This is a genomic window from Rhodonellum sp., from assembly GCF_030656585.1.
Lineage (GTDB): Bacteria > Bacteroidota > Bacteroidia > Cytophagales > Cyclobacteriaceae > Rhodonellum > Rhodonellum psychrophilum.
In genome coordinates this window covers 57,672-115,342 of sequence record NZ_JAUSPP010000067.1, presented here as the reverse complement: position 1 = coordinate 115,342, position 57,671 = coordinate 57,672, and the positions used below count along the sequence as shown (strand labels likewise).

39 protein-coding genes, 1 tRNA gene and 1 pseudogene (2 of these 41 cut by a window edge) are annotated in these 57,671 nt (G+C 42.8%); 19 read left to right on the top strand and 22 right to left on the bottom strand.

From position 1 onward, the window contains the following. Together Q7J63_RS17545 and purL are read right to left on the bottom strand one after the other, a co-directional pair. Positions 1 to 206, bottom strand: partial view of a GSCFA domain-containing protein gene (locus Q7J63_RS17545; RefSeq protein WP_304888013.1) — the beginning only. It extends 781 nt beyond the left edge of the window; the window shows 206 of its 987 coding nt (coding positions 1–206); it begins with the start codon at positions 204 to 206; its stop codon lies beyond the left edge, outside the window. 247 nt (positions 207 to 453) lie between these two features. After that, a complete protein-coding gene (purL, locus tag Q7J63_RS17540; RefSeq protein ID WP_304888011.1) occupies positions 454 to 4,134 on the bottom strand; it encodes a phosphoribosylformylglycinamidine synthase in 3,681 nt (1,226 codons plus the stop codon). Positions 4,135 to 4,752: 618 nt separating this feature from the next. Between purL and Q7J63_RS17535 the strand changes: the two are divergent. Beyond that, a pseudogene (locus Q7J63_RS17535) lies at positions 4,753 to 6,363 on the top strand (adenylate/guanylate cyclase domain-containing protein); the annotation flags it as partial. 575 nt (positions 6,364 to 6,938) lie between these two features. Here Q7J63_RS17535 and Q7J63_RS17530 read toward each other — a convergent pair. The 3 genes from Q7J63_RS17530 to Q7J63_RS17520 all read right to left on the bottom strand — a co-directional run bounded on the left by Q7J63_RS17530 (position 6,939) and on the right by Q7J63_RS17520 (position 10,923). Further along, the gene (locus Q7J63_RS17530; RefSeq protein WP_304888009.1) at positions 6,939 to 8,132 is read right to left on the bottom strand and encodes a S8 family serine peptidase; all 1,194 of its coding nucleotides are present in this window, start codon (positions 8,130 to 8,132) and stop codon (positions 6,939 to 6,941) included. Positions 8,133 to 8,189: 57 nt separating this feature from the next. Then, entirely contained in the window at positions 8,190 to 9,743 is a 1,554-nt protein-coding gene (locus Q7J63_RS17525) for an IS5 family transposase (protein ID WP_304888007.1), read from the bottom strand. Positions 9,744 to 10,113: 370 nt separating this feature from the next. After that, complete coding sequence (locus Q7J63_RS17520; protein ID WP_304888005.1) at positions 10,114 to 10,923, bottom strand: alpha/beta fold hydrolase; 810 nt, start codon at positions 10,921 to 10,923, stop codon at positions 10,114 to 10,116. Positions 10,924 to 11,373: 450 nt separating this feature from the next. On the opposite strand from Q7J63_RS17520, the gene Q7J63_RS17515 reads away from it, so the two are divergent. The 5 genes from Q7J63_RS17515 to Q7J63_RS17495 all read left to right on the top strand — a co-directional run bounded on the left by Q7J63_RS17515 (position 11,374) and on the right by Q7J63_RS17495 (position 18,711). Then, the gene (locus Q7J63_RS17515) at positions 11,374 to 11,982 is read left to right on the top strand and encodes a TetR/AcrR family transcriptional regulator (RefSeq protein WP_304888041.1); all 609 of its coding nucleotides are present in this window, start codon (positions 11,374 to 11,376) and stop codon (positions 11,980 to 11,982) included. Next, positions 11,979 to 13,334, top strand: a complete 1,356-nt coding sequence (locus Q7J63_RS17510) for a TolC family protein (protein ID WP_370691927.1) — start codon at positions 11,979 to 11,981, stop codon at positions 13,332 to 13,334. Before Q7J63_RS17515 ends, Q7J63_RS17510 begins: the two co-directional genes overlap by 4 nt. 33 nt (positions 13,335 to 13,367) lie before the next feature. Then, positions 13,368 to 14,495 carry an efflux RND transporter periplasmic adaptor subunit gene (locus Q7J63_RS17505; RefSeq protein ID WP_304888003.1) on the top strand — a complete coding sequence of 376 codons (1,128 nt, stop codon included), beginning with the start codon at positions 13,368 to 13,370 and terminating at the stop codon, positions 14,493 to 14,495. Positions 14,496 to 14,503: 8 nt separating this feature from the next. Further along, entirely contained in the window at positions 14,504 to 17,911 is a 3,408-nt protein-coding gene (locus Q7J63_RS17500; protein ID WP_304888001.1) for an efflux RND transporter permease subunit, read from the top strand. Positions 17,912 to 18,210: 299 nt separating this feature from the next. Further along, on the top strand, positions 18,211 to 18,711 hold the full coding sequence (locus Q7J63_RS17495; RefSeq protein WP_019599597.1) for a UpxY family transcription antiterminator: 501 nt from the start codon (positions 18,211 to 18,213) through the stop codon (positions 18,709 to 18,711). Between the two features lie 85 nt (positions 18,712 to 18,796). Here the strand turns inward: Q7J63_RS17495 and Q7J63_RS17490 are convergent, their stop codons facing one another. The 6 genes from Q7J63_RS17490 to ligA form a co-directional block, all read right to left on the bottom strand. Next, positions 18,797 to 19,510 (bottom strand): hypothetical protein, encoded by a 714-nt coding sequence (locus tag Q7J63_RS17490; protein ID WP_304887998.1) that lies wholly within the window; start codon positions 19,508 to 19,510, stop codon positions 18,797 to 18,799. A gap of 369 nt (positions 19,511 to 19,879) precedes the next feature. Then, positions 19,880 to 20,083 (bottom strand): exodeoxyribonuclease VII small subunit, encoded by a 204-nt coding sequence (gene xseB / locus Q7J63_RS17485; protein ID WP_304887996.1) that lies wholly within the window; start codon positions 20,081 to 20,083, stop codon positions 19,880 to 19,882. Beyond that, positions 20,064 to 21,389: an exodeoxyribonuclease VII large subunit gene (gene xseA / locus Q7J63_RS17480; protein ID WP_304887994.1), complete on the bottom strand. Its 1,326-nt coding sequence runs from the start codon at positions 21,387 to 21,389 to the stop codon at positions 20,064 to 20,066. The genes xseB and xseA overlap by 20 nt, the downstream gene beginning before the upstream one ends. A 229-nt stretch (positions 21,390 to 21,618) precedes the next feature. Then, positions 21,619 to 22,473 (bottom strand): 4-hydroxy-tetrahydrodipicolinate synthase, encoded by an 855-nt coding sequence (dapA, locus tag Q7J63_RS17475; protein WP_019599603.1) that lies wholly within the window; start codon positions 22,471 to 22,473, stop codon positions 21,619 to 21,621. Then, positions 22,467 to 22,970, bottom strand: coding sequence for a hypothetical protein (locus tag Q7J63_RS17470; RefSeq protein WP_304887991.1), 504 nt, complete (start codon positions 22,968 to 22,970; stop codon positions 22,467 to 22,469). Before Q7J63_RS17470 ends, dapA begins: the two co-directional genes overlap by 7 nt. 2 nt (positions 22,971 to 22,972) lie before the next feature. After that, on the bottom strand, positions 22,973 to 25,438 hold the full coding sequence (ligA, locus tag Q7J63_RS17465) for an NAD-dependent DNA ligase LigA (protein ID WP_304887989.1): 2,466 nt from the start codon (positions 25,436 to 25,438) through the stop codon (positions 22,973 to 22,975). Between the two features lie 151 nt (positions 25,439 to 25,589). On the opposite strand from ligA, the gene Q7J63_RS17460 reads away from it, so the two are divergent. From Q7J63_RS17460 to Q7J63_RS17425, 8 genes are all read left to right on the top strand, one after another. Continuing rightward, complete coding sequence (locus Q7J63_RS17460; RefSeq protein WP_019599606.1) at positions 25,590 to 26,222, top strand: TetR/AcrR family transcriptional regulator; 633 nt, start codon at positions 25,590 to 25,592, stop codon at positions 26,220 to 26,222. A 271-nt stretch (positions 26,223 to 26,493) separates the two neighbouring features. Further along, a complete protein-coding gene (metG, locus tag Q7J63_RS17455) occupies positions 26,494 to 28,554 on the top strand; it encodes a methionine--tRNA ligase (RefSeq protein WP_304888037.1) in 2,061 nt (686 codons plus the stop codon). 409 nt (positions 28,555 to 28,963) lie between these two features. Beyond that, positions 28,964 to 30,391 (top strand): circularly permuted type 2 ATP-grasp protein, encoded by a 1,428-nt coding sequence (locus tag Q7J63_RS17450; protein ID WP_304887987.1) that lies wholly within the window; start codon positions 28,964 to 28,966, stop codon positions 30,389 to 30,391. 5 nt (positions 30,392 to 30,396) lie between these two features. After that, positions 30,397 to 31,377, top strand: coding sequence for an alpha-E domain-containing protein (locus tag Q7J63_RS17445; RefSeq protein WP_019599610.1), 981 nt, complete (start codon positions 30,397 to 30,399; stop codon positions 31,375 to 31,377). Beyond that, positions 31,374 to 32,126, top strand: coding sequence for a peptidase (locus Q7J63_RS17440; protein WP_019599611.1), 753 nt, complete (start codon positions 31,374 to 31,376; stop codon positions 32,124 to 32,126). Before Q7J63_RS17445 ends, Q7J63_RS17440 begins: the two co-directional genes overlap by 4 nt. Then, positions 32,123 to 32,965 (top strand): transglutaminase family protein, encoded by an 843-nt coding sequence (locus Q7J63_RS17435; protein ID WP_304887984.1) that lies wholly within the window; start codon positions 32,123 to 32,125, stop codon positions 32,963 to 32,965. The genes Q7J63_RS17440 and Q7J63_RS17435 overlap by 4 nt, the downstream gene beginning before the upstream one ends. A 352-nt stretch (positions 32,966 to 33,317) precedes the next feature. Beyond that, the gene (locus Q7J63_RS17430) at positions 33,318 to 34,583 is read left to right on the top strand and encodes a metallophosphoesterase (protein WP_019599614.1); all 1,266 of its coding nucleotides are present in this window, start codon (positions 33,318 to 33,320) and stop codon (positions 34,581 to 34,583) included. Between the two features lie 91 nt (positions 34,584 to 34,674). Then, positions 34,675 to 35,082, top strand: coding sequence for a DUF4174 domain-containing protein (locus Q7J63_RS17425; protein ID WP_304887981.1), 408 nt, complete (start codon positions 34,675 to 34,677; stop codon positions 35,080 to 35,082). 399 nt (positions 35,083 to 35,481) lie between these two features. Here the strand turns inward: Q7J63_RS17425 and Q7J63_RS17420 are convergent, their stop codons facing one another. Further along, entirely contained in the window at positions 35,482 to 35,898 is a 417-nt protein-coding gene (locus Q7J63_RS17420; RefSeq protein WP_304887979.1) for a CBS domain-containing protein, read from the bottom strand. A gap of 293 nt (positions 35,899 to 36,191) precedes the next feature. On the opposite strand from Q7J63_RS17420, the gene Q7J63_RS17415 reads away from it, so the two are divergent. Further along, positions 36,192 to 36,265: transfer RNA gene (locus Q7J63_RS17415), tRNA-Pro, on the top strand. A 160-nt stretch (positions 36,266 to 36,425) separates the two neighbouring features. Here the strand turns inward: Q7J63_RS17415 and Q7J63_RS17410 are convergent. The 3 genes from Q7J63_RS17410 to Q7J63_RS17400 are packed head-to-tail and all read right to left on the bottom strand — an operon-like array spanning position 36,426 to position 40,182. Beyond that, positions 36,426 to 39,080 (bottom strand): Plug domain-containing protein, encoded by a 2,655-nt coding sequence (locus Q7J63_RS17410; RefSeq protein WP_304887977.1) that lies wholly within the window; start codon positions 39,078 to 39,080, stop codon positions 36,426 to 36,428. Next, positions 39,080 to 39,910: a GLPGLI family protein gene (locus tag Q7J63_RS17405; protein WP_304887975.1), complete on the bottom strand. Its 831-nt coding sequence runs from the start codon at positions 39,908 to 39,910 to the stop codon at positions 39,080 to 39,082. Before Q7J63_RS17405 ends, Q7J63_RS17410 begins: the two co-directional genes overlap by 1 nt. A gap of 59 nt (positions 39,911 to 39,969) precedes the next feature. After that, positions 39,970 to 40,182: a hypothetical protein gene (locus Q7J63_RS17400; protein WP_304887973.1), complete on the bottom strand. Its 213-nt coding sequence runs from the start codon at positions 40,180 to 40,182 to the stop codon at positions 39,970 to 39,972. A gap of 582 nt (positions 40,183 to 40,764) precedes the next feature. On the opposite strand from Q7J63_RS17400, the gene Q7J63_RS17395 reads away from it, so the two are divergent. The 3 genes from Q7J63_RS17395 to Q7J63_RS17385 all read left to right on the top strand — a co-directional run bounded on the left by Q7J63_RS17395 (position 40,765) and on the right by Q7J63_RS17385 (position 44,773). Continuing rightward, a complete protein-coding gene (locus Q7J63_RS17395) occupies positions 40,765 to 41,304 on the top strand; it encodes a gluconate 2-dehydrogenase subunit 3 family protein (RefSeq protein WP_304887971.1) in 540 nt (179 codons plus the stop codon). A gap of 3 nt (positions 41,305 to 41,307) precedes the next feature. Continuing rightward, positions 41,308 to 43,020, top strand: a complete 1,713-nt coding sequence (locus Q7J63_RS17390) for a GMC oxidoreductase (protein ID WP_304887969.1) — start codon at positions 41,308 to 41,310, stop codon at positions 43,018 to 43,020. 220 nt (positions 43,021 to 43,240) lie between these two features. Next, complete coding sequence (locus tag Q7J63_RS17385; RefSeq protein WP_304887967.1) at positions 43,241 to 44,773, top strand: Ppx/GppA phosphatase family protein; 1,533 nt, start codon at positions 43,241 to 43,243, stop codon at positions 44,771 to 44,773. A gap of 245 nt (positions 44,774 to 45,018) precedes the next feature. On the opposite strand, the gene Q7J63_RS17380 is transcribed toward Q7J63_RS17385, so the two are convergent. The 3 genes from Q7J63_RS17380 to Q7J63_RS17370 all read right to left on the bottom strand — a co-directional run bounded on the left by Q7J63_RS17380 (position 45,019) and on the right by Q7J63_RS17370 (position 48,030). Beyond that, positions 45,019 to 46,026, bottom strand: coding sequence for a DUF5777 family beta-barrel protein (locus tag Q7J63_RS17380; RefSeq protein WP_304887965.1), 1,008 nt, complete (start codon positions 46,024 to 46,026; stop codon positions 45,019 to 45,021). Between the two features lie 12 nt (positions 46,027 to 46,038). Beyond that, positions 46,039 to 46,422, bottom strand: coding sequence for a c-type cytochrome domain-containing protein (locus Q7J63_RS17375; protein ID WP_019599625.1), 384 nt, complete (start codon positions 46,420 to 46,422; stop codon positions 46,039 to 46,041). 93 nt (positions 46,423 to 46,515) lie between these two features. Then, a complete protein-coding gene (locus Q7J63_RS17370; RefSeq protein WP_019599626.1) occupies positions 46,516 to 48,030 on the bottom strand; it encodes an ethylbenzene dehydrogenase-related protein in 1,515 nt (504 codons plus the stop codon). A gap of 165 nt (positions 48,031 to 48,195) precedes the next feature. Between Q7J63_RS17370 and hemG the strand changes: the two genes are divergently transcribed. After that, on the top strand, positions 48,196 to 48,726 hold the full coding sequence (hemG, locus tag Q7J63_RS17365; RefSeq protein WP_304887962.1) for a menaquinone-dependent protoporphyrinogen IX dehydrogenase: 531 nt from the start codon (positions 48,196 to 48,198) through the stop codon (positions 48,724 to 48,726). A gap of 852 nt (positions 48,727 to 49,578) precedes the next feature. Here the strand turns inward: hemG and Q7J63_RS17360 are convergent. From Q7J63_RS17360 to Q7J63_RS17345, 4 genes are all read right to left on the bottom strand, one after another. Next, complete coding sequence (locus tag Q7J63_RS17360; protein WP_304887961.1) at positions 49,579 to 50,340, bottom strand: 2-oxo acid dehydrogenase subunit E2; 762 nt, start codon at positions 50,338 to 50,340, stop codon at positions 49,579 to 49,581. 331 nt (positions 50,341 to 50,671) lie between these two features. Next, complete coding sequence (locus Q7J63_RS17355; protein ID WP_304887959.1) at positions 50,672 to 51,283, bottom strand: outer membrane beta-barrel protein; 612 nt, start codon at positions 51,281 to 51,283, stop codon at positions 50,672 to 50,674. Positions 51,284 to 51,353: 70 nt separating this feature from the next. Further along, on the bottom strand, positions 51,354 to 56,345 hold the full coding sequence (locus Q7J63_RS17350; protein WP_304887957.1) for a PAS domain S-box protein: 4,992 nt from the start codon (positions 56,343 to 56,345) through the stop codon (positions 51,354 to 51,356). A 676-nt stretch (positions 56,346 to 57,021) separates the two neighbouring features. After that, positions 57,022 to 57,671: the final stretch of an HAD-IC family P-type ATPase gene (locus Q7J63_RS17345; protein WP_304887956.1), read on the bottom strand. Its footprint extends 2,047 nt past the window's final position; only the last 650 of its 2,697 coding nucleotides appear in the window; its start codon lies off the right edge, out of view; its stop codon occupies positions 57,022 to 57,024.

Here is a 57,671-nt window from a genome sequence, read left to right as displayed (position 1 = left end):
ATCTCCAAAATGGAATCTTCCATGGCTTGGCAGATGGACACTGGATTGAACAAGGTTCCAAAAGGATTGTTGACCATGTTGAATTTCCTGTCCTGGAGTTTCTCGCCTATCGTACTGGAAAAACAGGACCCAATCGAATACAGGACCGCATCGTGGTTGATTTTTGGTTCAAAGGATGGAATTTCAAAAGCTGTGGTCCATTGCATGTCCTAAAATTATAAAGAATGAAGGCAAAGTCATGAGTTTGCGATACTAATTTTTTGAATTTGCCAAGTGGATGGCAAGGAAACAAAAATGAGACCGATCATTTCCATCGGTCTCATCTCTCTGTTTTTTATATCTCTTTTCATAATATCCAGCATTCGCTGAAAATCCCCAAACCGGATTTCTCTATCCAAAAATCAAAGAATGATTCTGGTTTTTATTTCCGGTTGGTTTGAAAAGCAATGGCCATCAATGGCTTTCCACCCATTTGTACGCATTCACGAAGGCTTCCACCCAAGGGCTTACTTCTTCGTTGAGATTTTCCGATGGATAGTAGGGCCAGTTCCAAGGTTTCAGGGATCTTTCGATATGGGGCATGATGGCCAGGTGTCGTCCATCTTCCGATACGATTCCCGCTACCGCATGGTCGGAACCATTCGGGTTTCCAGGATAGGCTTCATAGCTGTACACCATCCCGATATTGTAGGAATCTTTGGGTTTTGGAAGTTGGAATTTTCCTTCTCCATGTGCTACCCAGACACCCAGTCTTTGACCGGCAAGGCTGCGGAACATCACCGAATTGTTTTCGGGGATATTGACATTGACAAATGCCGATTCGAATTTATGGCTGGCATTGTGGAGCATTTTGGGTTTCACGTCGTGGTCAGGGGTGACCAAACCGAGTTCAACCATCAACTGGCAGCCGTTACAAACCCCGAGGCTGAGGGTGTCTTTTCTTGCGTAGAAATTGTCCAAAGCCAATTTTGCCTTTTCGTTGTAAAGGAAAGCGCCTGCCCAGCCTTTGGCCGAACCCAACACATCGGAGTTGGAGAAACCTCCCACAAATACGATCATCTGCACATCTTCCAGATTCTCACGGCCGGCAATCAAGTCCGTCATGTGCACGTCTTTCACGTCAAAACCCGCCAACCAAAGCCCGTAGGCCATTTCACGGTCTCCGTTGACTCCTTTTTCACGGATGATGGCGGCACGTTTTCCACTGCTTGTTTTCCTATAAGGATTCAAGCCAAAAGCGTCATACGTTCCTTCCCAGTTTTGACCAAATCGATAGGATAATCCTTGGGATTTGTAATTGTTGAACCTGTCCAAAGCCAGCTGATCGCCGCTCTGTTTTTTGTCCAAGAGATAGGAAGATTTGAACCAAACGTCGCGCATTTCAGCAACAGACAGGCTCAAGTCAGTACCAATTAGTTCTACCTTGCTATCAAGGGTTACTTCCCCGATTGAAATGTACGCAATGCCGTGGTTTTCCAAAACGGACCTGGTTCTTTCTGGATTGGCTACCTGGATCAAGACTCCTGGGTTTTCGGCAAAAAGTGCCTTGGTCAAATCTTTTTCGGGAAGCCTGTCGGTCTTTACCTTCAATCCGATTTGGTTGGAAGGGAAAGTCATTTCCAACAAGGCGGTAATCAATCCGCCGGAAGATATGTCATGGCCTGCCAAAATCTCTCCTTTTGAGATCAAGTTCTGAACAGTCATGAATGCTTTCGCAAAATATTGGCTGTCCAATACATCAGGGGTTTCGGTACCCACTTTGTTCAAGACCTGCGAGAAGCTGGATCCGCCTAGTTTGGCGCTGTCTTTGGAGAAATCTATGTGGAAAACCTTGCTCCCGACGATCGGTTTCAGGTCGGGGGAAACGATTTTTTTGATGTCTGCACATGTTCCTATTGTCGAAATGATGACAGTACCTGGGGAAAAGACGACTTTTCCATCGGGATACTTTTGGGTCATGGAGAGTGAATCCTTTCCCGTGGGAATATTGACGCCCAGATCGATGGCAAATTCACTGACTGCCTGCACTGCCCTGTAAAGCCGGTCATTTTCTCCCGGATTTTTGGAAGGCCACATCCAGTTGGCACTCAGGGAAATTCCCTGCAAGCCTTCCTCGATCGGCGCCCACACCAGGTTGGTCATCGCTTCCGCAATCGCAAGTCTGGATCCAGCCTCTGGATTGGCCAATGCCGCTACCGGCGCATGCCCTATCGAGGTGGCGATTCCTTTGACTCCTGTATAATCCATGGCCATGACGGCCACGTTGTTCAATGGCAATTGGATTTCTCCCGTGGTTTGTTGCTTGGCAACCCGGCCCGTTACAGATCGGTCCACTTTGTTGGTCAGCCAGTCCTTGCAGGCCACGGCTTCCAATTGCAACACTTCGGTGATGTGTTTTTTGAGGTCTTGGAGCTTGTATTCAGGCTCTGAAAAATTGACTGCCAAGGTGCTGTCTTCCAGGATTGTCTTTGGAGAGCTGCCAAACATGTAGGAAAGGTTCCAGTCCACAGGTTTTTCGCCCGTCGCCTGGTTTTCGAACTTGAAGTGCATGTCTCCGGTGGTTTCTCCCACGACATAGAAAGGAGCTCTTTCCCTTTCGGAAATTCTCTTGAGCAAGGCGACGTCTTTTTCGCCAACGACCAATCCCATTCTTTCTTGGGATTCATTGCCGATGATTTCCTTGGCCGAAAGGGTTGGGTCTCCGACAGGCAGTTGATCCAGATAAATGGTTCCCCCTGTGGTTTCCACCAATTCCGAAAGACAGTTCAGGTGTCCACCTGCGCCGTGGTCATGGATGGAAATGATGGGGTTGTCATCGCTTTCTGCCATGGCACGGATGACGTTGGCCACCCTTTTTTGCATTTCCGGGTTGGATCTTTGGATCGCATTCAATTCGATGGCATTGCTGAATTCTCCCGTATTGACGGAGGAAACCGCGCTTCCACCCATTCCGATCCTGTAATTGTCTCCGCCCATGATGATGATTTTGTCACCTTTTCCGGGTTCGTTTTTCTTGCTGTATGGGGCTCTGGTAAAACCCACGCCTCCTGCCATCATGATCACTTTGTCAAATCCATGATGTTTTTGTCCTTCTTCGTGTTCGAAAGTCAAAACTGAACCTGAGATCATGGGCTGACCGAATTTGTTTCCGAAATCACTTGCGCCATTGGAAGCCTTGATCAGGATGTCCATGGGGCTTTGGTAAAGCCAGTCTCTTTCCGGAAGATTTTTTTCCCATGACCTGCCTTTTTCCGATCGGGTGTAAGAGGTCATGTAAACCGCCGTTCCTGCCAGTGGAATGGAGGCAGTACCGCCAGCCATTCTGTCCCGGATTTCGCCGCCCGCTCCCGTGGCGGCTCCATTGAAGGGCTCCACAGTGGTAGGGAAATTATGGGTTTCCGCTTTCAGGGAAATGACGGTGTCGATGGTCTCTGGCTCAAAAAAATCCGCTTTGTCCTGTGTTTTAGGGGCAAATTGCTGGGCTTTTGGGCCTTGGACGAAGGCCACATTGTCTTTGTAAGCTGAGACGATTTTATTGGGATGTCTCTTGGAGGTTTCCTTGATGAGTTGAAAAAGGGTGTGTTCCTTTGTTTCTCCATCGATGATAAAAGTGCCATTGAAGATTTTGTGCCTGCAATGTTCCGAATTGACCTGGCTGAAGCCGAAAACCTCGGAATCTGTGAGGGGTCTTTCCAGTTGACGGCTGACATCCTCCAGGTAATCGACCTCTTCTTCACTTAGGGCAAGGCCTTCTTTTTTGCTGTATTCGCCGATATTGGATACCGGGATGATTTTTTCGGGTTCCAGATGGATGTCAAAAACATCCTGGTCCAATCCGATATACACTTTCTGCAACATCGGATCGATGGAATCCCCTACGAGGATTGGGAAGTATTCTTCCATCCGAAGGATACCGCTGATACCCATGTTGCCGGAGATTTCGACGGCATTGGTGGACCATGGGGTGATCATTTCTTTTCTTGGTCCCACAAACCTGCCTTCAACCTTTCCGGTTTTTAAGGCCTTTGCTTCGCCAAAAAGCCAGATGAGTTTGTCGGTGTCAGTGGCATTGAGGGGGTGATGGGATTGTACGGCATATATTTTTGCCTCAAGGGATTGGAAAAAGAGAATCATGTCCGGGGTTTTGGATGGCTTTTCAAGAAGTACAAAGGTAAACAATTGGGGCAAAAGAATAAAGATTTATCAACAGTCAGGCTCGAATAATGAAAGGGGATTGTTTTTTCGCCCATTCGAGCCGTCAGAATAGAGGTTCAATACCAATTTATAAATCGGCGATTGGAGTCGTTTCCCTTCAATCCTTTCAATTTTCTGATCAAAATCCATCATGGAAGTTTTGAAAAGAAGGGAATGCCCAAACCAAAAAAAAATAAAAAAATCCGATTTGATTTCTTCTTTGATAATGATTTATCGTTTAAATAATTGTGTAAGGAAACACAGTTAAAATTGATTAATTTTATACGTGTAAGTAAATACAGTGGGTATCCTTATCAATTCAAAAAAAACTGAAACACCGAACTTAGCCGGCCTCAAAATTCCCCAATTGAAAAAATAGTTTCTTCACAAATATGGGGCAACAGGGGCCGGAGTTGTTGGATCTTGTTGGAGGTGCAATGGGGACAAAAACAGCTATGGCTTTTCCGGGATTCTTAATGGAAGAAGTGCCAGCATACGCCTGTTTGCCAGTTTGATATTTCAAATTTCAGCTTCTTGAACAATTTTTTTTAGCCACAAATGAAAAAGGAATTGACAAGAACTTCAGCCGCGATCATGTTTTCGGACATCGTCGGATATACCGCCTTAATGGGGGAAAATGAAGAGCATGCGTTCAAGTTGCTGAAAAAAAACACAAAGAATCACCACGATATCCTCAAATCCCATCACGGAAAGATGGTCAAAGAACTTGGCGATGGAGTTTTGTGTGTGTTCGAAAATGTGACCGAGGCCGTACAGTCCGCCTTGGATATCCAGCGGCTTTACAAAGATTCAGATGAAATCAGTCTTCGGATAGGCATTCATTTTGGTGAGGTAATATGTGACAAATCAGATATCTATGGAGATGCCGTCAATCTGGCCTCCAGAATCCAAATGATCGGAATTCCCGGATCAATATTGTTGTCGGAAAGGGTCCATCAGGAAATTTCCCATGTGTCGGTTTTCAAATGTGTTTCCTTAGGAAATTTTGATTTAAAAAATGTCAACCATACCACCGAAATTTTCGCCCTAGCCAATCCAGGCCTAAAAGTGCCCAAACGCGGAGATTTGGAAAAAATCCTTAGGAAGCAGGAGAAAAAACTCATGTTGGCGGGCTTGGTCTTCCTGTCCCTTATGGTGATGGCGCTTTGGATGTATTACAGTTCTTATATCAGGGCACTCACAAACGAACCTGAAAAGTCCATTGCCGTCTTGCCATTCCAAAATATCGACAACAATCCCGAAAATGACTTTTTTAGTAAAGGCTTGACAGAAGACATCATTTCACACCTTTCCAAAATATCGAGTTTGAAAGTGATCTCAAATGCAAGCGTAGAGGCCTATGACTACCAAAATGAATCCCTCAAGGACATCGCAGCCAGTTTGGGGGTAAATGTAATTCTCGTGGGAAGTGTGCAGCGCTCGGGGAATACCGTCAGAATCCGGGTGCAATTGGTCGACGCAGTCAATGAGGTGAATTTATGGGCCGAAACATTCGACAGGGAGTTGGTGCGGCTTTTTGATGTACAAAGTGAAATTGCCTTCAACATCGCGCAGTCGATGAGTGCCCGGCTGACCAAGGAAGAAATTTTGCTCTTGGACAAAAAACCCACGGCAAACATCAGCGCTTACGAAATTTACCTGAGAGGAAGGGACTATTATTATCAATATGAGGCCGGTACCAATAAATTGGCAATCGATGAATTCAAAAAAGCGATTCAAATGGATTCCAGTTTTGCCTTGGCTTGGGCAGGTTTGGGTGATGCGTACGGTCAATTGTATGGGAGGTTCAATGGGGAGAAATTCTGGATTGATTCCAGCCTGGTGGCAAGTCAAAAAGCCCTCAGCTTGGATTCCAATCTTTCGGAGGCGTACAATTCAATGGCAATTGCCCATAATTACAGAAGTGAATATGACAAAGGGTTTGAGCTCTTGCAGAAAGCGGTTTCGCTCAACCCAAACAATGCACAGGCGGTTGGGAATCTGGGGACCGGGTATTTTTTCAAAGGAAACCTAGAGGAAGCCCTCAAGTGGGAAAAGAAGGCAGCGGGGCTCAATCCAAAACATTATGTCCCTTACCAAATCGTGGGATGGACCTACAGACTTTTGGGAGATTATGAAAATGCGGAATTGTGGTTGAATAAATCACTTGAATTAAAACCATTTAGGGATACCTACGAACAACTTGCCCTTCTTTACATAGGCCAAGGTAAAAAAAGCGAAGCCAAAAAGCTGATCCCTGAACTTTTCAAACTCGGACCAACAGAAAAAGTGTATGAAACCGCTGGCCTGATTGCCTTTATGTGTGGAGATCCTAAAATGGCTAAAACCTTTTTTGAAAAATCCCTGGATCTAAATCCCTTGTTTGGAAGAGATCCGATGGCCATCAGTGCAATCTATTTGGGACATATTCTGCTTGCCGAAAAAGAATATTTGGAAGCCAATTTGTATCTGGACAATGCGTTTGAATTGAACCTTCAGGAAATAAGGAAAGGTGCCCAATATGAGGAGCATGCCTTCTACTTGGCCGGAATCTATGCCACCAGAGGCAAAACAGAGGAAGCAATCCAGTATCTGAAAATCGCAAGGGGCCAGAATTGGAAGGATCATGTTTTGGCTTTTTACAATCCACTTTTCAAAAGCATTCATGACCATCCGGAGTTTGTCAATATCTGTAAGGAATTGGAAACCGAAATGAAAACCCAATTGGAGAGGGCCCAAAAAAATCAGACCCTCGGGATATTGTATGAATTTCCCTGGAAGGTGATTGAGCCGTCGATTGCGGGTGGAGCTGCCTTTGCGTGGATAATTCCTGCCACCAGTGCACAAGCCATGGAAGTTCCGGACATCACTTCATATGTCGCATCTGGAAAAGTAGAAAACACAGCAGTCCCCGGTGCTACCCAATCCACTGGAGGTATTCCTGAATTGGAGTACGAGGCAAAGTTGCCATAGCCGTTTTTACAATCAAAATCCAGGGCTGCCACTGTAAAAACCCTGGGATTGGAACTATGGAAACAACCGGGCAAATTCCGATTGGCATCCCCAAAATCATTGCCAGCTGACATCACTATATATAAACCCCTACGTGCCAACCTTCGGATTGCCGGGATCACATTGCGATTGGAAGCGCAATTGTCCACGTCATATTCTCCCAAGCTAATCATGACGACATCTCCTTTTATTGCATTTTGAGCAAGATAATCAAAGGCCAAAAGCAAATCAGACCAATATCCTTCTCCGCAGCGATCGAGCACTTTCAAGGGAACCACTTTTGCAAATTTTGAAACCCCATTCATCCCATATCCATCAGGGCTTTGGTTTGCTGCTTTGCCGGCAGCTATTCCGGCACAATGGGTTCCATGTCCGGTGCCATCAACGGTAGCATCAGGTTCTCCATCGACGAATGATTTTGCAAATCGGGTTTCTACGTTCAGGTCGGGATGGTTTTTGTCCACCCCTGAGTCCAATATCCAGATCCATTTCATGGGATTTGCGCTTTCCACGGAACCACCCACCAAATTCACCGCGCAACTCGTCTTTTTTGTGGGATCATAATTCCAAGATTGCTGGATAGGCCTGCCTTGTTGGATGGGTCTTCCTTGCTGTATGGGTCTTCCCTGCATTTGGAAATCCGGCTCTACATTTTCTACAAAGGAGTCCTTTTCAAGCGTCCTTATTTCCTCATTGGTCAAGTAAGCAGTGAAACCAATATTGCTGAAGATAAATTTATTTTCGACCTCAATCCCATAACCCTTGGCAAATTCATCGATCTGGCCAAGTAGTAGAAGCATTTTATCATCAAACTCCTGTGTGGGTTTTTCCGGACGCTCCTCTTTCAAATCTTCTTGGATGAGCGGAGAAGCAAATGAATCGTTCAGAATGATAATAAAACGTTTTTTTTTCGACTCTTGGACCAAAATCATTGAGACAAGAGCGGGTAAAAATGACAAAATAAGTAGGGCCTGCTGAAAAACTCAGACGCTACAGTTTTTTAAAACCAGTCCAGATGGCCATCTGGACTGGTTTTTTAATTCTAGACTTGCAAGAATTCGGTTTATGGTGTTCCTGAATATGATTTCCAGTTCCTCCCATGCTGAAAAACTCAGGCATAAGAGTGCTTGCCCGGCCAATTTGACCAGGTTGAGCACTAGGATGATGGAGGCGATCCACGATTGACTTGTGTTTTTGAGTCTTGCCCTGATCCGGCTCATGCCGTATCCGTTTTTTGCCTGCCCAAACTTTCCTTCTATGGGATTCCTCTCTCCCGGACTTACGTGGTTTTCCACTGCCTTCGCCGATGGCCTGCCTAATGGTTGGGCCGCCAGTTTTATGCTCCTCTCCTGCAGCCATTTCCTGTTTTCTCTTGTGCAGTAGATCTTGTCTGCCAGAACTTTTGCGGGATAAAAACCAAACCTTGCCCGGTATTTTTCCACGTATTCGGTCATATGACGTCCCTCATTGAACGCATCCCAGGACAAGGTATCCAAAAATGAAAAGCCGTCAACCAGGCTCAGGTGGATCTTGGTCCCAAATTCCGTCTTTGCCCTTGACTTTCCCCTCACTATTGGGCGTACATGGGGTTCGTGGATGCTTACGATTCGGTCCTGCATCTGGTGGCTTCTGTCCTCAAACATCTTCAGCTGTTGCTCTTTAAGGGTTTGGATGATCCAGTAGGTTCGCTGCATCCGGTAGCTCAGCGGAAAGTCCCCGAAGCCATCCAACTGTTTTTCAATTGTTGTGATGTTTCTATTTAGATATTGAAGCTGGGATCTGATCCCTTTTCGGATCACCCTTTTTGATGGATTTTTGTTCTGTGCCACCTTCAGATAGGCTTTTCTGGCTATTTTTCGATAGGTCCGGGGTTTCTTACCCTGATTGTTTTTCAGGTGGAGCTCATCGATGATGTCTTCCGTGATTTCCCGGGCTTTGTTGAGCAGCCCATGATCTGTCGGATAGGCGATATCCTGCGGACAGGCCGTCGCATCATAGATCACTTCCCCTTTGTTTTTGCCTTTCTCTTCGTTTTGGTCCTCCTCTTTGAGGGGTTCATCTCTGTTTTTTTTGGTTTTTTTCTTTTTCTCAACGCTTCTTTCCATGGAAAACTCAAGGATTCTTTGGTTCATTTCCCCGATCAGTTCCTGTCCCAGCCGCTTTCTGATATTAACGAAAAGAGACGCATCGAAGGGAGCTTCCTTTATATATGAGCTGTATCCGAGAAAGTATTGAAGATAAATGTTTTCTGTAATCTGGGCTACGGTTTCCCGGTCATCCAGATTCAATATATGCTTGATAACCACAGCACCGATCAGGACTCTGGGGTTCAGTCCGGGTCTTCCGGTCTGTTTGGGCGGGTTGCGTTTGTTGAAGATATTGACCAGGTCATCCCAAGGAATCTGGGCGCTGAGCGCAACCCACCGGTTGGTGGGATCCAGCTGGTTGTAAAAAGGAGTCTCAAATCCGGAGAAAGCCAGTTGGCTTGGGCTGGTATATTGGCTGCGCGGTGCACGCCTTTTGGAGGTCTTTTGCATAGTTCCTTGCACTTGTCCTCACTTAAATTGCAGAAAAACCCGCTTAAAACCAATAGAAGCTCATAAATTTACTTTATCAGCAGACCCTAAGTAGGCTTGCGATTTCCATGGTCATAAAAGTTTAACCCATGGGATGCATTCACATTTCTTCTCGAGCTTGAAAGTGATTGATAATCAGTCAATGGTTCGCTTTTTTTTGTCTTCTCCAGTTCAGTTAGACGCCACATTCTCCCAATAGTCTGATTTTCTAGCATTTTCAACCCCTTGGATAAGCCAATGCATATTTCGGGTTGGATAAAATTAAAAGTCTAATGACAAGGAAGTTAGCTAATTTTCCCCAAAATTCAAATGCCAACATTCGAAGAAATGCTTAAGCAATTCCTGAATTCTCCTTCAGTAGGTAATCTACCGTTTCCTCGATAAGGGTATTGTGCCCACAGGGCAATTCGAGGATTTGGATTTGTGGGATTTTGGAGCTGAAAGGGTGGAGATTTTCGGAAGTAACCATTTTATCAAATTTTCCAGAAACCAAAGTAATCGGTGTTTGCGATTCCCGAAAAGCAGCGATAATCTTTTCTAAGTCAGGCTGAAGGGGTTTGAAGACATTCCAGGTGAAATAGACCTGAGCCCGCTTGGTTCGGGTGCGCATCTGAGATTTCACGAATTTGATAAAGCTGCTTTCCAATAGTCCCAGGCGGTGAAAACGGTCCATCCATTTGAAAAATTGCCTGGGATGAAAAACTACGTACTTGAACAAGCGGTTGAAGGCACCTGGAAATGTCGCCATGTTGTACCAAAACCCGGTTTTGATACCGTCTGGAGCCATCAATAGGAGAGAAATCACCCTTTCGGGAAACAATTCGAAAGTGACCAAGGAAAATTTCCCACCCATGCTGTAGCCCACCAAATTGAATCGTTCGAAATCCTCCTTTTCCATCAGATTCAAAAGGATTTCTTTCCAAACCTGTTTTGTTAGTTTTTGACGGGTGCTGATCCAACTGCTGTGTCCATGATAGAAAACATCAAATACCAGAAAGCAGTCATTATTGGTTTTCAACCTTAGAAAGGGATCAAAAGCTTTCATCGTCTGGCCAAAGCCATGGAAAAGCAAGTGGGTATTTTTGCCGTTGCCGTGTTTTTTGTAGGCCAATTCCCCAAATGGAGTCTGTAAAAATTGCATGTCCAATATTAAATAAAATTGCAGACAAAAAGGTGGTTTGGGTAAGGAACACATTTTTCAATGGAATTAAACCCGTTTTATCCAGTTCGAAGTCAATTCAATATGGTACTTAATGGATGTTCAATCAGTTGTGAATTTTTTTCTAAATTCACCCTAGTGGTATCAGGAATTAGTCTCCCTATAGTCTGATTTTCTTGCAGTTTCGATCTCATTTGGAAACCTGCTGCATATTTCCATCTAACTTAATCAAGTTAGATGCTTTACGTTACTTTTCCAATGTCTTAGAATTCGGGTTAGAAGAATAATAGTTGGTTATGGAAATTGAATTGAGTTTTTAAATCGGTAAAAATTGGGTTGTTGGAATGAAATGAAATTTTCTTCTTAAAAAAACCACGGAAACTTTGAACATTCGAATAGTTTCTCCAGTTTTGCATCTTAATTGAAAAAATGTTGGATACAAAACACAAAATAATCGAAACCGCAACGGATCAATTTATGCGTTTTGGCGTGAGGTCAGTGACCATGGATGATATTGCCAGGCAAACAGGAGTTTCCAAAAAAACGATTTATCAGGAATTCGCAGATAAAAATCAATTGGTTTACGAGACCTTTCAAGCTGCTTTGCTGCAAGATACCCAGATGGTCGACGACCTTCCCAGAGTGAAGGACGGCGTAATCGAGCACCTGATTGGGCTCTTCAACTATATGAAAAGCCGGTTTGGAGAGGTCAATCCTTTTGTTTTGAACGAAATAGAAAGGTATTATCCACAATGCTGGCAGTTGTTCGAGGATTTTAAGCAGGAGCATATTCTTGAGAAAATCATCGAAGTCATGGAAACAGGAAAGGAAGAAGGATATTTCCGATCGGAGATCAATACCCAGATCACGGCAAAACTTCGGGTGGAGCAAATGATGATCAGTTTTGACCCCATCAAATTCCCCCCCTCCAAATACAATATGGTGGATTTGCAATTGGAAATATTTGAACAGTTCCTTTATGGGATTTTTACAGAAAAAGGGAGAGCAGCGTATCTAAAACAAAAACTAAGTCAGGCATGAAAACTTTTATGAATCTTAAGGCGGCGATGTCAATCCTCTTGGGCTTGATTTTCATTTCCCCCAGCTATGGGCAAGAGGTATTGGTACTTACCCTTGAGGAAAGTGTCAAATATGCCATCGAAAACAATGTGGACGCAAAAAATGCGCAATTGGAGGTGATGGCCTCCAAAGGGATTATTGGGGAAAATCTGGCAAAAGGGCTTCCCCAGATTACGGGAAACTTTGATTTCACCCACAACATGCTTATTCCTGTGGTGTTCTTGCCCAATGCAGGACCATTTGCGGACCCGAACATAGACTCAGATGTCGTCCCTGCCAGGTTTGGGGTAGATTTCCAATCGGCTCTGGGGGTGAGATTGGAGCAAATGATCTTTGACGGGTCTTATTTCGTCGGTCTAAAGGCAGCCAAAACCTTGAAAATGCTGACGGAGTTCGATAAGGAAAAAACCGAAAATGACATCATAGAAGGCGTGAAGAAAGCCTATTATTCTGTCTTGGTCAACGACGAAAGAAGGAAATTGGTGGAAGCCAACCTTGGGAGACTCGAAACCTTGTTGCACGATACTGAGGCCCTTTTTGAGGCGGGGTTTGTGGAGAAGATCGATGTGTCCAGGATCAAAGTCCAGCGCAACAACCTCAATACCGAGCTTGACAAGGTGGTGACCGGAACGGCGATCAGCGTGGAAATGCTAAAATTGCAGATGGGACTTCCCATGAACTCAACTATCGAAATCAGTGAAAAACTCAGCGACCTCAATGAAAAAGCAGAAATCGCATCACTTTTGGAAAATGATGGCTATAGGAGGGTTGAAATCGACCAGTTGAACACGAACCTTGTGCTGGCCAATTTGGACTTGAAAAACAACCAAGTTCAATACATGCCAAAAATCAACGGCTTTTTGACTTACCAGAGATCAGGTGCTTCCTTGGATTTCAATTCCCTATGGCAAAGCAACAATTGGTTTTCCGTCTCTACGGTTGGGGTCAACATGAGTATCCCGATCTTCGATGGCTTCTCGAAAAGCAACAAGATCAAACAAAACAGGGTGCAGATCCAACAACTTGAAAACCAGAAGGAATTTGTTGAAAGCAATATCGATATCGAGCGTTTCCAGGCCAAGGCCAACCTCAATAACAGTCTGAAAGCCTTGTCTGTCCAGGATGAAAACAGGCAATTGGCCTTAGAAGTATTTCAAATGGCCAAAATCAAGTATGAGGAGGGAGTAGGCTCCAACCTGGAAGTGGTGGAAGCGGATTCCGCATTGAAAGAAGCCGAATCAAATTATTTTTCAGCACTGTTTGACGCGCTGATTTCAAGAGTGGATTTAGAAAAAGCCTTAGGCATATTGTAAGAAATAACAACAAGACAAGCACATAACAATCATATGAAAATTTACTCCAAATTTTTGATCCTTCCCATACTCGCCCTGGTGTTTTCCTGCGCAGAAAAGGATGAATTGACAGAAAAAAAGGCAGCGCTTGAAACGCTCAAAAAGGAATCATTGGCCATGAGGACCTCCATTGAGGAGTTGGAAAGAGAGATTTCAAAACTTGATCCTGAATTCGGTGTTTCCAACCGCAAATCGGTTTTGATCACCACCATTCAGCCTGAGAAAAACAATTTTGCACATTACGTGGAAGTGACTGGCTCTGTGCTTTCAAAAAAGAATGTCAGTATCAGCGGAGAGACTTCTGGTAGAATACAGGAAGTCGCAGCAGTGGAAGGCATGCGTGTCGGCAAAGGCCAAGTTTTGGCACGGATTGATGCCGAATCCATCCAGCGGAACATGGAGGAAGTGGAAAAGCAAATGGAATTGGCAGTCATCATTTTCGAGAAACAAGAAAGACTCTGGAAACAGCAGATCGGCACAGAAATCCAATATCTCGAGGCGAAAAACCGAAAGGAAATATTGGAAAAAAACATGGCAAGCCTGAGAACCCAAGCGGACCGAAGTACGGTGAGAGCACCTTTTTCAGGAACGGTGGAATCCGTAATGGTGAGGTTGGGTGAGTTGGTCCAGCCAGGTACACCCATGTTTCAATTTGTGGGGGAAAGCGATCTGTTTATTGAGGCAGATGTGTCCGAACGCTTTATCGGTGTGATCAACAAGGGAGATTCAGTGATGATCAACTTTCCTTCCACAGGCCAAAACTTAAAAACGAAGGTTACGGCAGTGGGCGCCATTGTCAATGCCGATAACAGGACATTTAAAGTGGAGGTTTTTGTTCCAAAAATGGACAAGTTGAAACCCAATATGATTTCGGTATTGAAAATCAAGGATTATGAAAATCCTGCAGCGATCGCGATCCCCAATTACCTGATCATGCAGGACAATTCAGGGGATTATGTCTATGTAGTGGAAAACAACTTGAGTAAGAAGCGCATTGTGAAGCGGGGAGTGACCTATCAGGAAGTAACGGAGATTTTGGAGGGATTGACTGGGGATGAGCTTTTGGTGGACAAAGGGTTCAGGGAAGTAGGGGATAATTTCAGTGTAAACATCGCGCAATAGTTCTACTTATGTCAAATCAAGAAGAAAAGAAAAAAGGGGTCATCCGGAATTTTGGTCTGAGCAGTTTGTCTGTTGACAATCAGACCTCTGTCGCAATTTTGGTATTGATCATTTCGGTATTGGGCATCATGGCCTACAATACCATGCCCAAGGAGAGTTTCCCGGAAATCGTGATTCCCACGGTTTATGTGGGAACCGCTTATCCTGGCAACTCACCCGTGGATATGGAAAACCTGATTACCAGGCCCATTGAAAAAGAATTGAAATCCATCAACAATGTAAAGGACGTGAAGTCCACCTCTGTTCAGGATTTTTCTTCCATTGTGGTTGAATTTACTCCCGGTGTGGAAATTTCCAAAGCCATCCAGGACGTCAAGGATGCTGTCGACAAATCCAAAAGCGAATTGCCATCTGACTTGGACAGCGATCCAGATGTCATTGAGGTAAACACCTCGGATTTCCCGATCATGAATGTCAATATTTCCGGAAACTATTCGGAAGAGGAATTGAAGAAATTCGGGGAATATCTGGAAGACGAGATCGAGAAATTACCCGAGATCTCCAAAGCAGAATTGAGGGGAACGATCGAAAGAGAGATTCGGATCAATGCCGATTTATATAAAATGGAGGCGCTTGGTGTTTCATTCAGCGATATTTCAGAGGCAGTGGGCCAAGAGAATGTCACGGTGTCTGGCGGTAATCTATTGGCAGGCGATTTCAGGAGATCGCTGAGGATCACTGGCGAATTCAAAAAAGCCGATGAGTTGCTGGATGTCATTGTCAAAACCGAAAACAACAAGATCGTTTATCTCGGGGATGTGGCAGATGTGGAGGATACTTTCAAGGAAAGGGAAAGTTACGCACGGAGCAACAAGCTCCCGGTTGTCACAGTAAACGTAATCAAAAGAAGTGGTGAAAACCTTTTGGATGCATCAGACAAGATCAAAATTCTGATTGATGATGCCAAAAACAACAGGTTTCCAAAGGATTTGGAAATCACCATCACCAATGACCAATCCAAAGCGACACGTTCGCAAGTTAAGGATTTGGAGAACAGCATTATTTTTGGGGTTATTCTCGTGGTATTGGTCTTGATGTTTTTCTTGGGATTCAGGAATGCCCTTTTTGTGGGTATTGCCATTCCCTTGTCCATGTTTATCTCTTTCTTGATCCTCAACGCTTTTGGGGTGACCTTGAATTTGATGGTGTTGTTCTCATTGATCCTCGCCTTGGGGATGTTGGTGGACAACGGGATCGTGGTGGTGGAAAATATTTACCGCTTGATGCAGGAAGGGAAAACTCCCGTTCAAGCAGCGAAGCAAGGTGTTGGTGAAGTTGCCTGGCCGATCATCACGTCGACAGCGACGACTTTGGCCGCATTCTTTCCCTTGATTTTTTGGGACGATATCATCGGAGAATTCATGAAATACTTGCCGATCACCTTGATCGTGGTGTTGTCTTCTTCCCTTTTCGTGGCATTGGTGGTGAATCCGGTTTTGACTTCACTTTACATGAAGGTTCAGGATGTGGACATGATCAAACCGAAGAAAAAACCATTGGTATTTGCCTTGGTCACTTCCACGCTTGGTATCGTTTCCTACATACTGGGCTGGATGGTCATGGGGAATTTATTGATGCTGATCGCCATCTTCACCGTATTCAATGTACTGGTACTCAGAAAAGCCATTCGCTGGTTCCAAAATGTCTTTTTGGTCAATCTGGAGAATGTTTATGAAAAAACATTGAATTTTGCGCTTCAGGGAATAAAGCCTTACTTCTTTCTGGGAGGTACATTTCTCCTGCTTTTCCTCTCCCTTGTTTTGCTGGGCATAAGAGCTCCCAAAATCCTGTTTTTCCCAGACAATCAACCCGCTTTGATCAATGTTTTCATCGAAAATCCTATCGGTACGGATACAGAGGCGACAAATACCTTTGTGGCCTCCATGGAAGATGAATTGATTGAGGTATTGAAGCCCTACAATGATGTCATTGAGTCTGTCATTACGCAAGTAGGACAGGGGACAGGTGATCAGTCGGAAGGCCCTGCCATCGCAAATACCCCACACAAGGCGAAAATAACAATCAGTTTTGTGGAATATCAATTTAGACAGGGAGTCAATACCAATGCTGTAATGGAAGATATCCGTGACTTAGTCGAAAAATATCCAGGAGTGTTGATTACCGTGGACAAGCAGAGAAATGGTCCGCCAGTGGGTAAAGCGATCAACATCGAGGTGGCGGGCGAAGATTTTCAGAAACTGATTGCCTTTGAGAGTCAATTCAGGGAATATCTTTCGAGTGCCAATATTCAGGGAATCGAGGAACTCAAATCCGATTTGGAACTGGGCAGTCCTGAAGTGATCCTGAATATCGATCGGGAAAAAGCCAGGAGATTTGGACTTTCCACCTCCTCCATCGCCAATGAATTGCGGACGGCTCTTTTTGGTTTGGAAGTATCCAAATTCAAGGATGGTGAGGATGATTATCCCATACAACTTCGCCTGAAGGATGATTACAGGTATAATCTGTCTTCCTTAATCAACAAAAAAATAAATTTCAGGGATAAATTCGGCAACCAAAAAGAGGTGCCCATCTCCGCAGTTGCAGAACTGGAGTATGGTTCCACCTACGGGTCGGTCAAGCGGAAAGACCTCAATAAAGTTATCTCCATATTTTCCAACGTGACCGACGGCTACAATGCCACCGAGATCAATGATCAATTGAAAGGAATGGTGGCTTCATACGATATTCCGGAGGGGATTACGGTTAAGTTTTCAGGTGAGCAGGAAGAACAGGCAAAATCCACTGCCTTTCTCTCCAAGGCTTTGTTGATCGCCGTATCCTTGATTTTCCTGATCATCGTGGCGCAATTCAACTCCGTGACCACACCTTTCATCATCATGGCAACGGTGATCTTGAGTACCATTGGCGTATTCTTGGGCTTGGTAATTTTCAACATGGATTTTGTGGTGATCATGACCGGGATTGGAATCATCTCACTCGCGGGTGTGGTGGTGAACAATGCCATCGTTTTGATTGATTATACCGATTTGGTAAGATCAAGAAGGAGAGAGGAATTGAATACTCCGGATGAGGAATTTCTTCCTGAAGAGGAATTATTGGGCAGTATTGTCCAAGGAGGAAAAACGAGACTGCGGCCAGTCTTGCTGACGGCTATCACCACGGTGCTGGGTTTGATCCCTTTGGCCATCGGGATGAACATAAATTTCGGAACGCTTTTGTCTGAATTTGACCCTCAATTCTTTGTGGGAGGGGACAATGCAGATTTCTGGGGCCCAATGGCTTGGACAGTGATATTTGGTCTAACCTTTGCCACCTTCTTGACGTTAGTAATCGTACCTGTCATGTATTTATTGGCAGATAAATTGAACATGTTGATTCGCAGAATCAAATAGCATGATTAATTAAAGGTTGGTGGTTTTTAAATGTTGAAACCCTTGGGATATTATCCCAAGGGTTTTTATTTTTACAAATCGATTTTTGCGATTTAACCCGGAATATGCATTTGGTTTCGCAGTAGGGGTTAAAGCGGAAAGAAAATCAGACTATTGTATATAAGACTAATTTCTGGCACCTATAGTGTGAAGTCAAAAATAATCAACCTCTAATTGATTATTAGGCAATTTCAGGCTGAAATGGAATTGGTAATGCATAAAACGGGTTTAATTTTTGGTTTTTAATTCAAAAGAAAAATATGGGCGACCAACAATGGTTCGTGATGTACACAACATCCAGAACAGAAAAAAAGGTGGAGCAGCGGTTGAGGGAAAAAGGAATTGAGGTTTTTTTGCCGATTGTGGAAGAACTTCGACAATGGAGTGACCGGAAGAAAAAAGTACAAAAGGCCTTGTTCAGTGGATATATTTTTGTGAAAACGACCAAGGCCAATTTATGGGAATCACTTCAGGTACCAGGGGCAGTCAAATTTGTCAATTTCTCAGGTGATCACGCCACGGTAAGAGACAGGGAAATCGAGGCGATCAGAAGGATTGTGGAAACCGGTGTGGCTGTAGAAACGGACAATGATGAGATACAAAAAGGCGAGCAAGTCAAAATCCTTGGTGGACCCTTGCAAGGTATGGAAGGTGAATGTGTGAACAAAGGAAACAAGGACTACTTTGTCATCCGGGTGCCGGGTATCAACCAGGTCCTGATGGTCAATGTCCCCCGGAAATTCCTTGAGGTGACTTCTTGAGGCCATTCAGATGGATATAAAAACAAAAACCCGTTCAACCTATGGGATTGAACGGGTTTTTTTAGGACGATAAAAAAAACAGATTTTATTTTTTTGATCTTGGTTTCAGGAATTTTTTGTAGACAAGTTGAGCCTGTCCCATATGGTCTCCGAAGCTGTTGAAATTCGCATTGCCATCAAGATTGTCAGAGAAGGAGAACAACATGGTTCCCTCGAGGGCCAAATCGGAAAGTGCTCCCAATCTAAAACTGATGCCCGCTCTAAAAGGGACATAACCCGTCGTCGTTTTTGCTCGGGTTTCCAAAGCATCATCACTCATGGAAAATGCCTGAACCCGATTGACATGCAGCAAGCCAATCCCAAGACCTCCGTAAAGATTGACGAATCGCCTATTCATGTGGCTGTGAAAAGGGAACAAATACATGATGGGCATTACATCGGCATAAAATGCATGCCCTTTGAACCTGAACGCCCCATTATTGGCTATCCAACGCTCCTGTACTTGTATGCTTGGGCTTACACTGCTTTGGATCCACTGTATACCAGTGGTGGTTTTGAAGGCAAAGCGATTGCTGAATTTTTTTGTGTAGGAAAGGGAAAAGGCAGGGTCCCATTCAAATTTCAATTTGCGATAGGGTCCACCATTGTCTGCATAGATGAAAGAAGGACCAATTCCAATAGAAAATATGTCCGTTTTGGGAATGCGCTCTTTATAAAAATTTTGGCCATGACCTAAGGTTGAGAATCCCAAAATCAGGAATCCAACGGCTAAAAATCTACTTATTTTTTTTATTTTCATGAATTTGGATTGCTAAATCAGAAGCCAATCAAACAAGCCTTTTTTAAGGCAAGATATTAAATGACAAAAAACGCATTTTGAATGCATTATTTAATTTTTACACTGTCACAACAAATATGCCAAGGCGTCAAGATTGGGCTGTTTTTTGACTATAAAAGTGATTTAAAACCAATAAAAGGTATTTAATTTTCTTGATAATGGTGGAGGGCCAAGAAACATCCCGATTGAGTTTTTTTTTTATGTAAATGGATATTCCCCAACCCCAACTTTCCCCAATTTGGGAATGGGGTCTTTGGCTTTCATTATTCCATCCTCTTTGTCAAAAATGGGGTAACGATTTGAGGGATTTCAGCATCAAAAAAATCCCTTTTAGCCTTCTTTTCCTTCGTCAAAAGCCTTGGCGATTTCTTCCTCGGTCATCCTCAGTTTGGATTTGCATTTTTTCACCAGACCAGAAGCTTCCTTTACCAGTTCAGACAACTCATCCATTCCCTTGTCTCCTACTTCCAAAATACCAAGAATTTCTTCGATTCTCTCCAACGCTTTACTGTAACTATAATTTGGTGTTTCCATTTGTCTCGATGTTTTGAATGATGCTTTTAAGGCTTATGTTTTTTGCGAAAGTGACCAAGGTGTCACCTATTTGAACTTCCGTTTTATTGATGGGGATTCCATTGACTTCGGACCGGGTATATCCTTTGGCCAAGAATGTATTGGGATCCAATTTCTGGAGATCCCTTTCAAGATTTTCCAGTTTTCTGTCTTCGGAATCCACTCTGCTTTTCCAAGATCTTCTGATTCCCATTTCGAGGTTGTTGATTTTCACCAAATCCATTTTCAAGAGATTGGAGGAAAGGGATTTCAGCTGATTGGTTTTGTAGTTCAGGTTTTCTTTCTGTCGTTGAATGCTGAAATCAGCCAAGGTTTTGATGCTGGTCAGCATATCCCTGAGTCTTCGGTCTTCCATCAGGAGTTTTTGCGAAGTGGCTCTCTCCAGGGTTTTCAAGGCAGTGTTCAATTGCTCTTCAAAATCCCTGAATCCTGAAAGAATAAATTCCGCAGTCGCCGTAGGCGTTTTTAGCCGGGTGTGGGCCACCAAGTCCACGATTGTTTCATCGCGTTCATGTCCTATTCCCGTGATCACGGGAAGTGGGTATTTTGCGATGGTGGCTGCCAATCCATAATCGTCAAAACAGTCCAAGTCCAATTGGGATCCACCGCCACGGATCAAAACGACAGCATCAAAGGATTCCTTTCCGGACAAAAGGTCGATTTGGTCCAAAGCCCTGATAATTGTCGCTGCGGCATCGGCACCTTGTAGAGTGGCTTGAAATAGCTGCGCATGGATTTGGTAACCTTGTCTGTTTTTTAGGAGTTGGTCCATAAAATCCCCATATCCCGCGGCCGAGGCACTGCTGATGATGGCGATTTTTTGAGGAACCAATGGCAAAGGGAACCGCTTGTTCAAGTCCATCAAGCCTTCCCGCGTTAATCTTTCGATGACCTCTTGCCGGATTCTTGCCCTTTCTCCCAATGTGTAATTCGGGTCAATATCTTTGATATTCAGGCTTATACCATACACTTCGTGAAAAGTGACGTTTACCTGCGCAAGGATTTTCATCCCTGCTTTGAGGTTTTGACCGGTGACGGCGCTGAACCTTCCCGCGATGACCCGGTAGGTGTACTGCCAGATGTTTGCACGGATTTTGGCGGCAATTTGGCTTCCCTTCTTTTCCACCAAATCAAGGTAAGCATGCCCTTGTGCGACTTGCTTGAATTCCCCAATTTCTGCGACTACCCAATAACTCGGATGAAGATGCTCATCCAGCGTAGAGCGGATAAGTTGATTGAGATCTAAAAGTGATAGCGCCTGCTGCATGGCCAAAATTAAACAAATTAAGAAGGGTGACCAAATGTATGCTTGTTTCCGAAGGCCGATCGATGACTTAAGGGGCACGGAAATGTTATTCAAAGACGGAACCAATGGAGAGATTTACTTTCAATTGGTTCCGTCATTAAGATTGAAGGAGGAAAATCAACGATTATGGGATCGCAAATTGGAAAATGGAAGGGTTTAGTTCTCTATTTTCGGGATAAAGAAAATAGTGCTAAATTAAATTTGCCGCAATTTTTTCTCTGAGGGATTCAGTCGCTTTCACCAAAGGCAAACGGACTGCGTCCCAGCATATGCCCAATTCCTGCATCAGACATTTCAGACCCACAGGATTGCTTTCTTCATACATCAGTGGATTCAGGTTGAGGAGACTGAAAGTCGCTTTCCGAGAGAGTTCGAGTTCTCCATGGCTGATGTTTTTGAAGGTTTCCGGATAGGCGTTTGCCAAAACGGAGATGACACCGATGGCACCAATGGACCGCATGGCGGTGGTGAGCATGTCGTCCCCAGAGATCAAAGAAAAATCTTGGGGTTTTCCGGCAGCGATGGCCATACACTGTTCCATATTTCCACTGGCTTCCTTCATGCCGATGATATTCGGATGCTGGGCCAGAGCAAGCGTGGTCGAGGCGGTCATGTTTGACATCGTACGTCCGGGTACATTGTATAGAATGACGGGAACCGGACATGCATCCGCAATCGCTGTATAATGGGCGATAATTCCAGCTTGTGGTGGCTTGTTGTAGTATGGGCTTACGGAAAGAATTGCAGAAATCCCTGAAAAGTCAGTGGCTTTGATTTCATCCAATACGGCTTGGGTATTGTTCCCTCCAATTCCATAAACGATCGGGAGGCGGTTGGCATTGAACTCCAAGGAGGATTTCAAAACCTGTTCTTTTTCCTGCTTAGACAAGGTGGCGGACTCTCCGGTAGTACCCATGACCACCAAATAATCTACCTCTCCACGAATGACATGATTGATGACATTTTTCAATCCGTCAAAATCGATGCTCAGGTCTGCGTGAAATGGGGTAATAAGTGCAACTCCCGTACCATTTAAATTTAACATGCTTCTTTGATTTTCTTTAGATAATCTAATAAATGGTGGACATTGGAGCCTAGATCTTCTTCATCCTGGCCAAGCATAAAATCCAAGTAGGGTTCGTTTTCCTTTGAATAGAACCCGATTTTGAACCCACTTTGATTTTCGAGGAGCAAATAACGCAAATATGGATTAAGGTGTAAAGAAGGAACCAAAATAAAATCCATGTTTTCCAATTTAAATTCATTGAAGTAGTCAGAGGGATGACCCCAAAACGTGAAATGCTGGCTAGAAAATGCTTCGATAAGTCTGCTGGGTTCCTCAGAGTAAAAAAGACCGATGATCCTCACCTTATAACTCCACAATTCACGGACAACCTCCTTGGTTTCCAAAAACTCGGATTCCGAATTGGCCAAAATGCCGATACACCTAAATTGCTCCGGGATTTTTATCTCCTTGGCCTCTTTTAGTTGCAGTTTACGCTTCAATTGCCATTCGATCATGCGGTCTTTGATCCACTTCATGTTTACCGATTTTGGGCATTCCCATTGACCAATTCCAAAAATTCAGCTTCAGAAATCATTTTGAGTCCAAGTTTTTTTGCTTTTTCTTTTTTGCTCGGTCCCATATCCTCTCCTTCTATGATGAAGTCTAGGTTTTTGGAAACCGCTTTTACATACTGACCCCCGTTGGCTTCGATAAAATCAACGATCTCATCTCTTTTGAAATGGTTGAGTTTCCCGGAAGCAAGGATTTTCATGCCCTCCAGTTGATGACCCAAAACGGTTTTTACAGCTTCGACAATTTCAAATTTGATCCCTTTTTCCCGTAATCTTGCAATGATTTGGTTGTTTTCTTCTTGGGAAAAGAAATCTTGTATGCTTTGGGCCACGATTTCCCCGATTCCGTTGATTTCCAAAAGGTCCTGCATGCTTGCCGATTTCAAAGCATCGATGTTTTTGAAGTGTCGGGCGAGGATTTGAGCGGTGTTTTCACCGATATTCCGGATGCCGAGCCCAAAAAGAACTTTTTCGAATGGCTGATTTTTGGAAGTGTTGATCCCTTCGATCATGTTCGAAATGACGCCCGCTTGGAAGGTGTTGGATTTCAGTTTTTTGATGCGTGCATTTTGTTCGTCGTTAAGTTCCAGATTGAGCTTTAGCAAAATGCTGTGGACCGTACTTTCTTGCTTGCATTGTTGAACCAATTCGGGCAGGTCAATTTGTTTTCCAGTCAACAGAATCAAAACGAGTGGAACGGGAACAAAATCTTCCATCGCAGGGAGTTTTGCTTCGGTCAATAATTCTTCAAGTCTTTGGATGGTGCCGACATTTTGAGCAACTTTTTTGTTGCTCTCCCGAATGTAGGTTTGAAAGGATTTCAAGGTTTCGAAAAGGGAAGAATCCTTCTTTTTTTCCAAGAAATCTTTGATCTCTGTCAAAGAGATCCCTTCCGTAAGCCCAAAAAGCGCCTTGTGCAAGGCAATATAAAGGAGTCCTTCCTCGGTTTTTTGGTACTGGTCCTGATTCATTTCCAAGCCTAATAATTGGTCTTTTTTGGCTTCCAAATCATAGATGTCGGCGGGATTGGAAATGTAATCCTGATCGATCAATGCCCTGATCCTTTCGGTTCCCATCGAATCGATATCCATTGCCCTTTTGTGGACAAAATGCTCGATTCTACCCAGAATCTGAGGCGGACAGTTTTGGGCATTGGGACAGGAATGTTTGGCCTCGGTTTCTTTTCGTTCCAAAAGCGTTCCACATTCCGGACAATGTTCAATGTATTGAATGGGTTTTGCGTCCGGTTTTCTTTTTTCCAAAACCACAGCGGTGATTTTTGGGATGATTTCCCCACCTTTTTCGACAAGGACGGTATCTCTCTCATAGAGTCCGAGGCGTTCGATTTCATTGGCATTGTGGAGGGAAGCGCGTTTTACAGTGGTGCCGGCAAGTTTTACAGGGGCAAGATTGGCCACCGGGGTGATGGCGCCTGTTCTTCCCACTTGATAGGTGATCGAAAGCAACTCACTTTCTGCACTCTCGGCCTGGTATTTATAGGCAATCGCCCAGCGGGGAGTTTTGGCTGTAAATCCCAATTCTTCCCTTTGGTCGAAATCGTTGATTTTCAAAACTACACCATCGATGTCGAGTGGGAGCGTATGTCTTTTGTCTCTCCAGCTTTCGATGTATTGGAGGACCTCCTGGACGTTCTCACATTTTTTGTAGGTAGGGGAAACGTTGAATCCCCATTTTTCCATCAAATGGATGGCTTCGTCGTGGAAATTGACGCCGATATCATCCCCCAGCATCTGATAGAAATAACAATTGAGTTTCCTTTTGGCCACCAAGCCGCTGTCCTGCATCTTGACCGTTCCGGAGGCTGCATTCCTTGGATTGGCCAGCAATGGATCTCCATTGGCTTCCCGCTCCGCATTGATTTTGTCAAATTCCCTTCGTGGCAGGAATATCTCTCCCCGCACCTCCAGTTTTTCCGGAATGTTTTCACCTTTGATATGAAGAGGGATATTTTTGATGGTCTTGATGTTTTCGGTGATCACATCCCCGCGTGTACCGTCGCCCCGCGTTACGGCTCGGATCAGTTTGCCTTTTTCGTAGACCAAGCTGATCGCTACCCCATCAAATTTCAACTCACAGAAATAGCTGTATCGCCTGCTGTCGAGTCCCTTTGCCACACGCTCATCAAAAGCCAAAAGCTCTTCCTCCGAATAGGTATTGCCGAGTGAGAGCATTTTGAATTCATGCTCCGCCGTCTCAAAGTCCTTGGTGATGGCTCCACCCACGCGTTGACTGGGGCTGTCCGGGGAGAGAAATTCAGGAAATTCCAGTTCCAGTCGGATCAATTCCTCCAGCAATTGATCGAATTCCAAATCCGTGATCTCGGTTTTGTCCTCCTGGTAGTAGAGAAAATTGTGGTAGTTGATCTGTTCTGTAAGCTGGGCAATCCTAGCTTTGGCTTGGTCTGGCGTCATAAAATGCTTTGAATTCTTGATTAGGCAAAGACAATAACCAAAATTAAGACTTGGGAAAGGAATCACCAAGTATTAAGGTGTGCGGGAGCTTAATTTATTTGAATGGGGGAAATAAAATGGTTTTTCTATATTTGCCCACTATTCGAAACCAATGCGTAAAAAGATAGACATCGAGTCCAAAATATTGGATATATCCTACAAGTTATTTTTAAAACAAGGATATAAAAATACCACCATGGATGACATTGCCCAAGAATTGGCGATGAGCAAAAAGACCCTTTACAAACACTTTGAAGGGAAAATGGAGCTTTTGGCTGCGGCATTTGAGCAATTGAAAACACGGCTGACACTTAAAGTGGAAACCCTGGTGGAAAACAGGCACATTCCTTTCACTGTGAAATTAAAATCCATGTTGACCGTGATTGCCAACGACCTGGCGCCAATCAACCATGTGCTGTTGCAGGATTTGAGAGAGCATGCGCCCGAAATCTGGAAGGAACTACAGGATTATATCAGGGAATCCGCATTTCTTCGTTTCCAAAAGCTGATTCAAGAAGGCATCGAAAAGGGTTTTGTCTCGGCAAATGTCAACAAAAGCTTGATTGTATTGGTCTATGCCTCTGCGATTCAGAATCTAATTGATCCCACATTCTTGGCCCAATTTCCCAAGGAAATCAAGGAAAATCTGAATTTGAACACTGCCGATATTTTTGATCAAGTGATCAATATGATCTATCAGGGGATTTTAACTGAAGATGCCCGAAAAGAACTCCAAGGGGCCTAATTCCCGATTCTTTAACCCGAATTCCAAGACTTGGAAAAAGTAACGTAAAGCAGCCAACTTGACGCAAGTTAGATGCAATCGATTTCCAAATGGGATTGAAAGGGAAAGAAAATTTGACTGTTGGAGAATAATTGATGATATCAAAAGGGTGTGGAGTTGTAATTAGTCAAGCCTGATTGATGAGCTGTCAATGACAATATAGAATTGAGTTCGTATTGCATAAAACGGGTTTAACCACCCAATTCCTTCAATTTACCTATCTTTGCAAATGATGAAAAATAAAGAATTCAAAAGATATACGGTTACTTCTGCTTTGCCTTATGCCAATGGGCCCTTGCATATCGGGCATCTTGCCGGATGTTATATTCCCTCAGATATTTATGTCAGGTATCTCAGGTCATTGGGCAAAGATGTCGTGTATGTAAGCGGTTCGGACGAACACGGAGTCGCCATCACGATCAAAGCACGGAAAGAGGGGGTCACACCACAGGAAGTGGTAGACCGCTACCATACGATGATGAAGGAAAGTTTCCAGGAGTTTGGGATCAGTTTTGACCATTATTCGAGAACCTCAGCACCGATCCACCACGAAACTGCTTCTGGATTTTTCAAGGATCTCTATGGCAAAGGTGAGTTTTTGGAACAAACCACGGAACAATATTTTGACGAAGAAGCCGGTCAGTTTTTAGCCGATCGATACATAGAAGGGACTTGTCCCAAATGTGGCTATGAAAGTGCCTATGGGGACCAATGCGAGAAATGTGGGAGTTCCCTCAGCCCCACCGAGCTGATCAATCCCAAGTCAAAATTGAGCGGCAGCGTGCCCATTCTCAAAGAAACTAAACATTGGTTCTTGGATTTGGCCCGCTACACGGATTTTTTGAAACAATGGATCTTGGAAGAGCATCAGCACGATTGGAAAAACAATGTGTTGGGACAATGTCGGTCATGGTTGGAAGCCGGCGATGGGCTTCAGGCCAGGTCGATGACCCGGGACATGGATTGGGGAATACCCGTTCCGGTGGAAGGCGCAGAAGGCAAAGTGCTCTATGTATGGTTTGATGCACCCATCGGCTACATTTCCTCTACCAAAGAATGGGCAGCAGAAAAAGGCATCGATTGGGAGCCTTACTGGAAAGATGAGGATACCAAATTGGTCCACTTCATCGGCAAAGACAATATCGTTTTTCATTGCATCGTTTTCCCTGCGATTCTAAAAACCCACGGCGGGTATATCCTCCCGGACAATGTCCCTGCCAATGAATTCCTGAACCTGGAAGGGGACAAGATCTCCACTTCCAGAAATTGGGCGGTTTGGTTGCATGAGTATCTGGCCGAATTCCCGGGAAAACAAGATGTGTTGCGGTACGTATTGACCGCCAATGCGCCGGAAACCAAGGACAATGATTTTACCTGGAAGGATTTTCAGTCCAGAAACAATTCAGAATTGGTGGCGATTCTTGGGAATTTTGTGAATAGGGCAGTCGTGCTCACCCATAAATATTTTGAAGGAATCGTCCCAGAGGCAGAAAACCTGACGGCCCATGACCGGGAAGTAATGGAAACCTTACAGGGTTTTCCTGATAAAATAGCCGCCTCGATCGAGCGGTATCGGTTTAGGGAAGCACTTAGCTTCGTGATGGATTTTTGCAGGTTGGGAAACAAATACCTGGCGGACACCGAGCCCTGGAAGGTGATCAAGGAGGACAAAGCCCGAACGGGAACGATTCTGAATATCGCCCTGAACATTGCTGCCAATGTCGCCATAGTAGCCGAGCCCTTTTTGCCTTTTACGGCTGCAAAGATTTATGAGATGTTCAATCTGAAGGATTTGAATTGGACCAAGGCTGGCGATACCGGGATTTTGGGTTACGGACACATCATCAATCCGGCGGCTTTGTTGTTTGAGAAAATTGAAGATGATGTGGTGGAAGCCCAAGTGCAGAAACTGCTGGAAGCAAAGAAGAAAAACGAACTCGAAAATGTACAGGTTGCCCCGATGAAAGACATCATTTCCTTTGATGATTTTGGCAAGTTGGATATGCGGGTGGTGACTGTCTTGCATGCGGAACCTATGCCGAAATCCAAGAAACTCCTGAAGCTCACTGTAGAGACGGGATTGGGTAAGAAAACGGTATTGAGTGGCATTGCAGAACATTTCAAGCCTGAGGATCTGATCGGCAAACAGGTGACGATGCTGATCAACCTTGCCCCCAGAAAAATGATGGGGATTGATTCCGAAGGGATGATTTTGATGGCAGAGGACAAGGACGGCTCCTTGAGACTCTTGCACCCAAATCAAGCGACTGGAAACGGCTCCACGATCAGCTAGTAATTATTCTAGGTATCAAATTATAAACCTTTGCAGTCTTTCGGGACTGCAAAGGTTTTTTTTGTTTCTTGAAAGGTCAATAATGAAGTAGGATTTACTTGGTTTTATCCCCTTTTCGAAATTCCTTTTTTAGGTTAATGCCAAACATAAAGGATGGAATCCTGTTATAACACCGCAGGAATACACCTCTCAATTTTTTTCATCCATCAATTTTGAGGTATTTACAAAAATGTTAAAGGGCAGTAAAAATTATTGATTTCGTTATTTTCAAAATGTTATTCTTTTTTTTAACCAAAAAACTCAAGAATAAATGTTTTTTTGATAATAATGGGTGATATTTTTTGAAGTAAAATTAAAAAGCCTTTATATTATGCACGAACACGCTTTTTTTCAACCCAAATAATAAATTATGGAAACAAATAAGTACAAGGTTGGAGATCATTTCGACGAAATGTTCGGCGCTGACGGGAATTGCAGGCCGCACTACAATGAATTTTTAGAGCTATTGAATAAGACCTCGACCAAAAAAATGTCCCAGTTGCAGTTTGCGGCAGATAAGACACAGGTGGCCATGGGCATGACATTCAATGTTTACCATGACAATCAAGGCGTGGAGAAAATCCTTCACCTGGATATTGTACCAAGGATCATCCCAAATTCCGAGTGGAAAATACTCGAAGCCGGCTTGAAACAAAGGATCCAGGCGCTCAACATGTTCCTCCAGGACATCTACAATGAGCAAAGAATATTGAAAGACGAGATCATCCCTGCCGACCTTATCCTCAACAGCAAGGATTATCTGAAGCCCTGCATCGGGCTTACTCCTCCAAAAGGGATTTGGTGCCATATCACCGGAACCGATCTTGTCAGGGATAAAAGCGGGGCTTACTACATTCTCGAGGACAACCTCAGATGTCCTTCCGGGGTTTCCTACATGTTGGAAAGTCGGGAGATCATCAAAAGAGCCTATCCGGAACTTTTTAACAAATTGGGCGTGATGCCCGTGTCGGATTATCCGGCAAAGTTGTTGAACATGCTTCAATTCCTGTCCGACAAGCCTAAGCCGGTGGTGGGCGTCTTGACGCCGGGGATTCACAATTCCGCATACTTCGAGCACTCTTACCTTGCCTTGCAAATGGGCGTTGAGTTGGTTTCCGGAATGGATTTGATTGTCAAAGACAAAAAGGTCTATATGCAAACGACCAAGGGTTTGAAGCAGATCGATGTTTTGTACAGGAGGATTGATGACACATTTTTGGACCCGACGGCTTTCAATCCCGATTCCATGCTGGGAATACCGGGAATATTCGAAGCCTACAAGGCAGGAAACATTGCCATCGCAAATGCGCCAGGTACAGGTGTTGCCGATGACAAGGCTGTTTATTCCTATGTGCCCAAGATCATCAAATACTATCTTGGAGAGGAACCGATATTGAACAATGTGCCTACCTATTTGTGCCGAGAGGAAGAGGATAGGAATTATGTCTTGGAAAACATCGAACATTTGGTGGTGAAGGAAACCAATGCAGCTGGTGGATACGGCATGTTGATCGGTCCGAAAGCCGACAAGGAGGAGCATGAGAAATTCAGAAAACTTATCCGTGAAAACCCTACAAATTACATTGCGCAGCCCACTTTGTCCCTTTCTACCGTCCCAACATTGACAGATGAGGGATTGGATGGGAGGCATGTGGATTTGAGGCCTTACATTTTGTATGGCAAAGAAATAGAAGTGATTCCAGGCGCATTGACGCGCGTGGCATTGAAGAAGGGCTCATTGGTCGTGAACAGTTCCCAAGGTGGAGGAAGTAAAGATACCTGGGTTTTATATAAATAAGAGATATGCTAAGTAGAGTCGCAAATTCCATCTATTGGCTAGGTCGATATTTGGAGCGGGCTGAGAATTATGCCCGATTTATAGATGTGAATTTCAACCTGATGCTGGATTTGCCCCAGGACATGAAGGAGCAATGGGAACCTTTGATCATGACATCCGGAGACAGTGCTTTGTACCTATCCAAATACAAGAATTTTGACAGCAAAAATGTCATCCACTTCATGGTGTTCGATTTGGAAAATTCGAACTCCATTTTTTCCTCCATCACCATGGCCCGGGAAAATGCAAGGATCATCAGGGAAAACCTAACCAAGGAGACTTGGGAAAAACTGAATGAGCTGTACCATTTCATCAAAGAAAAATCAGAAATCAAGGATTGGAAAAAAGAAGATCCACGGATGTTTTTTGAACGGGTCAAAAACCAAATCCTGCTCCTGTATGGTTTGGCCGAAAGTACCGTCGCCAGGACTGAAGGCTGGTATTTCCGCCAATTGGGCATGTATCTCGAAAGGGCTGACAAGACCAGTAGGATCTTGGACGTGAAATACCATATTTTACTTCCTTCACCCAACATGATCGGATCTCCCTTGGATTTCCTCCATTGGACAGCGTTGTTGAAATCCGTTACAGCTTTCAATACCTACCGAAGGCTATATGGCAACATCGATCCTTCCGGTGTGGTGGAGTTTCTGATCTTCAACAAGTATTTCCCCAGATCGGTTTTTTACTGCCTTCGAGAGGCCGAAAACTGCCTTTCCAAAATCTCAGGTGGAATGGAAAGCGGTTTCAGAAACAGTGCTGAAAAAGCCATGGGAGAATTGAGATCCAAGTTGGAATATGCCGATGTCAATGATGTGATTGAGATTGGCCTCCACGAATATCTGGATGACCTTCAGGTGAAAATAAATCAGGTTTCCAACAAGATCGATTCCAATTTCTTTCAAATTAAGGATAACTTTGTGTCTCAAACGAACGAACAGGAATGACCTTTTGTCTAGGAATTAAAACCAAATACGGTTTGGTCGGGCTTTCCGATACCCGGATTACCTCCGGTAACGAAACGACTACTTCAAAAAAAGTATACACCGTCAACAGGGAAAAACATTCCTTTTTCATCATGACCTCCGGTCTGAGGTCGGTTCGGGATAAGGCCATCACCTACTTTACCGAAGTGATCGAGGATCAGGATGAAAGTTTCAACAAGCTGTACAAGGCGGTGAATGAATTTGGCGACCAAATCAAAAGGGTGGCGAAGGAAGATGGTGAGCAGCTCGAAAAAAGCGGCTTGTCCTTCAACCTTTATTCCATAATTGGAGGCCAGTTGGAGAATGACAAGGAGCCCAAATTGTATCTGCTTTACCCCCAAGGCAATTGGATCGAGATCAGGAAGGGGACACCTTTCGTGATCATTGGTAATACAGGTGCGGGAAATCCGGTTTTACGTAGGTCCCTGAGTTATGATGATTCCTTGGATTACGCCCTCAAATGTGCCTTCCTTTCCTTTGATGCCACTCGGATTTCGGCCAATGATGTCGATTTCCCCATTGATACGGTCGTCCTCGAAAATGACAGGTATAAGATAAAAGAACAACGGTTCGAAAGGTCGGAGATGGAGCATATTTCCGCTTTTTGGAACAACAGGATAAAGGAAGCGATCAGGGAATTGCCTACGGAGGTGATGAAAAAGGCATTTTTGGATGAAGTTGCTCCCATGGTTCCAATCACTGCCTCATGAAAATCCAGATAGACCACCTCAGTCGCTACACCTATGAGGAGCGGGTTCCGCTCAATCCCCACGACCTTTACCTGATCCCACAGCAGCGCAGTTATTTCAAAACATTGGACAGCCAATTGGAAATTTCTCCCAATCCCATGGGGATCCATGAAAGGATTAGTGCTGAGGGCAATCCCTATTACCAAACTTGGTTCAAGACCGAAACCGATCAGTTGGAAATCAGGTCCAAGTTGACCTTGGAAATCGGAGATTTCAATCCCTATGCCTTTATTCTACCGGCTGGCTTGAGTTTCCCCTTTGATTATTTTGCTTATCCAAGCTATTATTTGGAGACTTTGGCACTTTACAGAAGTGGGGGAGAGGATGGAGCCCGTCTTGTGCCTTTTGCCAAGGACATCATGGCACAATCAAGCGACCACATCTCCTTTCTGGCGAACTTGGTTGCTTCGATCCACCAAAACTGGAAGCATATCATCCGGGAGGAACCTGGACTGATGACCAGCAAGGAAGTGTTTGAGGAGAAGAAAGGTTCCTGCAGGGACCTTTCCTGGATGCTGATGGAGATGCTCAGGAGTCTGGGATTGGCAACCCGTTTTGTCAGTGGATATGCCTTCAACCCGGAACTCGATGAAGGGCATGAATTGCATGGATGGGTGGAGGTTTTCTTGCCCGGAGCGGGTTGGATCGGTTTGGATCCGAGTTTGGGTTTATTGACCGATCAAAATTACATTCCCTTGGCGACCAGTTTTCATCCCGCCCATACACTCCCAATAATGGGAACTTATGGAGGAAAAGCGGGCTCAAATCTTTTCTCCGAAGTGTTTTTGAAGGAGCTTTGATACAACCGGTTTCAACTCGGCTTGAGGGCTGGGTTGAAACTCTATTTTTTCCAAGACAAATTAAAGGTGTTTCCATCCGTTTTATGCATTGCACCCAACTCAATTTCACCATTGACTGATGATTAATTAGGTGATTACTGTTTTTTTAACTTCACCCCATTGGATTCGGGATTTATCTTCCAAATAGTCTGATTTTCTTTCCCTTTCAATCGCATTTGGAAACCTATTGCGTATTTCGGGTTCAATTCTGGAAAAATTGTTGTCCAAGCAAATTGTCAATGTGCGTTTTCTTTGATTTTTTAAACCATTTCATCAGAATTGATGTATATGACAAGAATCTGCACCCAGTATTATGAACCAATTAGGATCCATCATTTTTCTTATCGCCATCTTTCTCTTCTCTACCTTTCTGAATTGGTATGTTTTTCAGGCAGTCAAAACCCTCACATTTGGCTTGGAAGGGGAGCGAATGAAACAGATTGTGGCGGTTTCTTATTGGTTGATTTTTGGAGGGATTTCCATTTGGTTGGTGATCACCTTTCTGAGGATTTTTCAGATGGGCGAAATAAATGTACAAACCCAAACGGCCCTCAATGTTTTTTTGACCGTGATGGTCACGCAATTGGTCTGTGTCGTTTTTCTTTTCGGGGAAGATATTGTCAGGAATGTTCAGGCTGGAGTAACCTACCTGGTGAACGGGTCCAATGGTTTTAGTTTTCCGGAAAGGATGAGATGGGTAAGCGGGATTGCCTTGGTGGTAGCCATGATCCCTTTTTCGAGTTTCATCTATGGAGTGACCAAAGGAAAACACAATTTCAAGGTGCACAGGGAAATCATTTATTTCGACGATCTGCCTGATGCTTTCGACGGATTTACGATCACCCAGATTTCTGATATCCATTCCGGTAGTTTTACCAATTATGATGCTGTTCAAAAAGGAATTGACTTGGCGATTGACCAAAAATCAGACCTCTTCGTTTTCACGGGGGATTTGGTCAATCATAAAGCAGAGGAGATCGATCCTATGCTGGATCAATTTAAAAAAATCAAGGCTCCCTATGGTCAGTTTTCTATTTTGGGAAACCATGATTATGGAGACTATGTCAGCTGGTCTACCAAAGAGGCAAAGGAAGCCAATTTCTTAAAATTGAAAAACCAACACAAAAAACTTGGTTACCGGCTCTTGTTGGATGAAAACGTGGTCATTGAAAAAGACGGACAAACCATCCAATTGCTTGGAGTGGAGAACTGGGGGCTTGGTTTTAAGGCAAAGGGAGATTTGGAAAAGGCTTTGGCCAACACTGCCGCCTCCGATTTCAAAATCTTACTTTCCCACGATCCTTCTCACTGGGACGAGGAAGTCAAGAAAAACATGAATAAGGTTCACCTGACGCTTTCCGGGCATACACACGGGATGCAATTTGGGATTGAAACTCCGATTATCCGGTGGAGTCCTGTCCAGTATCGCTATCCGAATTGGGCGGGATTGGCCGAAGAAAATGGGCGGTATCTTTATGTCAATAGAGGCTTCGGTTTTCATGCCTTTTCCGGAAGAGTTGGGATTTGGCCTGAGATCACGGTGATTGAGCTTCGCAAGACCGTTTCCTCAATGGAATAATTTTTTCGTTTTGACAGGCAATAGCCACATGCCTGAAAAACAATTCATTGAGTCTGCCAAACCAATTTGAACCAATCAAGGTTCTCATTGCATGGGGTTATACTGGATGATATTGGCAATGATGATGATGGCTGGACAGGATAGTGATTTGAAACTGGAGGATTTGAAATGGAAAAACAGGGTGGTCTTGTTTTTTCCGGAAGGTGGCGAGCAGGAATTGGACTTCACGGACAGTCTTTTGTTGGAAATGAAAGACCGTAAGCTTGCACTTTTTGTTTTTGAGGGCTCCCCGTTTACGAATCATGAAAAAACTTTTTCTCTCAATGAAATCGATCAACTCCAAAAAAGATATCAAATGGGTTCCACCAAAAGCTGTTGGGTTTTGATAGGTCTGGATGGAGGGGTTAAGCTGAGAAGAGAAGGAAACTTAGACATGGATTTGGTTTTCAAAACTATCGATTCCATGCCGATGCGCGTGTCTGAAAAAAAAAGAAATTAGCAGTATTACTATTCAACTAATTTATTATTAAAATAGGATTAAATTGATAATAAAAGAATTTTTTACGTTAAAACATTGAAAAATACCCTGTACAGGGTATTTTTCAATGTTTCCGAATTTATTAGATTTAAGCATATTTAAACTTAAAATAATGAAATTCTTTTATTTATCCACGAAAAGCAATTTAATAGATAAAAACGAAGTCCATGATCGTGACTGCCCCAAATTGCCTGGGATTTTTGATCGGGATTATTTGGGACCCTTCAACAATGAACAGGAAGCGCTCAGAAAAGCAATCATCCTTCACCCCGAATCCCAGCTTTGCGAAGTTTGTTGCAAAAAAGAAAGCACTGTGATTTTTGTTAAATAGTGAGTATTGGGAGGTCGATTTTGTCTTGATCAATATTGGTCCAAGAGGTATTTGATCACATCGGTAGTGGTGACGATTCCCCTCAGTATTTCACCTTCCACAACGGGAAGGGCATGGAATTCTTCCTTTGCAAATATTTCGGCAACTTCCTTGATGGGATCATCAGCATGGACGGATTTGAGTTTTGAGGTCATGACCTGGGCAATGCTCAGAATCTGCAATATGGCCTCTTCCGATCCTTCCTGATTGTCGAACAAGGCACCGAAAGTCAAGCGGTTGATGTCTGTCCTGCTGATCATCCCGGATATTTTATTGCCGGAAAGCACAGGGATATGGCGGATCTTGTGTTTTCGGAAGATGTTGACTACATCCTGAAGGGTTTCATTTTCCTGAACGGTATAGACATTGGTCGTCATGATGGTACTGACGGGCTCTCTTTTCTTCATGGCACTGTGGTTCTTGATTGAAATATGTTTCAGCTAATTTAACCATTGGGACAAAGACAAATGCTGATAAAAGTCATTTTTTGTATTGATTTTATGGGAAATCGAAACCCAAATAGCAAAATATCCGACGCGTTTTTGAAATATTGATTTTTTGGTGGGCGGAATTGTTTTACTAATGCATTGGCAATCAATTTGGAAAAGCACAGGTGGATTTCCTTCTTAGATTTAAGTTGGATTTTTTTTTGACATTGGATGGGATTTCTGAATGAATCCCTTAAATTCGAATCTTCAATCGGGGTGTGGCGCAGTCCGGTAGCGTGCTCGTCTGGGGGGCGAGAGGTCGCAGGTTCAAATCCTGTCACTCCGACAATTTGATTGAAATAAAAACAAAACCCAGTGGTACAGATGTAGCACTGGGTTTTGTGCTTTTTGTTGATTTCAGCCCTGCATATAAAGACTTTTTGGGGCTGCGCAACGAATACTCTTCACTTCTCCTTTTATAAACTCAATCCATGGTGATTGAGAGATCAAAAAGCATAGATGGCCTTAAGAACGAATTGTCTTGGCCTGAGCAAGAGGGACTGTTCTGTGATCAGATAGGAGGAATTGGAGGTGGTAAAGGAGAAGTTCTTGTTCAGCAAGTTTTGGCCGGACAGATGGAATTCAAATTTTGTTTTGGGGACGATCACTGAATAGTCAAAGTCCAAGAAGTTTATATTTGATCTGGAACTGTTGAGATTGGACTTGAAATTTAGAGCCGCATAGGTGAGAGAAATCTGATGGTTTTTGATGGGGAATATATAGAGGTTGACATTCGATTTATTTCTCCAAACCTTGTTGTCAAAAGATTCCTGTGCCTTTGAGTTTACAATGGAATGGGTTTGTTGTATTTCAAAATTCAGGATTTGGACAGGCCGATAACTTAGACGGAAGTTTAAGGTTTTTTGCGAATAAGTTAGATTCTGCAATTGGCTGTTCAAAAACAACTCGACGACTGAGCGTGTCAAAGTTAAGCCTGCAAAGAGACTTGTCCGTAGTTTTGGGATATATTTGCTCGCATCTCCGACCCAAGTAAAAGTTTTACCGGTGTTGGTCCTGTTAATCGAATTGATGACTATTCCGCCGTTCGGAAGAATCGTGTTTTCCGTCAAAGTATTTTTCTCAAAGAAGTTGGCTGTAAAAGTTGAATTGATAAACAGGGAAATCAAAGGATCCTTGAAACTTTGATTGAGCAGGAGAATATTGTTTTTGGAGACCGGCAAGTCAGAAGAATTGGTGTTGAGCAATTGATAATTTGAGGCAATGTATCCCGTATAGAGATCGCTGATATTGCCCACTGATATTCTCCTTGACAAGGAAAGTCTATTTGTGATTTGTTGTCCCAATTCCAACTGCCAGAAAAATCCGGGTTCAAAGAACAACTTGGTGTAAGTTGGTTTTATTTCTGATTCGGTTTCCCTGTTTTTAAAATAAGAGAATTTAAGGGGCGCCTTTAGGGTGATGTTGCTGTTTTTTTTGACAAAATTCCAGGAGGCGTTTGCGTAGCTGGTATTTTCTTCAAAATCCATCTTGTTTTCCTGGTTTTCAAAAATCGGCGATAGAGGAATCAATAATTCTGAGGCTAGTTTTTCCCTCTTCCAGTAATTCCCCAAAATCAGTGATGTGGGGATCCCCAGAAGCGATAATTTTCGTACCGTCATGGAATTGTCGATATAGAAATTATTGTATTTGACTGTCTGTCTACCCGGCATATCGCCAGTTCCCAAGCCTTCTTGGAATGCTAGGAAATAGGGTTGAACAATTAAATCAGGGTCTTCATGGATAACATTGATCGTGGATTTAAAATCGATTATTTTATTTTTGAAATTCAGCAATTTGTTGAATTCATTGTTTATCACCAGCTGATTGTTGTTGATCCCCTGGGAATTGTTCGTGTCGTTGAACAATCTGATTTGATTGTTGTACACATCCTTATATTTGATTTTGAGGTTGTTTTTCAGATAATTGTTATCCGTGTTTTTTAATAGGCCCAGATTAAAATTAAATGATTTGTCTTGTTGATTTTGAATCCCAGATGTAAGAATATCCAATGTGTCGGCTCCTGTCAGGTAGGTTTGACGATTGGAGAATTGATTTTCCACCTTTTCCAGTGAAAAATCAAAGAGAACTTTTATCTCAAGAGCCTTTTTCGTTTTAAAGAGGTGGTTGATAGAACCCAAGTGGCTCCTGTTGAAGTCCACACGGTTTTTATCGATTTCATCATTGCTGGTGGAGGAAATGTTGAACCATTGGGGAGGGTTAGGTTGGCTAGGGCTCAAATTACCTGAGTATAGATTCTTCACTTCTCCGGAAAGTTCGTTGCCCGTATTGTTGGTTCCGGCACTCAGGATCGTTTGGGAATTGGCATTAAAGAGCATTGGAGCGATTTTTAAATCCCACAAACCCGGAATCCCTGCCCCAAGGTGTCCATTTCCTATTAGTACATCTTTCTTTTTAAGGGTTAAATTCAATGAGGTTCTCGGGTTGAATTCCAAGCTGTCCAACATCCTTATCGGTTGGTGGTTTTCCAAGACTTCGATGGATTTAACGGCATCGACCGGAAGGTTCTTGGTGGCCAAATTGTATTTCCCTTCCAATAAGTCAAGGCCCTCGATATAGAATTTTTGAATCGCTTTTCCTTGGTAATTGATTGTGCCATTGCTGTTGACATCGATACCAGGGAGTCTCCTCAAAACATCAATAATGTGCCTGTCACCCGTGTTTTGAAATGAGGATACGGTGTATTCTATTGTGTCTTTCTTTTGGGTGATAGGATTTTTAATTCCTTCCAGAGTGAACTCATTGAGCTCGATTTCTTTTTCCTCCAGATAGATTTCCAATTCCTGCGACTTGGAAGGTGTTTTTAAAATAAAATCCCTGGTCGTCATGGATTTAAAACTTATCAAAACACTGTCTTGATCCGTTGCAAATTCAATTTGAAATATTCCATTTTGGTTTGTGAATGCGAAAGCCAATGTTTCGGAAGTTACAATGTCGATGGCCATCACATTGATTGAGCGTAAAGGATCTTTGGAATCCTGATACATCACTTTTCCTTTTATGATGCCCTGGCCCATTCCCCTACCCATGGCGAGCAGCAGAAAAAGCGATAAGAAAAATAAATATTTAATAATCCTCGGCATTAATCCAATTTTAACTCCAAAGGATTATTTGCCCGCTTGTATCTTTCCTGTGTCTGTCTTGCAGATTCAGGGGTTACCCTGCTGGCATCCATTTCGCTCATTTGGCTAAAGATATTTTTTTTGAATTCTTCTTTAATACCAAAAAATTTCTTTTTATCTGTAGTCCTGGCGCTTGATGGTTTTTGGTCAGAGACGTCAAATTTTCCTTTTTTCAGGGAGACCAGCGTAAAGCGGTAATGATTTTGTGTATCCGTTATTTCCATGATCAGGCCCGGCAATCCATTGAATGAATAAGGGCCATCATTGATCGGGATCTCGGGAGAATACCAGGCAAAAAAGGTTCTCCCCCCATAATCAAGTCTGGCTTTTTTACATTTGTATCCATTGATCTCCTTTTCTCCCGGTTCCAATTTCCAATGGAATTGGTTTTTTGCTTGATGATAAACATAGATGTTTTTGAATAATTTGTCGTAGGTGACGATGGTGTTTTCATTATTGGTTTTGAAAATTTTATATAAAAATATGGGATAGGGAAATACGTCCATTTCAACCAAAAGCTGGGTGTAATCTTTGCCCTTTCGGTTCTCCGGATGTTTGACATATTCGTTCAAAACCGAATCCCGCTGGTAGCCATAATAGCTTTGGAACAAACTCAAGGTGTCGCTGTGCCACAAAACCATTAAATCTTTTGATTTTTTTTCTGGATTTAAGCTGTCCCCTGAAAATTCCACTTCATAGAAAAGTGCCAAATCAGCCTCCTGAGCCTCCACTGGATTCCTCAAAATGAAAATCAAGAGTATGGAAAAGAAAATCGTGGTAGTTTTTTTCATCTTTATTATAAATTAAAAAAGGAGGGGAGTATTTTTCCCTCCGATTGAACAATTGTAATTTAAGGTGCGGGAGAAACAGATGCGTCCCCACAATGAAAAACCTGCCAAGTTACAACATCTTGGACCCTTTCTTCTTCGGAAAATCCGCAGGCCACACCCTGCACGCCGCAGCTTGTTGTGAAGGAGACGCAATTAAATTCAGGGTCTCCAGCAAAAAGATAATTCACGGTGCTTAGGCTTAAAATCAAGCCAACAATTAATGATTTTTTCATTTTTTACAGTTTTAAGTTAGAAAATTTAAACAAATACCAAAGAATTAGACTGTTAGCGCTAAGAACTAATTTTTTTCTAAGTAAAACAAAACATATTTAGTTGTCAAAACTATTGGCTTATTTTTTTTTTTTTTTTTTTTGTAACATGTTGTAAATCAATTAGAAAAATTTTTTTAAGCTGGATAAGCAAATAGTTGTCAATGGGGATGTTGATTTTTATTTTTTTTAAGACGAATTCCGGATGAGAACCCGAGATCTTTCGGTTGCCAATAAGGCGAAGCTTAATTGAAAATACTGCCAAGGGTTTCACAAGGAACTTTCAATGCCTGCAAACTTTTTCTTTCAATACTGATGAATAGAATTCTTCTTGGGTTTTGATGAAAATGGGAGGTAATTGGAATGCCAAGGTGTATACAGTTTGGTTTCCATAATTGGGTGATAAAATCTATAATAGATCCGATTTTTCCCAGGAAATAATGACATTTCACAATGAAATTGGTGGAGCCAAAATCTCAATCCCATTAATTCACCATCCATCCCAAATGATTGGCAAATGCGAGGTATTTTTATTTGATTTTGTCCATGGAGAGAAGAACCGCGCTCAAATCCTTGGCGATCAGCATCTGGGGAATAATGCTCCTGCCGGGCTGCGGCACAGGACTGGAAGAAAATGCCCTGCCGGGGGTCAAATTGCTTCCCTTAAACGCCCTTCAAAAAGCCAACCTTCAAAGCTTGGTGGATACCTTGATTCCTAAAACCGATACCCTTGGCGCGGTGGAATTGGAAGTCCATGGATTTGTGGATCGGATTCTTGCCAATTGCCATGAACTTGAAGTTCAAAATAAATTTATCCAGGGGCTTTCCAAACTGGAAAGCAAATCCCAAATGATGTTCAAAACTTCCTACAATGCCCTTGAAAAGCCAGAGCGGGAATTGGTGCTCATCGGCTTGGACAATGCTGAATTGGAATCAGATAAGGAGTTTTTTGATTTGGCCAAGGAACTGACGGTATTGGGATACACCACTTCGGAATATTTCCTGACCAATTTCACCAATTACCAAATGGTGCCGGGAGGCTATGATGGCTGTGTTGCGGTCCCTAACACTCCTTTTAAAATCTAAAACATGGCCAATTTAGCGATAGACGCCCAAAAAGAAATGACCTTTGATGCCATCGTCATCGGCTCCGGAATCAGTGGAGGTTGGGCGGCGAAGGAACTCTGTGAAAAAGGATTGAAGACCTTGGTCCTCGAAAGGGGCCGAGATGTAAAACACATTGAAGATTATCCCACTGCCACAAAAAATCCATGGGATTTCCAGTTCGGTGGAAAAATCCCTTTGGAGCAGCAACAGGAATTCGGTGCCCGTGGCGCCAGGATTCAGGAGTCCACCGCCCATTTTTGGATGAAGGAGAAAGAACAGGAAACCGTTCTGGAAAAACCATTCCAGTGGACACGCGGATATCAGGTAGGAGGGAAGTCCTTGCTTTGGGCAAGACAAACCCAGCGTTGGTCCAACTATGACTTCGAAGGTCCTGCAAGGGATGGCTATGCAGTCGATTGGCCCATTCGCTACAAGGATCTCGCGCCTTGGTACAGCCATGTGGAGAAATTCTCCGGTATCTCCGGCAATAGGGATGGATTGCCCCAGTTACCGGATGGAGAATTTTTGAAACCATTCGATCTGAGTTGTGTCGAAAGGCACTTTCAAAAAACACTGTCGGCAAATTACAAGGACCGCCACTTGATCCATGGTCGATGCGCGCATATCACAGCACCGGAGGAAATCCACCGGGAACAGGGAAGGGCAAAATGTTTAAACCGAAACCTGTGCAATAGAGGATGTCCTTTGGGCGGCTACTTCAGTTCGAATGCATCCACGCTTCCTTGGGCAGAAAAAACCGGGAATATGACCTTGAGGCCCAATTCGGTGGTCCATTCCATCATTTATGATGAAGGCCAAGGAAAAGCCACCGGTGTCAGGGTGATTGATTCGGAGACGCAACAAACTTCTGAGTATTTTGCCAAGATCATTTTTATCAATGCTTCTGCCCTTAATTCCAATTTGATTTTGCTCAATTCCACCTCTTCCCGATTCCCCAATGGACTGGGGAATGACAATGGATTGCTAGGGAAATACATTTCGTGGCACAATTACCGGGGCCATATTTCTGGGAGAAGCGAGGAATTTCAAGACATGATGAGTACTGGAAAAAACCCAAGCCACAGCTATATCCCCAGATTCAGGAACGTTTTCAAACAGGAAACAGATTTTTTGAGAGGCTATGCGGTGGGTTTTGGCTCCTCCTCCAGAGCAGTCCAATTTAGCCGTGGAGGAATCGGAGAAGCGTTGAAAGCCAATTTGTTTGACCGGACACTTGGGCCCTGGTGGGTCAGTGGATGGATGCAAGGGGAAGTGATCCCCATCGAGACCAACCATGTCAGGCTGCACGAAAGTTTGAAAGACAAATACGGCATTCCGCAGTTGGTGCTTTCCTGTGATTGGACCGAAAACGATGACAAGATGGTGTTGGATTACATGGCCCAGATGACAGAGATGTTTGAAAAAGCAGGATTCACGGATATTTCCGCAAGGGATTCCCATTCCGCTCCGGGATCGGATATCCATGAAATGGGAGGGGTCAGAATGGGCCTTGATCCGGAAACCTCCTTGTTGAACAAATGGAATCAGCTTCATTCCTGCAAAAATGTGTTCGTGACCGATGGTGCCTGCATGACATCCACCGCCACGCAAAACCCCTCCTTGACTTATATGGCATTTACGGCAAGGGCGGCGAATTTTGCAGTTGAGGAGTTGAAAAAGGGCACTTTTGATTAAAGTATTTGGTATATAGAAATTGGACTTTTTGTCCAATTGTTTGGTATTTAGAAGACTTTTATTCTTATAGGTTCTTTAGAAGTAATTAAAAGAAAAGGGAAAAGCATTTAACCGTCCAAATTGATGGATTTTTAGCCCAATTTGGTTTTACCTTTTTCTTTTTCAATGGAATGGCCCAAGGTTTTTGGGTATATTCGGCATTCCAATAAACCTTATCCACATGAATCTTGCAGCGATCGATATCGGTACCAATTCCATCCACATGATCATCGTGAAGGTGACTTCCCGACAGACTTTTGAAGTACTCATCCAAGAAAAGGAAATGGTCAAGTTGGGCGTAGGCGTTTTTGCCAACAAGCGCATCAACCAAAAGGCATTTGATGCCGGCATCGAGACCATCACCCGATATGTGCAGCTTGCCGACCAATACGGAGTTGAAGAAATCATCACCGCCGCCACCTCAGCCACAAGGGAAGCCAAAAACGGAAGGGAATTTTTGGATCGATTGATTCAGGACATAGGCCTTATTCCACAATTGATCTCTGGAAAGGAAGAATCAAGGCTTATTTTTCTGGCGGTCAGAAAGGCAATTGATCTTCGGGGAGAAAATGCTTTGGTCCTGGATATTGGAGGGGGAAGTACGGAGGCAGTGATAGGCAACCAGGATTCGGTGCTTTTCAAAAGCAGTCTTAAATTGGGAGTACTCCGTTTGTTGGACAGGGTTGGTGTCCAAGGACCGCTGGATGCAAATCAGCAGGAAGCCTTGCGTGAGCATGTCAGGGAAACTGCCCAAAAGATTTTTAAAAGAATCTCAACATTTAAATTTTCCAGGGTCATTGGCACTTCGGGAACCATTCGTTCTTTGGGCGAGGCCTGCCTTATTTCCAATGACACAACCATCGTCAATTCGGTTAATGCCGAGGTGGTGAAGGTTGGCGATCTCGAAAAAATAGTAAAGAAGCTCCTGCAGATGGAGCCTGAAAAGCGATCAGACATTCCGGGGATCAGTTCAAACCGGGTGGATGCCGTCCATCTGGGTGGTTTGCTTTTGTTGGAATTGCTTGAACTTGCGGGAGCAGACAAAATAACGCTCTGCGACGCCTCCCTTCGTGAGGGTTTGATCATTGATTATATCGAAAAAAACGGTCAAAAGCTGGAGGAAATCGGGGATGGAAAAAATCTTCGCGAGAGAAGCAGCTTGTTGTTGGCTGCCCGATACGCGACAGATATTGAACCCAAAAAGCATGTTTCCAGACTGGCCATGCAGCTGTTTGACCAATTGAATGGGTTAGCAGGAATGAAAAGTCTATCCAAGGAATTGTTGTGCCATGCTTGTTTGATTTACGATGTTGGCTTGTTTGTCAATTTCCAGGATTACCAAAAGCATTCCAGATATTTGATTCTGCATGGAAGATTGAGGGGATTCAACAATGAAGAATTGATGCTGCTGTCCCATCTGGCCCGCTACCACCGCAAGTCAGGCCCCAAAAAACGGCACAAGAAATTCAGGAGATTGGACAAAAAACAGCGGATGATGCTTCGCGGTCTTGCAGGGATTTTGAGGATTGCCGTGGGTTTGGACAAAACCAAAAATCAATGGGTTGAAAATATCGACTGCATAACAGACAATAAAAAAATCACCATCAAAATATTTGGGGAGGAAAACCTGGATATGGAAATCTGGGAAGCCCAACGCTATTCGGATACGCTTTCTGGATTTTTGAAAAGAAAAATTGAGGTGGTGAAGGGCTGATCCCTAAAAGGTTTTTCCGAGTCATTTGAGAAAGTGGTGGAGGACAAACAAAAATCATTGCCATGATGATTTTTATCTAAAAAATGAGCATTCAGGGGAATTTTAGATTCTCGTTTTTTGTAAAATTCTATTTCGCCAAAAGTGTTCAATGGGGCTTGAGAACTCGTTTTCATTGTTCTTGATGAATAAATAAGCCAGCTTAAAACTGACTTTTTTATTCATCAAGACTCTAAAAATAAATTGAATTACTCTTTTTCTTTGTTTTTTCTCTTAAACATCATTTCTCCCAAGTTCTCGTATTTCAAATCCATCAATCGGGTGATATTGAATCCGATCAGGAATCTCCCGTCAAAGGGGTCGTTCCTATTGAAAACATTGTTGTACTGAGGGACCAACCATTTGTAATTGCCCATAAATATCTGGAATGCGTGAAGTGGTGTTGCCAATTCTACACCAAGGCTTATATTCGGATTTGGATTGTTCAGATTGTGTTTGGTGATGGGTTGATCATAATTCCCGATAAAGGCAAAGGCATCAGAAACTTTATATCTACCCAAAACAGAAAAGGAAAAATGGTCATTTTTCATCTTCGCGATTTTTTGTTCTTCTTGTCCCAAGAATGCTTCTACGGCGTTAAAATGGGAGAAATTAACGGATCCTTGAATTGAGAAATCGCGCGTTACCTTTTTTGATACCATCAGTTGATGGAAAAAACTATATCGATCTGATTTATGAACAAAGCCTCCCTCAGGCCTAGAATCAAGCGCTACGTTTCCAAAATAGGTAACACTTACGGGAGCTGGGTTTTTTGAATCTTCGCTAATAAAGGCATATTTGGCATTGAAATCCCAAAGCATCCTATCCTTAGTTAGACCAAAACCGACCATCAATTTGTTGATGGGTGTATAGCTAAAGCCCATCCTGATGTTTGAAGGGGCATACATTCCCCATAGGTCATCGAAGCCATTGTTTACAGTACCAAACCTGTGAAGAATATCAAACTGGAAAGTTTGCTTCATCGGAACAAGCGTCGTCTGGTTGTCGATAATCCAGGTACTTTCAAATGTATTGCCTGTTCTTTGAAGCTTCCTGCTGTGTACCGAAATCGTTTGGAGCTCATCTTCGGGCTCCTCTACCTTTTCTTTTCCTGCTTTTGTTTTTTCTTGTGCATTTGCCTCTGGAATAATAAAATAACAGCAAGTTACAAGAAGTAAACTTCCGAGAAGGGTTATGGATTTGTTAGTTTTTTTCATGATTGGAGGAATTTAATTGTTGAGTGCCCCTTGGTTTATCCATGCCAAAACTTTGGCGTTGTAAGTGGGGTTTGGACCGCTAAGCGGCATGGAGAGGCTTCTATCTCCCCTCATCCATTGGATCAATTCGCTGTTTTCAGGATTCGCTTTGTCAATGTAATTGCCATTGATGAGCGCATTATAGGCAATGTCCAGTCTTAAATCCGGAGCAGCCGCACCACCGTGGCAGCTTGCGCTGTTACAGCTGGTGTTGAAGATGACCATGATATCTCCAGAGAATGACATTTCTCCCACATCTTGTGTTTCCGGTAAGTATTGATCATAGTAGCATGCATTCATAAGGAGGAGCAATCCTGAAAAAAGCCCCAAGAGCCAGAATTTTTTTAGATTTTTCATATTTGTTTGGATTTCTGATTAAGGTTGGGAGAAACATTTCAGATGGATATATCGTGTTTCTCCCAGCTTCAATTTGTTGATGTTCCTTTAGGACTAATCCAAAATTGAGGCATTCAATAGAGATTGGGCTCCAGTATGGCAAGTTCCACAGGTGGTTGATTCCAAAGAACCTGAACCAGGATGTGCACCACTCTTCAACCAATCACTGGTGTATTTGGGCATCAGAGCTTGTTTTACCCAATTGGTTTCCAAGGCAGGGATACTATTCCAGTCTGCATTTTGAATACTGCCGACCGAGATCGCTCGAATATCTGTATCGGTGGTGTTCGAAAGACTATATGGGATTGAAATATCATGTGTTTCAGATCCAGCTCCTGAATCATGCATGGCAAAGCTTATGGTGTATTTTGAACCATTTCTCAAACCTGCCAAATCTTCATCTCTTTCAGAACCAGTCGTGAATTTCCTTTTCATGATTACAGTCCATTCATTTTTGCTTTGGTCATAGAATCTTTCTGAAGTAATGTCATGTTGGTCTGAATTGTAAATGAAACCAACACTTCTGGTGACCATGGCCATTTTCTGTGAAGAAGTCCATTCTGCATGAACCTCATTGAGTTTGGTAAGGGCGGCAGTTGCGGTAGTTATTTTACTTTCTGTAGCCGAAAATGATTTCCAGGTATTGAAGTCATTACTGTTTTCATCACGAAGGTGAGAAGGGAGATGCCCCACACTTCCTAGGGCAACATATACCAAGTAGCCCAAATCAAGTGCGTTGACTTTGTCTTGGGTATCAAAATTTCTGTCTTGATACACCACCAATAAACTTCTGTTTTTGGAAACGTCTTTTATGGCAGAGATATCAACATGTGGATTTGATAAAATAGTGTTTGATTCATTTGCCAAGAAATAAGCAGGTATTGTAAAATTCCCGGGTAATGATTTTCCTTTGTTGAACACAAAGCGAGGTAACCCATCTGTCAAAACAGGATGTCCTGTTCCCGACAAGGCGCCTTGGTCCTCTCGAAGTCTGTCACCACCGGATCTTAAAAATTTTGTGGGCATGGTGCCCAGATTATCTCTTATTCTTTCGGTTTTGTTTACAGCAGCATCTTCTGCATAACCCATAGGCCCACTTCTTCCGCCTCTCCAATGCCAATGGTCAAGGATGTCATCTGTCAAAAGGTGGTGGCTTTCCATCCCAGAGTGACAGGTAATGGCACATCCTGCCGCCGAAAATCCCTGAATACCACCCGCTTGTTGGTTAAACATGATGGAGATTCTGTCCTCCTCCAATCTTTGTCCTGAAGGTAAACGGTCAAATTTTGTCCCGTCGTGCTTGAGCATGTCATGGAATTGCATCGGATAATTTTTGCCAGTATTGGGCAATCCTGACGGGTAAAGTTTTTTCTGACTTTTCCATGTAAATCTAAAGGCTACGTCTGTGGCATCATAAGCCACCTGTGTACTTACCTGAGCCGGTGTTTCCAGTGTCGGAGGTGTGAATACCCGGTCGTCATGGGTACAGCTTGTTAAATATCCTGCCGCTGTAATTACTCCCAGCATGGAAAGGAAGTGTTTTGCTGATTGTAGGTTGGTTCTTGACATGGCGTAAAAATTTCGTGAAGTGTATCAATTGTATTTCATCTGTAATGTTAAAGCTTTATTTGATCCCATGTCCTGACATATTTCATGTAAAAACATGACAGTCGTCAGTGAAAAAATCAATTAAATAGTCTTTATTACCTATGTTTTTTGAATTAATCTCATGGAATGATGTCAAATAAAACAGTCATAATTTATGCCTCGGTCGATGGCCAAACCAAAAAAATTTGTGATAAAATCAGAAATATTCTTTTGTCTGAAAACCATGCTGTAGAGATGATTTCAGTGAATGAAGGCGGTATTGATTTTAGACATTTTGGAAAAATTATCTTGGCCTCCAGTATCAGGTATGGCAAACATCATCCTAAAATGATCCAGCTCATTAGCGAAAATTCAGAAAAGTTAAATGAAAAGAAATCGATTTTTATTTCAGTAAATCTGGTGGCTAGGAAACCGAATAAAAACTCCAAGGATACCAATCCATATGTTGCTAAATTTTTAACAAATTCCACATGGAAACCTGCCATTGTTGGGATTTTTGCAGGGATGTTGGATTATGAAAAATATTCATTTACAGATGCATTGATGATCCGGCTGATCATGCTGCTAACCAAAGGTCCCATTTACCCTAAAGGTCCGGTTGAATATACAGATTGGGATCGTGTCCATACGTTCGGAAAAGAGATCTCACTTCTTTAATGAAATATACAATTAGGTGAATACGCGAGCTAAAAATTGCAATTTCGGGTGTAAAATACTGTTTAAATTCTCGTCGATTAATTAAAAATAAGTTCTTCCGATACAAATCCGGAGACTTTATTATCCTCTCCTGCATTGACTTTAAATCCTTTTCTTTCAAGAAAAATACGGTCCCGGGTTTTGACAAAAGAAATCATTGGAATGATCGTCAATGAAAATTTGCTCCTTCTCTCATGTTTTGGTTTAACCCGAAATATGCAATGGGTTTCCAAATGGGATTGAAACTGAAAGAAGATCAGACTATTGAGACAATAATTCCTGATACCAATAAGGTGAAGTCAAAATCAATCAACACCTAATTGAATATCAGTTAATTATAATATTGAATTGAGTTCGTAATGCATTTAACGGGTTTAACCTGCTTCGTGCATTACTTGTTCTATCATAAAAGATTAATAACCAGTCTCTTTTTTACTGTTTTGACTTCATTATATCGGCAAAGCAACACATTCTCCAATTATTCTGATTTCTTGGAGTTTCAATAACTTTTAACAAACCTAATGCATATTTAGGGTTGAAGGTTTTCTGATTTATCCACCTTGAATCGCTTGTAAGTGACGGACCACGAGTTTCATTTGAATGTAAAAAAAATAAATAAACATGGGTAATCCACTGAAAATGATAAATATGCAAAAGGTTGCGAACTGTTATTTATAGCCTAATATAAATATGAAGCTATAAATAACGAGCCCAACATCATTTTATAGATATTCAGAAATGAGTTTTTGGTGTGACAAATCGAAATGATAAAATTCGAGAAAATTTCACAAAATCACCAAACACAAATCGGTTTCAACGGATGGGAATTGTTTGATTAAAGACCTTTTCCATATTCTCCGCCAATTCTGAAATGAACCTGGCCATCGGGGCGCCATCCACGACATCATGATCCAGCAGGATTGTCAGTTGGAGGATTTCTCTGATTTCAATTCGCTCACCGATGACCCATGGTTTCTTGGAAACTGTACTGATCCCAAAACAAATGGGATGGATGGAGGAGGGGATAAACCAACCCTGAACTTCGCCCATCATTCCGACCGAAGTGATGGCCACGTTGCCCATTTTCGAAAAAGCAAGGTGGGGATGCTTCAGTAAATTTCTCCAAAAGGCTCTCCTGATAAAACCGGGTAGGAAATAATAGAACCTCTCCATTGCTGTCGATCTTTTCTGGAGGACAATGTCTTTTTTGTTTAATGGATTCTCACGCGCAAGGCCAACCTCATTGGTGATGGTTTCAATGCTCTTTTTATCCGCTTTTTCGATCAACAATGGGAGGGGGATTTTTTGGGCGTTCAACTTTTTTTCAACAATAAGCGAGACATTGATGTCCTCAAAAACCAGCAAGCTTCGATTTCCCTTAAGATAGGCAGCAACAAATTCGTGGCTCTTTACGGTATCGCTGATCACTTTGATGAGCCAAGAAGTGAAAGTAATTTTGCCACTTAATTCTTGATGATGCTTTATCCTTTTCTTGCTTTCGGTTACGTCTATTTCAACCAAGGCAACCACATGGTGCTTTCTTCTCCCAATTCCGAAAATGTCGATTGAAGCCATTCTGGTTTTAGGAAATCGATGGGTTTTGTGGCTGATCATATCTTTGTATCAAAAAATGGAAAGTAAAGCACATGAATTCCAAAGCAGATATTTGGGTTTATGGAAAAATGAACAATACCCTTTTTTCAGAGCCCTCAATTTTATCCCGAAATATGCATTCCTTTTCCCACTCAGATTGAAACGGAAAGAAAATCTGACTGTTTGGAAAATAAGGGCCAATACCAATATGGTAAAGTCAAAATTACCAAACAAGTAGCTGATTAATAAACAATTAAAATCTAAAATTGAGTTGGCAATGAATAGCACGGATCCAATCGAACAAAAAATCAGCTTAAAATATATAGCTCAATCCCAATCCCAGGGAAATATATTTGAAGTCCAAATCCCTGGAAAAAGGTCCGATTTCAAGCCCTCCTGAAAATGACCTGTACCGAACACTGGGTTGCAGGCGAAATCGCTCCGCCAAGGGAATCGAAAGCCCTGCTTCCACCTGCCATCCAAATCCATGGCCTGTATCAAAAAGGGTATTGCCATCGTCATCTTCGATTTCAACATGGTTCCACAAGCCACCCGCCCTCAATAACAAACTGGTTTCGGAAGCACCCAAAGGATATAGGAACTGCAGTCCATAAGTATATCCCGTTTCTTCAAAGTCCAAATCTGTTCCTGCAAAGGATTCCTTTGAACCAAAACGATTCCAGCTCCATCCCGCATAGGCGCTGAGATTTGGCAAAAATCGATAGGCAACAGTGCCTTCAAGCCCAAAGCCATTTTTCAGATCCCCATCAGCCGCATCACTGGTGGGGAGATTAAATCCCGGACGGAACTCCACGCTCCACCGATTTTGGGCATTTGAAACGAAGGATGCCAAAACCAAACAAAATGTCAAGGTACCGATCAAAAAAAATGATCCGGACCTTCTGGGAGGGAAAAAGTGCTTCATGGTTTATTGATTTAGTGAAATAATACTATTAAACTTAAATTAACCTCAATAAAGACTCTAATATAATGAATTATTTATCAAGCGTAAAATAAAACGTGGTCCCTTTGTTTATTTCTGATTCCAACCAAATTTTTCCATTTAGGTTTTCAACGATCTTTTTCACGATGGCCAATCCCATACCTGTTCCGTCAAATTCCTCTTTTCCATGCAGTCTTTGGAAAATCACGAAAATTTTATCAAAATATTCCTTTTCGATACCAATTCCATTGTCCTGAACGGAAAACTCCCAATGGCTATCCCTGTCCACTGCCTGGATGTTGATTTCCGGCCCCATGCCCGGCCTGCTATACTTGAGTGCGTTGTCAAGCAGATTATGGAACAATTGCGTCAATGGTGCTCTATAAGTGCTTATCAAAGGAAGGGAGTTCTTGAGGAGAGTTGCGGATTTTTCTTGAATCAATCGGTGTCTCAAAATACGAAAGTCGTCCACCAATTCATTGATATCGATCATCTCTTTTTGATCTTCAAATCTTCCAACCCGGGAAAACTGCAACAAATCCAAAATTATCTGTCGCATCCTTTTTGCACCATCTACTGCAAAATGAATGTATTGTCGTGCTTTTTCGTCTAATTGTTCTGCATATTTTTTCTCCAACTGCGCCAAAAAACTTGTGATCATCCGCAATGGTTCCTGCAAGTCATGTGAGGCGACATACGCAAACTGCTCAAGTTCGGTATTGGAAATTTCCAATTCCCGAGTGTGTTTTTTCAATTCGTCATTGAGTTCCCTCAGTGAACTTTCATACTCTTTTCGATAGGTAATGTCCTGACTTGCGCCGATCATCCGGATAGCTTTTCCAGTTTCATCTCTGACGATAAATCCCCGATCATACACAAAGGCATAGGTGTTGTTTTTCCTGAGAAATCTGTATTCCTTTTCCCAAAAGTTTTGGTTTGGATCTTCGAAAACCAAGGTTTGGGAATTGATGACCGCTTGCAATTCCTTTGGATGAACCTTTTTTTGCCAAAAATATCCGTCGTTGTTTGCTTCTTCATTGGAATAGCCAAAGATTTTCGTGAATCCTTCTCCAGTCCGGTTTACTTGGTTGGTTTCAAAGTCCCAGTCCCATATTGCATCGTTTGTGGCCAATGCGACTTTTTCAAATCGATCATTGGTTCTATTGATCTGTTCTTCTGCTATTTTTCTTTCGGTAATGTTTTTGAAATAAACGGTGATTCCATCATTGGAGGGATATGCACTGATTTCAAACCAGCAGGCAATGGGTGCGTAGTAATCCTCAAAATGTACCGTTTCGCGTTCTACCATCGCTCTGGCATAATTTTGAAAGGAAGGTAAATGAACTGCATTTGAAAATACCTCCCATAAATTTTTCCCCAATACTTTTTCCCGTGGGGTAAAGAGTAAGGTTTCTGCCAATCTGTTCCAGTACGTGACCGTATAATTTTTATCCAAGGCAAAAAAGGCATCCCCGATACTTTCCAAGATGGTGTTTTTTTCCTCCAGTGATTTTAATGATTCGATTTCGGCACTCTTGAGCTGATGAATATCCTGAAAACTCCCAAATATTTTGATGCATTCTCCATTTATGCGTTCCGATTCCCCAAGACAACGTGTCCATTTTTTATTTCCCTTAGGGGTATTGAGCAGAAGCTCCAAGTCAAAATTTTCTCCCGTTTCAATCAAGTGATTGACCGCCAATACCAATTTATTTTTGCTGTCTTCGTCAAACAAGGATAGTCCATTTCCGAAAGTCGGAATGAAGCTTGAATCAACTTCAAGGATTTCTCTGCTCATTTCTGACCAGTACTGTGATTCTTGCTCATTGTCTTTTAGGTTGAAGTCCCATGTGCCGATTTTCGCCAAACTCGTGGCCTTATCCAGTAAATCTTCAAGTTCTTTCTTTTCAGTAATGTCCCTGCCAAATGCAAAAACCAACTTTTCTTCCCCAAAAATACTTGAAGAATTCCAGGAAATCCATTTATGGGAACCGGATTTTGTCATCAACCGGTTCACAAAATTATTGGCTTGCCGATCGCCGGTAATGGTTTCCTCAAATTCAAATTGAGTAGCTTTCAGGTCTTTTGGGTTGATGAAATTATCGAAAGGTTGGGAAGTGAGCTCCTCCTCTGAATAACCTAAGAGCTTACAGAATGCAGGATTGACTTTTATAAATTTTCTATTGGGAGAAACGATGGCCAAAATTTCCGGAGCGCTTTGAAAAAATAAATGGAGTTCCTCTTCTTGTTGTTTTCTTTTGATTTCCGTCCCAAGGTAATCTTCCAATGGTTTGAGAAATGCGACATTGTCACCAGCTTCTTTGCGTGTTTTTTTACTGCCTAGAACCAAGACGCCAACAAATCTTTCGTTTTGGAAAAGTGGGATACCCCAGATGGTGTTGATACCTGCCCTTTGTGCTGCGGTCTTTCTGATAAAATCCTTTGAATCCGCAATGTTTTCCCAAACTTCTGTTTTTTGGCTTTCCCAAACCCAACCGGAAATCCCCTCTCCAATTTTCACCTGTTTGACAAATTCGGTTTCCTTGTAGAATGTTTTTGCAATATCATCCTTCGAAAAATGTGAAACCCTATGCAATAGATTTCTTTCATTTCCGAGAAGCCAGAATTCTGCAGTTTTATAATCCCCGAAATCGGCGAGGAAATTCAGCACCTTCTTTAAAATAGTGGAGAGTTTTTCATCCTCCTTAAAGATATTGGCGATTTGCTGTTGGATTTGTTTTTGGACTTCGACCTGTTTGGTTATCGATACGTCGCGCAAAGCACCAATCATCCGTTTTGGTTTTCCGTCCGCATCCCGAATCAGGTGTCCGGTTTCTTCTACAAATGCGTATGTCCCATCATTCCTTCTAAATCGGAAATTACCCAACCACCTTTGCCGGAATTTGTCTTCCAAAAATTCTGTCCAATCAGATTGGTTATTGTCCCGATCTATTGGATGTGTCAATGCTGCCCAATCCTCCAATCGAAACGGTTTGTTGTCTTTTTGAAATCCAAAATTGCGATAAAATCCATCTCCCCAATAAAACAAATCTTTCTCTATGTCCCAATCATAAATGGCATCGTTTGTCGCTTTGTTTACATATTCAAAGCGTTCATTGCTCTTTAAAAGTGCCTTTTCAACTTGGATCCTTTCTGAAATATCAATCCCCACGCACTGTAATTCAAATGGAATGCCTTCCTCATTTGCAATGCAAACAAAATCCCATAGTGTCGACATGTAGGAGCCATCTTCTTTTGGTTTGTCCACTTCAACTTTAAAGACTTTTCCAGGGTGGAGCAGGCATTGATCGACCACTTCCGTAACTTTCTGGTGATCGGAGGCTATAATGGATAAAAAACAGTTTTCTCCAATGATTTCTCCATTTGGATAAAGCCATCCGAAATCCATTTTGAATTTTTCATTGACATATGAATATCTTCCTTTTAGATCTGTTCGGATCACGTAACTGGTCTGGGACTCATACAATCCCCTGATACGGGCCTCGCTTGCTTGCAAGGCCTTGAATGATTTTTCTTTTTGGGTAATATCAATGCAGACCACCATCATGCAATCACGCTCATTGAGCTGCAAGGGATGTCCTGTCACATCCATTCGCATCAACTCACCATCCTTTTTTTTGTGGGTAAACACGCCAAAAGATATCCTTTCCTGAAGATGTCGGGTTTTTTCATGCAATTGGATGAGCCTTGGGACTTCCTCGAGGGGTTTTATGGATGTCATGGTCAGGGATAGAAATTCTTCCCGCTTGTACCCATAATGGTCCAATGCAGTGGGGTTTACATCCAAAATCTGAAATGTATTCAAATCATAAATCCATTTGGGAAGAGGACTGGTATTGAAAAGCCGCCGATATTTTTCTTCAGATGCTTTGAGGTTTCTTTCCGAAGTTATTTTTTCTGTAACATCTCTAAAATTATCCACAATGCCATTGATAAATGGGTCATTCAATAAATTGGTGATTGTAGATTCCAGCCAACGCCAAGAACCATCCTTGTGAAGCGTCCTTGCCGTGTGCCCTTGAATGGGGATTCCAGGATTTGCCAATACTTCTTCCATTTTGTCTACAATACCTGCGACATCTTCGGGATGGATAGAAGCGAATAAATTCAGCTGCATCGCTTCCTCCTCCGTATAACCCAAAACCTTGGTGATAGAAGGTGAAACATAATTCACATTTCCATTTTTCTCCAAGATGATCATCGCATCTGCGCCATTCTCCACCAAAGCTTTAAAGCGCTTTTCACTCCTCAAAAGCTTTTCTTCCTCGATCTTCTTTTCTGTGGCATTTCTTGCCACGCAATACATGATTCTATCAGCGCTGTCCCATCGGGCAGACCAAATGACTGTGATGATACCGCCATCTTTTCTGATGTACCGGTTTTCAAAGTTGGTCACCGGTACACCTGATTTAATTTGCTCCGTGGATTTTTGTGTGAGTTCATAGTCTTCCTCGAGCACAAAATCCACATGACTTTTGTTTTTTAACTCTTCAGGGCTGTATCCCCAGATATTTTCAGCCGCCGCACTTACTTTTAAAAACTTCCCATGTTCATCCAGTGTACAGATCACATCCAGAGAGGAATCCATAATTCTTTCCAGGGCAGCATTGGATTGATTCAGTTTCCATTGTTGATCCACCATTACCGTGATATCCTGAAAAACACCTGTCAACTTGACGGTTTTCCCATTTTCATCCTTCATTTGGATGGCAGAGGACCGGATATGCTTGATATTGCCGTTTTTTGTGACAAATCGTTTTTCGATGTTGTAATCGGCTCCTGTTTCCAACACCTCTTGCATGTGTGCGAGTGCTTTTTCCCTGTCTTCCGGATGGATGACTTTTGTCCCGATCGTAAAATCAACCTTGAAAGATTGCGGGGCATACTCTAAAATATGAAATACACCATCAGACCAGTAGACTTCATTACTTAATAGGTCCAATTCCCAACAGCCCGTTTTAGCCAATGCTTCAGTTTGCATCAACAGGGTCTTGTCCCGAATATCGGTTTTGTTATTGATCATTTGGAAATGGTTTTGTTTTATCCATTTGAAAATTGTAGGATAAGAGCAGTGTGTTGATTTTTGGTTTAGGTTGCTTTGGGGAATTTGAATTCAACTATGCGGGTAATTTTCAGTTCACCTTCCATCGAATTTTATGGCGAATGGTACTGAGCATTTAATTTAGTTCATTTTTTAATGAATTCCTAAAACTTGGTTTTGCCTATGATCAAGGTATTTTCGAGTCTGCCAAAAGGATCAAAATAGAAAAGACAATTTATGCATCACTTGGAGGGAAGGCGAATTACTCGAAATTGGTAAAGTGAAACAATCTTTGTCCAATAAATATTTCGGGCCAACAAAAGATTTCAAAAGCTTATCCCTCTGAATGAATCTTTTTGAGATTTGTCTTTTGCAAAATTGGATTTTAAAGAAAATTAGTTTTTGATGATTTTAACACGTGATATGTTCTGCCATTTATATTTCAGCTTTAAACCCTTTAATCCATTACGAACACAATTCAAGGTTGTGATTAACTGAGGATCAGCTAGGTGTGGGTTGTTTTGGCTTTGCCTTATTGGTGCGAGGAATTGGCCTCCTAAAAGCCTGATTTTCTTGCGGTTTCAATCTCATTTGGAAACGGAATGCATATTTAATGTTTAATCTTTTGGGAAATGGGACCCTTCTGTATTTTGAGAACTCAAGGTTGCTTTGGATTTGATTTTTTCTTGACCCATTTGAATAATTCACCCATCCATAGGACTATTGAAGAAATGGAAATGAGAACAGCAAATTCCCAAGGATCGACAAGAACAAATTTAAAAAGGCTTGAAAAGAATGGGATTTCAATGATTCCGATCAAAATCGCAAAGGAAAATAACATGGAAACATTGATATATGGATTTGAAAAAAAGCCGATCTTGAACACAGATTTTTTTAAAGCACGCATGTTGTAGAGGTTGAAAAGCTGGCTGGAGGCCATGACAATAAACACCATGGTCCTGGCGGTCTCGATGCCCTGGGGCAAATAATAAAAGTAGGTCACCAAGGACATGCCCATCATAAACAAGGCAATCAACAACAAGATGGGCAATGCTTTTCGGGTCAGAATATTCTCGTTTTTGTGAACAGGCTTTTCTGAAAGTTCGTCTCCATGTCCTTTTTCTGCCGCCAATGCCAAATCGGCCACCCCATCTGTCACCAAATTCAGCCATAGGATTTGCGTAGCGGTAAGCGCAATGGGGTATCCCATTGCGACAAGCACAATCAAGATGGAGAGAGAGGCAAAGTTGGTGGTGATAAGGAAAAAACTGGTTTGCCGGACATTGGTAAACACAATTCGGCCTTCTT

Bases quoted from the DNA above. Each gene is read 5' to 3' on its own strand.
- purL (WP_304888011.1), bottom strand. From the start codon at position 4,134: ATGATTCTCTTTTTCCAATCCCTTGAGGCAAAAATATATGCCGTACAA.
- Q7J63_RS17525 (WP_304888007.1), bottom strand. From the start codon at position 9,743: ATGCAAAAGACCTCCAAAAGGCGTGCACCGCGCAGCCAATATACCAGC.
- Q7J63_RS17520 (WP_304888005.1), bottom strand. From the start codon at position 10,923: ATGCAATTTTTACAGACTCCATTTGGGGAATTGGCCTACAAAAAACAC.
- Q7J63_RS17510 (WP_370691927.1), top strand. From the start codon at position 11,979: ATGAAAACTTTTATGAATCTTAAGGCGGCGATGTCAATCCTCTTGGGC.
- Q7J63_RS17505 (WP_304888003.1), top strand. From the start codon at position 13,368: ATGAAAATTTACTCCAAATTTTTGATCCTTCCCATACTCGCCCTGGTG.
- Q7J63_RS17500 (WP_304888001.1), top strand. From the start codon at position 14,504: ATGTCAAATCAAGAAGAAAAGAAAAAAGGGGTCATCCGGAATTTTGGT.
- Q7J63_RS17495 (WP_019599597.1), top strand. From the start codon at position 18,211: ATGGGCGACCAACAATGGTTCGTGATGTACACAACATCCAGAACAGAA.
- Q7J63_RS17490 (WP_304887998.1), bottom strand. From the start codon at position 19,510: ATGAAAATAAAAAAAATAAGTAGATTTTTAGCCGTTGGATTCCTGATT.
- xseB (WP_304887996.1), bottom strand. From the start codon at position 20,083: ATGGAAACACCAAATTATAGTTACAGTAAAGCGTTGGAGAGAATCGAA.
- xseA (WP_304887994.1), bottom strand. From the start codon at position 21,389: ATGCAGCAGGCGCTATCACTTTTAGATCTCAATCAACTTATCCGCTCT.
- dapA (WP_019599603.1), bottom strand. From the start codon at position 22,473: ATGTTAAATTTAAATGGTACGGGAGTTGCACTTATTACCCCATTTCAC.
- Q7J63_RS17470 (WP_304887991.1), bottom strand. From the start codon at position 22,970: ATGAAGTGGATCAAAGACCGCATGATCGAATGGCAATTGAAGCGTAAA.
- ligA (WP_304887989.1), bottom strand. From the start codon at position 25,438: ATGACGCCAGACCAAGCCAAAGCTAGGATTGCCCAGCTTACAGAACAG.
- Q7J63_RS17460 (WP_019599606.1), top strand. From the start codon at position 25,590: ATGCGTAAAAAGATAGACATCGAGTCCAAAATATTGGATATATCCTAC.
- metG (WP_304888037.1), top strand. From the start codon at position 26,494: ATGAAAAATAAAGAATTCAAAAGATATACGGTTACTTCTGCTTTGCCT.
- Q7J63_RS17450 (WP_304887987.1), top strand. From the start codon at position 28,964: ATGGAAACAAATAAGTACAAGGTTGGAGATCATTTCGACGAAATGTTC.
- Q7J63_RS17445 (WP_019599610.1), top strand. From the start codon at position 30,397: ATGCTAAGTAGAGTCGCAAATTCCATCTATTGGCTAGGTCGATATTTG.
- Q7J63_RS17440 (WP_019599611.1), top strand. From the start codon at position 31,374: ATGACCTTTTGTCTAGGAATTAAAACCAAATACGGTTTGGTCGGGCTT.
- Q7J63_RS17435 (WP_304887984.1), top strand. From the start codon at position 32,123: ATGAAAATCCAGATAGACCACCTCAGTCGCTACACCTATGAGGAGCGG.
- Q7J63_RS17430 (WP_019599614.1), top strand. From the start codon at position 33,318: ATGAACCAATTAGGATCCATCATTTTTCTTATCGCCATCTTTCTCTTC.
- Q7J63_RS17425 (WP_304887981.1), top strand. From the start codon at position 34,675: ATGGGGTTATACTGGATGATATTGGCAATGATGATGATGGCTGGACAG.
- Q7J63_RS17420 (WP_304887979.1), bottom strand. From the start codon at position 35,898: ATGAAGAAAAGAGAGCCCGTCAGTACCATCATGACGACCAATGTCTAT.
- Q7J63_RS17410 (WP_304887977.1), bottom strand. From the start codon at position 39,080: ATGCCGAGGATTATTAAATATTTATTTTTCTTATCGCTTTTTCTGCTG.
- Q7J63_RS17405 (WP_304887975.1), bottom strand. From the start codon at position 39,910: ATGAAAAAAACTACCACGATTTTCTTTTCCATACTCTTGATTTTCATT.
- Q7J63_RS17400 (WP_304887973.1), bottom strand. From the start codon at position 40,182: ATGAAAAAATCATTAATTGTTGGCTTGATTTTAAGCCTAAGCACCGTG.
- Q7J63_RS17395 (WP_304887971.1), top strand. From the start codon at position 40,765: ATGGAGAGAAGAACCGCGCTCAAATCCTTGGCGATCAGCATCTGGGGA.
- Q7J63_RS17390 (WP_304887969.1), top strand. From the start codon at position 41,308: ATGGCCAATTTAGCGATAGACGCCCAAAAAGAAATGACCTTTGATGCC.
- Q7J63_RS17385 (WP_304887967.1), top strand. From the start codon at position 43,241: ATGAATCTTGCAGCGATCGATATCGGTACCAATTCCATCCACATGATC.
- Q7J63_RS17380 (WP_304887965.1), bottom strand. From the start codon at position 46,026: ATGAAAAAAACTAACAAATCCATAACCCTTCTCGGAAGTTTACTTCTT.
- Q7J63_RS17375 (WP_019599625.1), bottom strand. From the start codon at position 46,422: ATGAAAAATCTAAAAAAATTCTGGCTCTTGGGGCTTTTTTCAGGATTG.
- Q7J63_RS17370 (WP_019599626.1), bottom strand. From the start codon at position 48,030: ATGTCAAGAACCAACCTACAATCAGCAAAACACTTCCTTTCCATGCTG.
- hemG (WP_304887962.1), top strand. From the start codon at position 48,196: ATGATGTCAAATAAAACAGTCATAATTTATGCCTCGGTCGATGGCCAA.
- Q7J63_RS17360 (WP_304887961.1), bottom strand. From the start codon at position 50,340: ATGGCTTCAATCGACATTTTCGGAATTGGGAGAAGAAAGCACCATGTG.
- Q7J63_RS17355 (WP_304887959.1), bottom strand. From the start codon at position 51,283: ATGAAGCACTTTTTCCCTCCCAGAAGGTCCGGATCATTTTTTTTGATC.
- Q7J63_RS17350 (WP_304887957.1), bottom strand. From the start codon at position 56,345: ATGATCAATAACAAAACCGATATTCGGGACAAGACCCTGTTGATGCAA.